This is a genomic window from Bradyrhizobium lablabi (genome assembly GCF_018131005.1).
Taxonomy (GTDB): Bacteria; Pseudomonadota; Alphaproteobacteria; order Rhizobiales; family Xanthobacteraceae; genus Bradyrhizobium; species Bradyrhizobium lablabi_D.
Map to the genome: position 1 here is coordinate 1 of NZ_JAFCJK010000019.1, position 57,374 is coordinate 57,374.

The following is a 57,374-nucleotide window of genomic DNA, read 5'->3' on the forward strand; positions in this document are numbered from 1 at the left end:
TGGTCCTACCCCCGGTGCTTTTTGTTGCACCGGGCCCATGGGTGCAATCGGCACCCGGCTTTCCCTGCGCCCTCATTCCTCATGAGGGCGAAACGAGACGCAAAGCTCGGACGCATCGCGCCGCGGGAATGCAAAATTATGTTTGCTGTCATTGCGAGCGAATCCGCCAACCCACACGCGCGGACGGACAGATGGATTGCTTCGTCTCGCTGACGGTGCGGGGATGCCGGCGCGGCCTTCCGGCTGGCGGCCATCCCGATATCATGCTGGACAGCCAGATCCATCCCCCGGGGCCGGGGCGGAGGGCTCTGCCGGGGAAGTGGGCCGGAACCTCATGCAACCCGCTAACCGGTCGCGGGGGCAGCATTTTCCGGCCCGGAATTTCCTCTTGGTAACCTCGCCTTAACCATGATTAGCCTTTGGTTAGGGTCGGAATGCCGCGCGGAAAGCCCTCGTTTTGACACGTTGGCAGGGGAAGCAGGGCCGACTTTGGACGGGTCCCCCATGCGACAGATAGAGAGGCTCTCGCGCAGTTTTGGCCGCGCCTGATGAGCGGCTGTGGAACCGGTGCCGATTTGCGGAACCGCGTATTTGGGACCCGTGCGTTGAGAGGATATTGCCGATGAATCCCGCCGACGTGGCTCAGTCAGCTCTGCCCGTGGCATCGAGCGATGTGTCGCTGATCGCGCTGTTTCTGCAGGCCCATTGGGTCGTGAAGACGGTCATGCTTGGCCTCTTGGCCTGCTCGGTCTGGGTTTGGGCCATCGCCATCGACAAAATCCTGCTTTACGCCCGTACCAAGCGGGCCATGGACCGCTTCGAGCAGGCGTTCTGGTCCGGCCAGTCGATCGAGGAACTCTACCGCGCGCTCTCCGCCAAGCCGACCCAGTCGATGGCAGCCTGCTTCGTGGCGGCCATGCGGGAGTGGAAACGCTCCTTCGAGAGCCAGTCCCGCTCGGTCGCCGGCCTGCAGGCGCGCATCGAAAAGGTGATGAATGTCTCGATCGCCCGCGAGGTGGAACGGCTGGAGCGGCGCCTCCTGGTGCTCGCGACCGTCGGCTCGGCCGGCCCCTTTGTCGGCCTGTTCGGCACCGTCTGGGGCATCATGTCGAGCTTCCAGTCGATCGCGGCCTCGAAAAACACCTCCCTGGCGGTGGTCGCGCCGGGTATTGCGGAAGCCCTGTTTGCGACCGCAATCGGCCTGATCGCCGCAATTCCGGCGACTATTTTCTACAATAAGTTCATTTCCGAGGTGAATCGGCAGGCCCAGCGCCTCGAGGGGTTCGCCGACGAGTTCTCCGCCATCCTGTCGCGCCAGATCGACGAGCGGGGTTAGAGCATGATCCGGAAAGTGGGCACCGGTTAAGTTCATGCTCAAACTAAAGAGATCAGATCATGATGTGATTCTTCACATCATGATCCAAGAGGACGTGATGGTCATTTTTGCGAGCACACGATCATGGCGATGAGCATGGCAGGATCCGGCGGGGGTGGTCGCCGCCGCGGACGCAAGCCGGTGATGGCCGAGATCAACGTCACGCCGATGGTCGACGTGATGCTGGTGCTGTTGATCATCTTCATGGTGGCGGCGCCGCTGATGACCTCGAACATCGACATCGATCTGCCGATCGCGAGCGGCGGCAAGTCGATCTCGTCGAATGCGCCGCCTTTGACACTCTCGGTCAAGCGCACCGGCGGCGGCTGCAATTCGAATGTCGAGCTTTATCTGGGCGATGCTCCGATTGCGGCAAACGACCTGCTACCCAAGATCAAGGCGATCCGTGAGACCCGGTCGGACGCCGAGAGCGTGGTCTATCTGCGCGGCGACAAGGACGTCTGTTATACCGACATGATGAAATTGCTCGGGCAGGTCCGCACCGCGGGGTTCAAGGCGAATATCGTGATTATCCCGGAGGGGGGGACTTAGGCCATGTATGGCAACCGGCACGGGGAAGCCTGATTTGAAGGTCAAGGTCGACAAGACTCTGGCGGCGTCGATTGTCCTGCACGTCCTCGTGATCGGGTGGGGTCTGGTGTCGTTTTCGACAAAGGCCTTCGTGATGCCGGAGGAAGACACTGTCGCCGTCGACGTGATCTCCCCCGATCAGCTTTCCCACGTAATGGCCGGCCAGAAGGACGGCAAGAAGGAAAACCCGAAGCCGCTCGTCGAGAAAGTCGCCGAAGCCAAGCCGGTCGACGACGCTGTCGGGAAGATTGAGGACAAGAAGCCGCCGGTCGTGACCGACACCGCGCCGCCGCCGACGCCGAAGGTCGAGGAGAAGCCGGAAGAGAAGAAGCCCGATCCGCCGAAGAAGGCCGAGAACAAGCCAAAGGAAGAGCCGAAGCCGGTCGAGAAGAAGCCCGATCCGGTCAAGCCCGACGAGATTGCGGAAGCGATCAAGAAGGAAGAGAAGAAGCCGCCACCAAAGCCGCCTGTCCAGCAGGCCGCCAAGCCGCCGGAGCAGAAGCCCAAGGAGCGCGTGTTCGATCAAAGCAAGATCGCGGCGCTGCTCGACAAGCGCGATCCGACGCGCGCGGCGGCGACCGGCGAGACGCTGAACTCCAACGCCGCGCTCGGTACCTCAAAGGGCAAGGCCGCCGACAATTCCGCGACCTGGGGCACGATGTTCAAGCAGCAGGTCGAACGCTGCTGGAAGAAGCCCTATGGCGGCATCGAGGCGCAGCAGACGGAGGCCGCCTTCACCATCCGCCTGAAGCGCGATGGCACACTGGAGGGCATGCCGGTGCCGGAAAGCACGCCGCCGACGCCGTATTTGCGCGTCTACCAGGAGAGCGCGTTGCGCGCGATCATCGAATGCCAGCCGTATAATCTGCCGGCCGCCTGGTTCGACGAGTGGAAGTATTTTGCGCCGGTATTCACCGAACGAAAGACGTAAAGCACACCCCAGATGAGCGATCGGCTCGTCGCGAGACGTGCGCAGCATATAGAAGTGAAGTTTGCAACGATGATCGACCACGAGAAGCCGTTCGAGATGTCTTTCCGTCCGAGTCGCCGACAGTTGATGATGGGCATGGCCGCGCTTGGCGCGCTTTCCGTCGCTTCCGGCCGCGGTGTGCTCGCACAGGCGCCGAAGCGAGTGCCGATTCCCGAAGGCGACTTCGCGCCGCTGCCGATCGCGATCCCGAATTTCGCGGCCGGCACGCCCGGCGACGCCGAGGTCGGCGTCGGCGTGGCGCAGGTCATCACCAACAACCTGAAGCGCAGCGGCCTGTTCGCGCCGATCGATCAGGCCGCCTACCTCGAGAAGCAGATCAACATCGATGCCGCGCCGAACTTCAACAACTGGAAGTCCATCAACGCGCAGGCGCTGGTGACGGGCCGCATGACGCGCCAGGCCAACGGGCGCGTGAAGGCGGAATTCCGCCTCTGGGACGTCAACACCGGCCAGCAACTCGCAGGCCAGCAATACGACACCTCGGCGGAGTATTGGCGGCGCATCGCTCACATCATCTCCGACCAGATTTATGAGCGTCTGACCGGCGAGAAGGGTTATTTCGACACCCGCGTCGTCTTTGTCGACGAGACCGGCGCGAAGGAGCGCCGCGTCAAGCGGCTCGCGTTGATGGACCAGGACGGCGCCAATGTGCGCTATCTGACCCGCGGCTCCGACCTGGTGCTGACGCCGCGCTTCTCGCCGTCGACCCAGGAGATCACCTATATGGAGTTCGGGCAGGGCGACCCGCGGGTGTATCTGCTGAACATCGAGACCGGGCAGCGCGAGATCGTCGGCAATTTCCCGGGCATGTCGTTCTCGCCGCGCTTCTCGCCGGATGGCCAGCGCATCGTCATGAGCCTGCAGCAGGGCGGAAATTCCAATCTGTTCGTGATGGACCTGCGCTCGAAGGCGATGACGCGGCTCACCGATACGCCGGCGATCGACACGTCGCCGTCCTATGCCCCCGACGGATCGCGGCTCTGCTTTGAATCCGATCGCGGCGGCAAGCCGCAGATCTATGTGATGCCGGCGAGCGGAGGCGCGGCGCAGCGCATTTCGTTCGGCGACGGCAGCTACTCGACGCCGGTGTGGTCGCCGCGCGGCGACTACATCGCGTTTACCAAGCAGGGTGGTGGCCAGTTTGCGATCGGCATCATGAAGACCGACGGAAGCGGCGAGCGCATCCTGACCTCGGGCTACCACAATGAGGGGCCGACCTTTGCGCCGAACGGGCGCGTGGTGATGTTCTTCCGCGATCCCGGTGCCGGCCCGTCGCTGTTCACCGTTGACGTCTCGGGCCGCAACGAGCTGCGGGTGCCGACGCCGGGATATGCGTCTGATCCGGCGTGGTCGCCGCTGTTGTCGTGACGCGACGCAACGGAACAGTGGGGCCACCGGTAATTCTTGCCTAGCATGCTGATATTTCAGGCGAATTTTCACACTGCAACATCGGCGACAACGACTCGCTAACGATGTTCCCTCAGAAAGACTTCATCTGCAGCGGGTAGAAGTGCGCTTGAAGAGGACGCGCGCCCGAACAATGCAGTTTGCCAGCCAAACGGGAGAACCGGACCAGACGATGTCGCCGACGATCTCCGCGGCGCTGGTCGATTCCCTTTTCATGAATCCTGCGCCGATGATCTTCGGCGCCTTCGGCCCCGCGATCGCCGGCGCGGTGATCGCGGCGGTCACCGGCGACGTCATGTGCTGGCTGTGCGTGCCGCTCTTCATCCTGGTGGGGCTTGCGCGCGCGCTGCAGATGCATCGCTACAAAGAGCGCAATTCACGCCTCACAGTCGAGGAAGCCGAGGTCTGGGAGAAGCGCTATCGGATCGGCTCGATCGCCTATGGCATTGCACTCGGCGTCTGGGGCGTCACCGTCCTGCTCAACATCAACGATCCGGCCGCCCACATGCTTTGCGTAACGACGGTGGTCGCCTACACGTCGGCCGGAGTGGGGCGAACCTTCGGCCGGCCGCAAATCTTTCATCTGCATCTGCTGCTGTCGATCGGTCCGCTGATCGCGGCGCTGATGTATGTCGGCGGGGCCTATTACGTTGCGCTCGCGCTGTTGAGCTTCGTCTTCTTCAGCGCCATCAGGCATCTCACCTCGAGCCTCCAACGTATCTACGTCAATGCCTGGATCGCCAAGGAGCGCGAAGCGGCGCTGGCCGGCCAGTTCGATACCGCCTTGAACAACATGCCGCACGGGCTGTGCATGTTCCGCGCCGACGGCCGCCTCGCCGTGATGAACCACCGCTTCATCGAAATGATGGAGTTGCCGGACGATTTCGTGCAGCGCGGCGCGAGCGCCTCCGACATCTGCAATGCCTGCGTCCTGTCCGGTTCGATCTCGGCCGCAACGGCGAAGCAAATACTTTCCGAGATCGAGAATTCGCAGGCCGGCGATGTCGTCACGAGCGATCCCGACGCCAACAAGAATCGCGCGCTGTCCTGGACCTTCCAGCCGATGAGCGGCGGCGGCAATGTCGTATTGGTTGAAGACATTACCGAGCGCAAGGACGCCGAGGCCAGGATCAGCCACCTCGCGCGCTACGACGAGTTGACGCAACTGCCCAATCGCGTGAATTTCCGCGACGAGATCGGCCGGCTGCTGGCGACGAGACGTGGCGGCGAGCAGTGCTCGGCGCTGCTGTTCGTGGACCTCGACCAGTTCAAGCAGGTCAACGACACGCTGGGCCATCCCTGCGGCGATCAGCTTCTGTGCGCGGTCGCCGAGCGGCTGCGCGAGATGCTGCGGCCGGAGGATTTTGTCGCCCGCTTCGGCGGCGACGAGTTCGTCGTGTTCCAGCAAAACATCCACTCGCACGAGGACGCCGCCGGGCTCGCCCGCCGCATCGTCGACCGCCTCAGCGAGCGCTACAAGATCGACAACCACCTGGTCGAGATCGGCGCCAGCGTCGGCATTGCGATGGCAGCGCCCGGCGTCAGCGCCGACACGCTGCTGAAAAACGCGGATATGGCGCTCTACCGCGCCAAAGCCGATGGCCGCGGCACCTTCTGCTTCTTCCGCGACGAGATGGCGCAGATCGTCGAGTCGCGCCGCATCCTGGAGCTTGACCTGCGCAAGGCGCTCGCCAACGAGGAATTCGAGTTGTTCTATCAGCCGCTGATCAACCTGAAATCCGGCAAGGTTAGCACCTGCGAGGCGCTGTTGCGCTGGAATCATCCCGTGCGCGGCACGGTCTCGCCGGTCGATATCATTCCGGTCGCCGAGGATATGGGACTGATCGTCGATCTCGGCCGCTGGATCCTGCGCAAGGCCTGCATGGAGTGTATGAAGTGGCCCGAGGCGGTCAGCGTCGCGGTCAATTTCTCGCCGCAGCAGTTTCACCAGCGCGACGTGCTGAGCGAGGTGCGCTACGCGCTCGAGGTCTCGGGTCTGCCCGCGCACCGGCTCGAGATCGAGATCACCGAGTCCTCTCTGTTGCACAATACCCAGCTCACCCACGACGTGCTGTCGCAACTGCGCACGCTCGGAGTCCGGATCTCGCTCGACGATTTCGGCACCGGCTACTCCTCGCTCAGCTATCTGCACAACTTCCCACTGCAGAAGGTCAAGATCGATCGCTCGTTCCTCGAAGGCATCGACACCGACCGACCGTTGACGTTGTTGCGCGGCGTGGCGCGGCTCTCCGCGGACCTCGGAATGTCAGTCGTGGTTGAGGGGGTCGAGACCAACGACCAGCTCGAACTGATCAGCGCCGATGGCGCGGTGACCGAGGCGCAGGGTTATCTGTTCAGCCGGCCGGTACCCGCGGTCCGCATCCGCCAACTGCTCAATGCTTCGCACGGTCGGCGGTCTGACGAGCAGTTGCTCGTGCTTCCCTCGCGATCGATTGCCTGATCTGGGATGTTCGTCGAGAGCCGCTCCCGACGCGTCGCCGCGGCAGCCTTCCCGCGATTAACTGTATTGTCTCGATTACTTTGCATAAAATTAAGAAGCTGTTAATCTTTTTTGACGCGCGTATAAGTAGAAAATAGGAGTTAACACATGAGGTCCGCGGCCGAAGCCATCAAGCCCGCGACAGGACGGCTTGCGGACCCTCTGGATCAAGTCGACTATCGCCTGGCGCGGACCCCTGAGCAGAAGGACGAGATCTATCAGCTCCGCTACCGCGCCTATCTGCGCGAGGGGGCGATCCGCCCGTCGGCGGAAGAACGCGTCATCGATCGGTTTGATGACGCGCCGAACGTCTGGGTCTTCGGCGTCTATCTGCACGGCGAACTCTGCAGCTCGATCCGCATCACCGTCGTGACACCGGAATGCCGTATCTCGCCTACCGTCGAGGTGTTCGGCGACGTGCTTCATCCAAAGCTTGATCAGGGCCTGGTCTTCATCGATTCAACGCGCTTCGTCGCCGATCCCGAAAAGGCGAGGAACTGCCCGGAACTGCCTTACGTCACGGTGCGTCTCGGCTCGACCGCGGGTGTGCACTTCAATGCCGATTACGGCCTGGCGCCGGTTCGCCCCGAACATATGGCGTTCTACCGGCGGGTGTTCCTGCACGAGGCCTGGTCCGAACCGCGCTTCTATGCCGGGCTCGTCAAGCCGGTCGGATTGATGGCGGCGCATCTGCCCACCGTGCGAGAGAGGGTGCTCGCCCGTTATCCGTTCCTGCGCTCAAGCGCCTTCGAACGGCGGATGCTGTTCGAGCGCGACGAGGGCCAATCCATGACTGACGGCGTTGTCGGCCCGTTCGAGCGTGCCTCGATCGTCCCGAATCCCTGACGGGCAATGGCCGCGGCCGCTGACCTCGCCGCGGGCGCAGCTCCAGCATCAGCCGCAATTTTCTGTTGTCGGCCGGACACGGCTGTTCAAAATTTGCCTGCATAGACGGCGGGTTCCGGCGGCACGTGCCTTGCTTTCACCGTCGCGCCACATTTACAACCCATTAACCATCGGGGGCGCTTTTCGCGGTTGGCTTGCATTTGATGGGGTTTGGCAAGGTCCTATCAAGGTTGACGGAACGTTCGCTTAACCATCGCCCTGTAGACCAGATGACAGTACGAAGAACGTGAGCGTGGAGGCTCCGGAATGAAACATCACATGCGTATCCTCCAGGGTCTGAAGCTGGCGGCGGTTCTGGCGGTGGCGCTGTCGATGGCTGCCTGCGCCAACAAGAACCTGGGCGCCGATGGCGCGATGGCGAGCGCAGCGACCCCGGGCAGCCAGCAGGATTTTGTGGTCAATGTCGGCGACCGCGTGTTCTTCGAGAGCGACCAGACCGATCTCAGCCCGCAGGCGATCGCGACCCTCGACAAGCAGGCGCAGTGGCTGCAGACCTACAGCCGCTACTCCTTCACGATCGAAGGCCATGCCGACGAGCGCGGCACCCGCGAATACAACATCGCACTCGGTGCGCGCCGTGCCCAGTCGGTCCGCGCCTATCTCGCCTCGCGCGGCATCGATACGAACCGCATGCGCACCATTTCCTATGGCAAGGAACGCCCGGTCGCGGTCTGTAACGATATCTCCTGCTGGTCGCAGAACCGTCGCGCCGTCACGGTGCTCAACGCGAGTTCCTGACGAGCCGTCGCGGCAAGAATCTTTCAGCCGGCGCCTTCGGGCGCCGGTTTCATTTTAAAAGCGCTTTGGGAGACGGTTCGTCATCTTAATGAACGACCGGTCGATCGGGCCTTGCTTGTTTTCACGGCGACACTAAACCATACCGCTCGACGCTGCGCCGGACGAGCAAGCCAGTCACAATTCCGGCGTACTCCGTCCCTCAATTGGCTCGCTTTTCACGTCGATCTCGTCGTCAGGGCAAAATGTCATCCAGACTTCATTTCCTTTCTTCTGCCGCGGCTTTCGCGGTCCTGTTTGCCGCTGCTTCGCCGGCCTTCGCGCAATCTGACGATAACGACTACGAGATGCGGATCCAGCGGCTCGAGAATCAGCTTCGGCAACTGACCGGCCAGAACGAGGAGTTGCAGTACCGCAACCGTCAACTCGAAGAGCGGCTGCGCCAACTCGGCGCCCAGCCGTCGGGGCCAAGCGGACAGTCGCCCGCAGCCCAACCGAGCGTCGCGGCGGTGCCACCGGTACAGCAGGCCTATCCGCAGAATCAGCCAGGTTACGGCCAGCCGCAGCAGGGCTACGGGCGGCCGCAAGGCGGTTATGACCAGCAGCAGATCGCGACGCCGGCCCCGATCGTGCAGGAACCAGCGCCAGTCGGCGCCCCGGGCCGCCGCGGCCGCGGCGACGCCTTTGATCCGAGCCAAAATCCCAGTGCGCCGGGCGCGCCGCGTGCGCTGGGCGGCGGTCAAATGCCGGTCTCGAACGACGCGGTTGTCGGCGTTCCTGGCGGTCGCGCTCCGGGCGAGCCACTGGACCTCGGTCGCGGCCCGCGCGATGCCGCTGGCGCGCCGCCTGCGCCCGGCGCCAGCGCTGCGTTGACCACTCTGCCGCCCTCGGCGACACCAAAGGACGAATTCGATCTCGGCATCGGCTACATGCAGCGCAAGGACTACGCGCTTGCCGAAGAGACGATGAAGAACTTCGCGCAGAAATATCCCGCTGACCCGCTGGTCGCCGATTCCCAGTACTGGCTCGGCGAAAGCTATTTCCAGCGCCAGCGATATCGCGATGCTGCGGAGGCCTTCCTCGGCGTGACCACGAAGTACGACAAGTCGGCCAAGGCGCCCGACGCGTTGCTGCGGCTCGGCCAGTCGCTGGGGGCGCTGAAGGAGAAGGAAGCCGCCTGTGCCGCGCTTGGCGAGGTGACGCGGAAATATCCGCGGGCATCCGCCGGCGTGAAGGCCGCCGTTGACCGTGAGCAGAAGCGGGTGAAGTGCTAAACCAGCCGCGGGGAGGGCCACTTCCGGCCGTCCCGCAAGAGCTGGTCGCGATGCCTGACGATCAATCCGCCATCTCGGCAAGGGACGCTAAGCGCCTGTTCGAAGGCCTCGGCTCCGCGTCGGCGATCGTGCTCGCAGTATCCGGCGGCCCCGACTCGGTCGCGTTGATGTGGCTCGCCGCGCGCTGGCGCCGCGGGCGTGCGCGCGGGCCGCGGCTGATCGCCGTCACGGTAGATCACGGCCTGCGTCCCGAGGCGGCGCGTGAAGCCCGCGACGTCAAACAACTCGCCCATAGCCTCGACCTGCCGCACCAGACGCTGCGCTGGACCGGGACCAAGCCGAAGAGCGGATTGCCGGCCGCGGCGCGCGACGCCCGCTACCGGCTGCTGGCGCGCGCTGCGCGCAAATATGGCGCCACGCACATCCTCACCGCGCATACCCGGGACGACCAGGCCGAGACGCTGTTGATGCGAATGCTGCGCGGCAGCGGCATCGCGGGGCTGTCGGCGATAGCGCGCGAGACTGAGCGCGACGGCATCCGCCTTACGCGGCCGTTGCTCGATATCCCGAAGGCACGACTGATCGCGACGCTGAAGAAGGCCCGCCTCGGCTTCGCCGACGATCCGACCAATCACGATCCGGCCTTCACGCGCCCGCGGCTGCGTGCGCTGATGCCGGCGTTGGCGGAAGAGGGTGGCGATGCGAGAAACCTCGCACGGCTTGCCGCGCGCCTCGCTCGCGCCAATGCCGCGGTCGAGGTGCTGGCAGACGGCGCTGAGCGCTATCTTGCATTGAAGGATCAGCGAAACTTGGGCTTCGATGCCGTGCTGTTTGCGGCAATGCCGGAGGAGATTCGCCTGCGCCTCCTGAAGCGCGCCATCGACCGGACCGGGCACGAAGGACCTGCCGAACTCGGCAAGGTCGAAACCTTGCTCGCGGCGCTGGATCGGGCCGTGGCGGAAGGTGCAGGGCTGCGGAAGCAGACGCTCGCAGGGGCCGTTATCAGCGTTGCCAGCGGCCGAATTCGGGTCGAACCGGCGCCACCACGCCGCAGCCGGCTCAAGTGAGCATTTATCTAAGGTTTAATCCGGCGTTTAATCGATTGTTTCAACCGCTGTCATAATCCGGCAGGCGGGCTTAACCACCCCGAAAAACTCGAGATTCAGCGCCATTTTTTGAACGGGAATTGCGCTAGGATGCGCTAAATAGTCCTGCGCGGTTCCCTTGGCATCGACCGCCGTGGCACCTAAATTGTAGACCAGCGACGGGATGGATTCCCTGGGGATTCCCACAGAGCCTGCCCAAGGATAAGAGCTGCCCAAGGATTTGAGAGGCCGCGATCCGCGCGACCACTAAGGAAGATCGATGAACGCCAATCTGCGGAATTTCGCCCTCTGGGTCATTATCGTTTTGTTGTTGCTGGCGTTGTTCACGCTGTTCCAGAATCCTGGTCAGCGCGTGTCTTCCACGGATATCTCGTTCTCACAGCTCCTGACCGAGGTCGACAAGGGTAACGTCCGCGACGTCGTGATCCAGGGTCCTGAGATTCATGGCACGTTCACCAACGGCTCAAGCTTCCAGACCTATGCCCCGAGCGATCCGAACCTGGTGAAGCGCCTCTATGACGCCAAGGTCCAGATCACCGCGAAACCGCCCGGCGACAACGTGCCGTGGTTTGTCTCGCTGCTCGTCTCCTGGCTGCCATTCATCGCGCTGATCGGCGTGTGGATATTCCTGTCGCGTCAGATGCAGGGCGGCGCAGGCAAGGCGATGGGCTTCGGCAAGTCGCGCGCCAAGATGCTGACTGAAGCGCATGGCCGCGTGACCTTTGAGGACGTCGCCGGTGTCGATGAGGCCAAGCAGGATCTGCAGGAGATCGTCGAGTTCCTCCGTGACCCCGGAAAATTCCAGCGCCTTGGCGGACGCATTCCGCGTGGCGTGTTGCTGGTCGGCCCGCCGGGCACCGGCAAGACGCTGATTGCGCGCGCGGTCGCGGGTGAAGCCAACGTGCCGTTTTTCACCATCTCGGGCTCCGACTTCGTCGAGATGTTCGTCGGCGTCGGTGCGTCGCGCGTGCGCGACATGTTCGAGCAGGCCAAAAAGAACGCGCCATGCATCATCTTCATCGACGAGATCGACGCGGTCGGCCGTCATCGCGGCGCCGGTCTCGGCGGCGGCAATGACGAGCGCGAGCAGACGCTGAACCAGTTGCTGGTCGAGATGGATGGCTTCGAGGCCAACGAAGGCGTGATCCTGATCGCGGCGACCAACCGCCCCGACGTGCTCGATCCCGCGCTGCTGCGTCCCGGTCGCTTCGACCGTCAGGTCGTGGTGCCGAACCCGGACGTCGTTGGTCGCGAGCAGATCCTCAAGGTTCACGTCCGCAAGGTGCCGCTGGCGCCGGATATCAACCTGAAGACCATCGCGCGCGGCACGCCGGGCTTCTCGGGCGCAGACCTGATGAATCTCGTCAACGAGGCAGCCTTGACCGCCGCCCGCCGCAACAAGCGGATGGTGACCCAGGCCGAGTTCGAAGAGGCCAAGGACAAGGTGATGATGGGCGCGGAGCGCAAGTCGCTCGTCATGACCGAGGAAGAAAAGTTGCTGACGGCCTATCACGAGGGCGGCCATGCGATCGTGGGCCTCAATGTCGTCGCGACCGATCCGATCCACAAGGCGACCATCATTCCGCGCGGACGCGCGCTTGGCATGGTGATGCAACTGCCGGAGCGCGACAAGCTGTCGATGTCGTTGGAGCAGATGACCTCTCGCCTTGCCATCATGATGGGTGGCCGGGTTGCGGAGGAGCTGATCTTTGGCCGTGAGAAGGTGACTTCGGGTGCCGCTTCCGACATCGAGCAGGCGACGCGCCTTGCCCGCATGATGGTGACGCGCTGGGGTCTCTCGGAAGAGCTCGGCACAGTGTCCTATGGCGAGAATCAGGACGAGGTGTTCCTGGGCATGTCGGTGTCGCGCACGCAGAATGCATCGGAAGCAACCGTCCAGAAGATCGATTCCGAGATCAAGCGCCTGGTCGAGGAAGGCTACAGGGAGGCGACGCGTATCCTCACCGAGAAACGCGAGGACCTCGAGACGCTCGCCAAGGGGCTGCTCGAGTTTGAAACCCTGACCGGCGACGAGATCACCGATCTCTTGAGGGGCAAGAAGCCGAACCGCGAGTCGGTACTGGAGCCGACCACACCGCGCGCGTCGGCGGTGCCGCCGGCCGGCAAGCCGCGGCCGCGGCCCGATCCGGACGCCGGCTTGGAGCCGCAGCCGCAGGCCTAGGCAGTCGGCGCTTCGGCAAGCCAATTGTGCAAAGCCCGGCCTCAGGCCGGGCTTTCGTTTTGGTGGATGGGACGCCTGCCCCCACATCGCGGGCAAGTTGCTCATACGGCATCATCATCGATATGGCTTGGCGTCGGTCGGAGCGTCGTGGCATCCTCCCGCATAGCCGGATAACGGCAACGCTGCGCCCTCTGAGAAGCGCTGCGAAACAAGGGGAGGGAAAGCCGATGCGTTTGACGAAGGCGCTTGGCGCGCTCGGCGCCGCTTCGTTCCTGCTGCTGCCCGAGGCCTCAATCGCCGCCGAGATGCGCGGCGTCACCGCAACTGAAATCAGGATCGGCCAGACCATGCCCTATAGCGGGCCGGTGTCGGCGTTCGGCGCGCTCGGCAAAGGCGAGGTCGGCTATTTCAAGATGCTGAACGAGCGCGGCGGCATCAATGGGCGCAAGATCAATCTGATCTCGCTCGACGATTCCTACGCGCCGCCCAAGACCGTGGAGCAGACGCGCCGTCTGGTCGAGAGCGATGAGGTCGCGCTGATCTTCTCCTCGATCGGCACCGCACATAACACCGCGATCGCAAAGTATCTGCAGAGCAAGAACATCCCGCAACTGTTCCTCGCCTCCGGCGCCTCGAAATTCGCCGACATCGCGCAGTTCCCGCAGGCGACGGTGGGCGTGCAGGCGCCGTTCCGCTACGAGGCACGGCTGTATGCGCGCTATGCGCTCGCCAAGAACCCGAACGCGAAATTCGCCGTGATCTCGCAAAACGACGATTTCGGCCGCGACTATCTCGCAGGGCTGAAGGACGTGTTGGGCGATAAATACGATTCGGTCGTGACCGGCGCGAGCTACGAGATATCGGATCCCACCATAGATTCGCAGATCGTGAAGCTGAAGGCTTCCGGCGCCGACGTGTTCGTGATCGCGGCGACGCCGAAATTCGCCGCGCAGTCCATCCGCAAGGCATACGAGATCGGCTGGCGGCCGATGACGTTCCTGTCCAATGTCGCGGTCTGGGTTTCCACGGTGATGGAGCCCGCCGGCGTCGAGGCCGGCACCGGCATCCTCTCGACGGCTTATGTGAAGGATCCCGACGATCCAGCCTGGAAAGACGATCCGGGCGTGAAGGGCTGGCGCGAGTTTATGACGAGATATGTGCCGGACGGCGATCAGCACGACACCAACTACGTCAACGCCTACAACAGCGCGATGGCGCTCGAGGCCGTGCTGAAAGCCTGTGGCAATGATCTCTCGACCGACAACATCCTGAAGCAGACCTATTCGATCAAGGAGCTCGAGTTGCCGATGCTGCTGCCGGGCATCAAGATCAACACCTCGCCGACCGACCACGTGCCGGTCGACCAGATGCAATTCATGCGCTTCAATGGCAAGACGTGGGAGCGCTTCGGCGAACTGCAGACCGGGAATTGATTCGCCGAAGGCGAGCACGGTGCGCTCGTCGTCGGCAGATGCTTGCAGCGGTGCAGGCGATAGCGTTTCGAGCGGAGTGGAGCCCGGTTCGCGTGAGGAAGACGCGCCAATACAGCAGGCTAGCTTGGAGCTTCCGTTCTGATTCAATCAGAATGGACACTGCTCTAATTTGAACTCATTGCACCCCGAAGTTCGCTCGTCTTCGTCTCGTCCGATCGGACATGGATGACGGCGAGGTCGTCCTTGTAGAGCCGCTTCCAGCCCTTGACGTGATCCAGTGCATATCCCGCCGGAGACGTCGGATTGAGCAGCGTGGCATCGATCTGGTATTTGTCGAGCAGGTTCAGCAACTGCCCTACGTTGCGCGCCTCGGTCGCATCGAAATAATCGAGCACATACTGCTCGCCATACAGCTCCGCGCGGCCATCGATGAAGACCTTCATGTCGCGGCTGACCATGTAGCCGCCGAATGGGGCGGTGCTGAAGACGCGACGCGCCTGGCGCTGCTGGAGAAGATCGACCGCCGCAACGGGAGTGACGCTGCGGAGGAACATGAAGGGATGCTGCGCCACGAAGATCTTGGTCGTGGTCCATCCCCCGACCACGATCGCGATCGCGGCCAGGATCGTAATAAAGGGTACCGATCGGGTCTCCTCGAAGCGGGAGTCGGCGACTTCGCCGGTTCCCCATTGTTCGGCGATCGGCTTCGCCAGGACGAGAGGCGCTACGAAGGCGAACACTTCGATATTCCGAACATGCGTCAGCGCCATCCAGATCAGGCCGAGTAGTAGCAGGATGCGCGGCACGGATAGCGTCAGCTTGCGATAGAAGGCGACGCCGATGAGGCCGAGCAGCGTGGCTTCGAAGAAGCTGAACGTGCTGAAGTCGACGGGCATCCACTCCCAGATCAACGACAGCAACTTGCCGAGGCTGAGAATCTTCATCGCGCCAACAAGACTGTTCCAGCCATAGGGCGTCAGGCAACTCGCGGCGATCGCAGCCAGGCCGAACAGGCCCCAGCGCATGGCAAGCCGAAGGCGGCGGCAAGGCTCGACATGCCACACCGCCTCGAGACCGATCGGGCCAATCAGCGCCAGTCCCAGCACGAAGCCGCCATGCAGATTGGCCCACAGCGTCATCAGCGGCAGCAGAAACCAGGATGGATGCGTGCGACGATCCGCAGCCGCCATCAGCCCGCCGAGGAAAGCGAGCAACACCGGCAGCGCCAGCACGTGTGGCCGCGCGAACATGTGCGTCGTCGACAGCAACAACGCAAGCGCGGCGAGCATGATGGTGCGCGCAGGATCGATATAAGGGTCCAGGAGATGGAGGAAGATTGCGACCGTGGCACCGATTGCGAGCGACGAGAGGATCACCGGTCCCGCCCAATCGCCCGGCCCGTAGGCGATGGCATACAACACCTGCGACAGCCATGAACTCGAGATCCAGGGTTCGCCGTATCGCGTGAACGAGAACACGTCCGTGACAGGCATGGCGCCGTGTTCGAGGATCCACTGCCCTACCTTGATCTGCCAGATGGAGTCGGAATCGCGCAGCAGGATTTCACCCGCCGACAGGAAGAACAGGTAGACGCCCGCGCCGGCGCAGAGCGGTATCAGTCCTCGCGCCACGCTGCGGCTAATCACGCTGTTGGTGATGGAAATTGACATGGGCTTGCTACTCGATCGGGAACATCCATGGGCGACGTCGGCTGCGACGTTTCACCCAACTGAACATGGCGGCCTATAAATTCGGGTAAATTTGGTGCCCGACCAGCAACGGCACGGGGACTGGCCCGATTTGTCGGAGGTATCATCAAGCCGTTAATGGCTGGCAGCTTTCAGAGCGGTGCGCCCGCATTTGGGCGACGTGCCGTTGTCGCAAATCCTTACAAATCCACCTTGTCTTTCGGTCTGAATAGGTGTTCACTTCTTGCGGTGATTGACGCTCAATCACTCAAAACATTGAAGATGCGCGCGTTCTGCCGGTGGGCGCCGGTAGGACGTGCCGCTAGGGACGGAACAACGCCATGGTTTATCGGCGAACCCATCAGGTCGTAAAACGGCTGGCTGCCCGTCGCAGCGCAATCCTGTCGGCAGCGCGGGACGCCGCGGCTGACGGTGGCATGGCGGCGGTACAGATCGCACCGGTTGCGGTCCGCGCCAATGTCGCGGCCGGCACGGTCTATCGTTATTTCCCATCCAAGGCTGAACTGATCTCGGAACTGATCGCCGACGTCTCGCGAGACGAGCTTGCGGCGATCCGCCGCGCCGCCGATGCTGCGCCGGGGCCGTCGTCAGCGCTGGCCGCTGCCATCACCACAATAGCCGTCCACGTGCTGTCGCATCGCAAGCTCGCCTGGGGCATTCTGGCCGAGCCGGTCGATGTCGACGTCACCGCGTCGCGGCTTGCCAGCCGCCGCGATATCGCCGGTGAGCTAGCCATCCGCATTGATGCCGCGGTGCGCGCCGGTCATCTGCCGACCCAGGACACTGCACTTGCGGCCACGGCATTGCTCGGTGCCTTGCACGAGGCCCTGGTCGGGCCGCTGGCGTCCACCAATCTCGACGATCCCGTCAAGATGCGTGACGCGGTACAGACCGTAACGCTGCTTGCGCTGCGCGCCGTTGGCGTGATGGATGCGCGCGCCCGCGGCCTCGTGGTGCAAGCGACGATGCCGGCGAAGGCGCTGGTCGGGGCTTAATGCGTTGTCGGCTCTGATTCGATGAGCCGATAACGCTCTGGCATTATAGGCCCTCAGATGTTGGCGTCGCTCTGCGAGCCGACGGTGGCGATGCGTACCATGTTGGTGGTGCCGGGTGTGCCGAGCGGCACGCCGGCGACGATGATGATGCGCTGCCCGGCGCGGGCAAAGCCGTCGCGGAAGGCGATCGAGCCCGCGCGGTCGACCATGTCGTCGAGATCGTGCGCGTCCTCGGCGACGACGCAATGCACGCCCCAGACCGCCGACAGCTTGCGTCCGGTCGCGAGATTCGGCGTGATCGCGACAACCGGCAGGCGCGGCCGCTCGCGCGCGACGCGGATCGCGGTCGAACCGGAATCGGTCCAGCAGATGATCGCGGAGAGTTCGAGCGTCTCGGCGATCTGGCGCGCGGCGTCGGCAATGGCGTCGCCGACCGTCGGCTCCGGATCGACGCGCTGCGCGTTGATGCCACCGCGATAGTTCGGGTCACGCTCCACTTCCTCGCCGATGCGATTCATGGTCGCGACCGCTTCGACTGGGAACTTCCCGGCGGCCGATTCCGCCGACAGCATGATGGCGTCGGCACCTTCGTAAACGGCGGTGGCGACGTCCGAGACCTCGGCGCGTGTCGGCACCGGAGACTGGATCATCGATTCCAGCATCTGGGTCGCGATCACCACGGGCTTGCCGGCGCGCCGCGCCATGCGGGTCATCTGTTTCTGAAGGCTCGGCACCCGCTCCAGCGGCAACTCGACGCCCAAGTCGCCGCGCGCCACCATCAGCGCGTCCGACGCCTCGATGATGTCGGCGAGGCGGTCGATTGCCTGTGGCTTTTCGATCTTCGCCATCACGGCGGCACGGCCGCGGATCATCTTCCTGGCCTCGTGCACGTCCTCGGCGCGCTGGACGAAGGAGAGCGCGATCCAGTCGATGCCCGTCGTCACCGCGGCCTCGAGATCGGCGCGATCCTTCGGCGTCATCGCCGAAACCGGCAGATCGGTGTCGGGCAGGCTGACGCCCTTGCGGTCCGACATCTTGCCGCCGATCACCACGCGCGTCACCGCGCGCTCGGGCGAGGTTTCCTCGGCGATCAAGCGGACCTTGCCGTCGTCGAGCAGTAGCGCATGTCCTGGCCGCAGCGCCGCAAGGATTTCCGGATGCGGGAGATGGACGCGGCTGTTGTCACCCGGCGTCTTGTCGGAATCGAGGACGAAGCTCTGGCCGTTGTTGAGCTGGATCGAACCGTTCTCGAACGCTCCGAGGCGCAGCTTCGGTCCCTGCAGGTCGACCAGGATGCCGATCGGACGGCCGTAGCTGCTCTCGACATTGCGGATCGTATTGACCAGCTCCCGCATCTTGTCGTGCGGGGTGTGGCTCATGTTGATGCGGAACACATCGGCTCCCGCCTCGAACAGCTTGCGGATCATCGCGCTGTCAGAAGAGGCTGGACCGAGGGTTGCGAGGATCTTGATGCGACGCAGACGTCTCATTGTTTGTTTCCGGGCGGCGTTGCGGCTGGCGGCAGACCCGGCGTGCCTGGCGGATTTGGCAGGCCGGGCACCGGTCCGGGGCCGCCCGGAGCTACTCCTCCCGGCATTCCCGGCAGTTTCGGCGGCGGTTGCTCGTTTGCCTCGGTTAGTTGGACGGTCCATGCGCGCTGCTCGCCGGTGTCGACCTCGAAAAAGCCGGTACGGTCGTAGCCGCGCGCCAGGCAGTTTTCGGTGCCCTTGATGGTAAATTCCTTGTCACGCGAGCACATGAAGGCCTGGCCGGACCATTCGCCGCCGCGGTCATAGTCGAGCGCGTAGATGTAATAGTAACGCGCAACCAGATTGCCGCGCAGCAGCGTCTCGCAGCTCCGCGACGACACGTTCCACCAGCCCTCGGTGGTCCAGCCCTCGGCGTCCTTGTAGCCCAGCGCAATCCCGACCCGGCTCGCCGTGTTGTTGCAGAGGCGGAAATCGGCGGCTGCCGGGCTGGCCCACAGGCACGCCGCGAGAACCAGCGTCGGCAGCAGGGCGGCCATGGCCAGGCCGGCGGAGGCGGGGGAAGGTGAGGCGGGGGAGTCTGTTGCAGTCATGCGGCGAAGCTATATCAACTCGTTGACGATTTCGCGTGCGTCGGTGGAACTGTCAACGGGGGTGGTGGCATTTCCCACGCTACGGGAAACCGGCGCAAGCGATCTGGTCCGGTATTTGCGCGGCGATATGGCAAAATCTGTGACAATTCCCATGTGGGTTCAATATGGTGCTGATGACACACCGGGACGACGGCAATGAGCATTGACGACAAAACCAGAACAGAACTCGAAGCAGCGGTTTTCCGGCGCCTGGTCAACCATCTGCGTGACCGGGCCGACGTCCAGAACATCGATCTGATGAACCTGGCCGGCTTCTGCCGCAACTGCCTGTCCAACTGGATGAAGGAGGAGGCCGACGCCAAGGGCATAGCCGTCAGCAAGGATGAGAGCCGCGAGGCGGTCTACGGCATGCCGTATGAGGAGTGGAAGGCCAAGTATCAGGGCAGCGCAACCCCGGAGCAGCTTGCCGCGATGAAGAAGGCCCAACCGGGCCATTCGTGATTACCGTCCTTCGGACCCGCGAATCACTTCAATTCCGCGCCCATCTCTGGAGAAGGGCATGCTTGTGCGCAGCGCCGCATCTTCTGTGGGCGCGCTGTGGATGAACGCGATGTCTCCTTGACGGGAGGCGCCCCAAAATCGAGGGTCAACCGCAACAAGCGGTGCGCGGGACGCGTAATCGCGCACGTAGTCAATGCCAGTTCAGGAGTACGCGATGGTCACGTCTGCCGCCGTCAAGGAAGAGCCCGCAACCCGATTTGCAAAGGACCAGCTCAAGTCCATCATCGAGCGCATCGAGCGGCTGGAGGAAGAGAAGAAGACGATCTCAGACGACATTCGCGACGTCTATGCCGAGAGCAAGGGCAATGGTTTCGACGTCAAGGCGCTGCGTGCCATCATTCGCCTGCGCAAGCAGGATCCGGACGAGCGCCAGGAGCAGGAAACCATCCTCGAAACCTATATGCAGGCGCTCGGGATGCTGTGAGCCGCCGGGCCTTCCCAGCCCCGGCTCGTGACTTGGCCAAATCCCCGGATTTGCTAGACTGCCTCGTGAGGTAACCGGGCAGACCGCGGATGGATGTGCCAGGACCAGAGCGACGACTCGCTGCGGTCCTCGCGGCTGACATGGTCGGCTTTAGCCGGCTCATGGAGGCCGACGAGACGGGTACGCTTGCGCGCCTGAAGACGCATCGGATCGAATTGATCGATCCGGTCATCGGCAAAAATCGTGGCCGTATCATCAAGACCACGGGCGACGGGCTGCTGGTGGAGTTTCACAGCGTCGTCGATGCGGTGCTGTGCGCGGCTGAGATTCAGCGCCGGATGGCCAAACGCAATACAGACGTCGCGCCGGCGCGATGGATGCAGTTTCGCATCGGCATCAATCTCGGCGATGTGATCGTCGACGGCAACGACATCTTCGGCGACGGCGTCAATGTCGCGTCCCGCCTGGAAGTGCTTGCCGAGCCCGGCGGCATCTGCGTTTCGGGCGCGGTGCGTGATCAGGTCGGGGATCGCTTGGAGGATCTGACCTTCGAGGATCTCGGCGAGCAGGCCGTCAAGAACATCGTCCGCCCGATCCGGGTCTTCCGTGTCCGCCTTGACACGGATTCGGCGACGGCCCCCGAGCACTCTGAGACATCAGCGGCAGAGCCCGCGGTCGCCAGAAAACCGTCAATTGCGGTCCTGCCGCTTGCCAACATGAGCGGCGATCCCGAGCAGGAGTTCTTCGCTGACGGCCTCACCGAGGACATCATCACCGAGCTGTCGCGTTTCCACGATCTGCTCGTGATCTCGCGCAACTCGGCCTTCGTGTACAAGGGCAAGGCCGTGAAGGTACAGGACGTCGCCAAGGAGTTCGCTGTCGATTATGTGCTGGAAGGCAGCGTACGAAAGGCGGGCGGCCGCATTCGTGTCACTGTGCAGCTGATCGACGCCGAGGCCGACCGGCATGTCTGGGCGGAGCGCTACGACCGCGAGCTTGCCGATGTCTTCGCCATCCAGGACGAGATGACGCGCGCGATCGTGGCAACGCTACCGGGCCGCGTCGAGGCGGCAGCCCATGACCGTGTCAATCGCAAGCCGACCGAAAACATGGCGGCTTACGAGTGCGTGCTCGCCGCCAAGGTGCTGCACCATCGTTCGGCACGAGACGACAATGCGGAAGCGCAGCGTCTGCTCGAACGGGCCATCGCGCTCGACCCGAACTATGCTCATGCGCACGCCTGGCGGGCCTGCGTGCTCGGGCAGACATGGGTCTATAATTGGTGCGACGATCGCGACGCGACCTTTGACCAGGTGGCCGCGGAGCTCGAGATCGCCCTCAAGCTCGACGACAACGACAGCGACGTGCACCGGATCCTCGCCGCGCTGAACCTGAACCGCGACGATCATGACAAGGCAGCCTACCATCAGGAGCGTGCCCTGGCGCTCAATCCCAATTACGACCTCGTGGTCGTGCAACAGGGCGAGCTTCTGACCTGGCTGGGGCGGCCGGAGGAGGGCATCGACTGGATCAAGCGGGCGATGCGCCTCAACCCGTACCACCCGGAGCGTTTCTGGAGCCATCTCGGCCGGGCCTGCTATTGCGCCGAGAAATACGCCGATGCGGCCGACGCTTTCTCGCGCATCACGCGGCCCGACTATACCCATCACGCCTTCCTCGCGGCGACATTGGCGCAGATGGGCAACGCAGTGGCGGCCACCGCACACGCGGCAGAGGTGTTGAAGCGCGAGCCGGCGTTCTCAGTCGCCGCTCATCTCTCGACCCAACATTACAAGCGCGAACCCGACCGGGCGCGCTATGAGGCCGGCCTGCTCAAGGCGGGACTGCCGGCGACATGATCGCATTGTGTTCCCATATCTTTGTTCGAGCATGATCTCCGCGCAAACGCTCCGCGTTTGTCGCGAGGGAAAACCGCGACACACTTTTCCGGATCATGCCCTAAAAGTGCAGCGCGAAATGAAAGAGCCGCGTCCTTCCCGCGAAGACCTGCCCCAGATAGATGGCGGGCTCGATCATCCTGATCTCGTCTCGGATCCACCCCGCAACGATTGACGTTTCGGAATAGTCGAGCACGATGCATTCCCTGCCGTCAAACCAGCTTTCCGCCTTGTAGACCTTGGCAACGATCGCGGCGATGCCAAGGGGCGAGATCATGTTCTTCAGAAGACCGGCTCTCGCATCGAAAATCTTGCCTTGCCAGGCAAAATGGCTGACGAACGAGGCGATCAGTGGCGCAATAGGAGTTGCCTCGACGATCAACGCGGTTCCTCGCCCTTCACCATCGGGTATGTCGCCTGGAGGGCTGTTGGCAAACAGCTCGTCGAGTTGGCTTGATGTCATCTTCAGCAATTGCTGGATTTGATACGCCACCCGTCACGTCCCCTCGTTCCTGTTAGCATCGGTCAGAATGACCTCCGCCGCCTTCTCGGCGGCGATGCACACCGCGCTCGCGATGAAGAATCCGGGAATGCGCGGGAAGATGGAGGCATCGACGACACGGAGGCCGCGCGTCCCGTGAACTTTGAAGCGAGAATCGACGACGCCGTTGCGATCACGCGGACCGATCGCACAAGTGCCGCAGGCATGATGTCCCCAAGCATTGTCCCGAACAAATTGGGCCAATCCTGATCATGCGGAGCGACAAATATCATCGCATTATGCGCGGTGCAGCCGCCGAGAGTGCTGGCCCGCGGGTAGAGGGCACCACGCTTGTCACTCTTCGGATCGCGGCGCTGGATGCTCCGTAGCGAGCGGATGGAAAGCCGGCACGTCATACGCATCCGGGAGACCGGGCGCATCGATCAGCTCAGAATCGCCGCCAGCTTCAAGCAGAATAACCTGCCAACCGGCTTCTGCGAGGCGGGCAGCGACCGTTCCGCCGCCGGCGCCCGAGCCGACAACGACGTAGTGGCAATCGACCTCGTCCGCAATCGTCATCAGACGAGATCGCCTAGAACGTCCTGATGAATTCGATGAGCGCGCGCTTGTCGTCGTCGCCCAAAGGCGGCTCGTCGGGGGCCATGGCCGTACCGAAATAATGCCCCCGATTGACCACGAAATCGCGACACTTGTTGAGCTCTAGCAGCGGCTCCTTGAGGTTGGAAAAGATCTTGATCAACTCTTGATCGCTTGCCGACTTCGGCATGGCGATCAGATCGAGCTTCAATTTGACCAAAAGCTCGACAATTTGCGCGAGGTGCTCGACTCGACGCAGCGGGTCTGACGTTTCCGCCAAGGGCTGAAGATTGGCAAGTAGATTGACCGGCACGCCCGCAGGAATGGGACCGATCACGATTGTGCCGTCCGGATCCATGATTTTCGGGAGCAGATTGCGCACCGGAGCGTCGAGTATACGCAAGAGATCCGGTTGGAAGCCAACAGGGATTCTGATGTAGCTCCGTGTCGTAGTGCGATCGATGAAACCCGAAATCGTGCTGCCCAAGACCGGGTCTTTAGCGCGCTTCTCTGGCCAGAGAAGTTGCTCGATCGAGGCGTTGAAGACCCTTATCCGCGCGTCCACCGAGGGATCCTGCTCGAACGGGCCCAAACTGTTGTTGAGCAGGAATGGCGCCGTCGACCACGCACTGATGAGTGAAGGCGGCCTTGTGTATCCGCGCCCGCCCGCGGGCATCTGGTAGGTCTGTGGGGCTCCCGTGAACGGGTCGTCGATCGTGATCGACCCAACTGAGGGCAGGTCCTTGTAGGACTGCGAAGAGAAGTTATCCCAAATGTTCCCGGAAATCGCATTCGTCGCAAGCGGACTGCATGCGTTGGTCTGTAACAAGGTAACCGGCACACGCAAATCACTTGATAGGTAGTTGCCGTCGAGAAAATCGGGAGCGTTGACGATCGCAAGCATCTTTTGCTTGAACTCGTCGGTCTTCGTTGAAGCCCAGTATCTGTTCCAGCACGCCAGATAGTCTGGCCCGTTGCACCCTCTCGGATCGAGCCCTTCGGCCATCGGGGGCAGCTTGCTGGAATGGCATCGAGCGCAGGTATCGGCGAACGCTCGCTTGCCTCGATCGAGCACGGCCCGATCCGTCGACAGGTATCTCGCGCCTCCTGGCGCATCGGCCAGATGATCGAGAGAAGCCGATGCTTTGGCCAGAAACAGCGCCATTGACGGAGTCGAGGCCTCCGTGGCGCGCCAGTAAACGGAATTTCGTTCGGCAACCGAAATCGACATCGGATTGATTGGCTTTCCGCCGACCACCGCATTGAAATGGAGCAACCATTCTTCGCTGAACAGACCGATATTCAAGTAGACGCGGTTCAGCGCGCCCAGCACACCGACCGAATCGGAGCCGTCTTTGAGCACACGTGGCGTAAAGACGGTGTCAGGCTTGGCAAAATATCTGGTCAGTGGTCCGTCAGGAAGGAAGTCGTTGAACTGCTTGTTGAGCAGTTGCGGTCCGATCAACGTTTCGCGCCCCCAGCGCAAGGAGTTGTCAAGCCGAGGACCGAGCGCGTAGATCGCGTTCATGGTTCGAGGGTTGTTGATGTTGTCGGTCGAAATCAAGGAGGTGTCCATGGCCCCGGGCCGATACGTATGGACCAACTGCTCCATGAAATTGGAGGCCTGAGAGCCATAAACGAAAATTCTGTCCACCCACAGGTATTGAGCGCCGACGGTTGAACTCAGGTTCGACCATTGCGGACGCGCGGGATCGGCGGGCGGTTTGATGGGGCTCGGACCAACATGACAAAATCCGCACGACATGCCGACGCGATAGGGCCGGACGAGGTTCTTGTCGTTATAGTAGGTGGGGTCGTTGAAGTATCGGACCGGGTCCCAGCGCTTTGCGGCAACCTCATCAAAGTCGGGGTTGGGGAACAGCCGAAGGCCGACGATACCGCTCGGCTCGCCATAATACGAGCCGACTGGAACCGTCTTGCCGCGCGATCCGATAGCTACGCCAGGATACTTGTCCGGATTGCTGAACGGATCAGCCGGACAGTCGGCCCGTCGCTTGTCGAGGAGCAGGCCGAACCGCTGAGGATCAGGTGCACTCGGCGCATCAAAGCACGGCTCGTTGATCACCCCAAGACTGGTCCATCGTCTGCCGCGATCGATCTTTGACTTAGGATCGTAGGCGACGATCTTCAGCAGGTCGAGCGCACCAAACGTACTCGTTGTCATGCCGTCCCAGAACCGGTCGTTGCCGCCGGTCCAGAGAATCCACATATCGCGGCCCTTGACCTCCTCCGGAGTAAGCTTGATGCCGCCATCCATGTCTTGAAAATAATCTTCGTCCGCCGAGGAAAATGATGCAACGGTGCGTCCGACCGATTGTGCCTCGTCGACCACTTGTCCGGACCGAGGCAGGCTGTCGAAGGCCATCAGGGGAATGCAGAAAAGGATCGCCAAGGTTGATGGTATGGTAGATCTGATCGACATGGAGTTGCTCTTCTGACGTGATCTCGCGTGTTGTTCGGCGGGCTTTCTGCTGCGGGAAAGAAGATACCTTCGCAGGATCGTCATCCGAATATGTCGAGCATCCTTCTTTCGAGCGGAATGGCCGTCTTGTCACCCTGCCACGGCACCAACTCCGGCTTCATTGCAACCTTGTCGGCGCGGTTGAACGCGGAGTTGACTGCATGAAATCCAAGGGCTCGATAGACCTCGAACTGTTCCTCCGAGAAGAACTGATCCAATGTCGTCTCGTGAGGAAAATCGGGATGACGACGCTTATAGTCCACGATGTAGTCGTTCTCGTCGCCGGTGAACGAAGACTTCACATAGAGCAGCACGCCGGTGCTATCGTCCTCGTCCGTCTCGCCGACCTTCCGGGGATAATGGATAGTGCCGAGGGCACAGTGCGGTCCGTGAGCTGCCTGGCTTGGCGACAGTCCGCCACTCGCTGCGATCTCCTCCGAAGCGCGCCGGCTCGCGTCGCGCAAGGCAGTCCACGGAAGATCAATTCGAATGCCGAAATCAATGCGCGCATAACGCTCGAGAGTCACAAGGTCACCAAACGACATTTCTGGATCGGCGTCGCCATCTATGACGACGATCATCTTGCAGCGGCGGCGCAACAACTCGTAGAGCCCGAGGTTTTCGATGTGTCCTCCATCCGTGATGTACACGGTGTCACTCTCCTCGCTCAGCAAGCCGAAGAGTTCTTTCAAAAAGTAGAGACGATCGAACAAGTGCGCGATCCATGACTTTTCGAGCAGACCGGCGACCTTGCGCGGGTTGACCAGCCAATACCCCAAGCGAACGTTAAGAATGGACAGCGCCGGGACCAGAGACTTGATCGTGTCCGATCCCATATTCGCCGAGGCCGCCGCGCCGGATACCGCCATAGCCGTCGCTACCGTAAGTCGCCTCAGCTTCTTTTCCATCAGTGGGGTTTCGACGTAGCCGGTGGCTTCACTTCCCGTGAACAACGGGCTGAAGATGAAGAAATCGGCGTCACGACCGCGGCGGTTGGCGTATTTGGAGGCCCTGATGTTCAGGGCTGTGTTTATTAAATGGTACGGCGCATGCGCTGTGGTCAAACTGCTGATCCGCTTGCCATCCAATGGAAGCAGATCACAACCGTGCCAGGCGGTATCAGCCTCGACGCTGCCGGTCTCAGCTAGGCGTCTCCAGATACTCTTCGTCATCCGTCGATTGGGATTGAACAGGAACGCCTTGCTCAGGCGATCCCGATAGAGCTGATGGAGAGAATTTGCGTTGGCGCCGAGGCATGCACCGACAGCCAAAAGAAGGACGGCAACTTCAACATAGAGCGCTAGAACGCTTCCGCCGCGGTACGGGGTCGCCTGGGAGAGCGACTTCAGCCAATTCTGCGGATGGTCGGGATCGTGAGCCTCGATACCCCAATAGGTAAGATAGAAGTAGATCAGCCACAGTGCCAAAGGCACGGCAATCCCCGCTGCGTACATGGCAAGCTTGATCGCAAGCTGAGCGACGATCGCCGTCGATCCGAACCTTTGCTTCGCGCGCTTTAGAGCGTTGGCCAGAAAGCTGCTCAAGAAGCCGACGAGAGCCCCGAAGCCGGCAAGGACCCCCGCGACGGTACTCAGCCACTTTGCGGTGGCGGCGAAGAAGCCGCCAGCGCTGTCAATCGAGTGCCCTATCAGAAAGAAGCCGGCTATCAGCAATGGCTGTACCTCGACGATTGCCGTCGCAAGCACGATGACCAGCAGGACTCCAAAGAAGCGGGCGCCAAGGCCGATATCGGAAGCATTACGCCCCAAAGGCATCGATCGCCACAGCGCCCAGGAAGCCAGGAGGACGCCGACAATCGAAAGTGCGCCGAGCAGAAACTTGAAATCGTATGCGGTTACGCCGCGAACGCCGATCGGTGGCAGGGCAGCCTGATCCGGATAAAGCGCGATCGTAACCGCAGCTTCCAGCAGGAGCCAAGGCATCACAAGCACGACATTTGCGAGGAGGCCGCGCAGATAAATGGCGACGTTTGAGAAGATGTTGAGGACGCCCTGCGGAAAAAGATAGTTCGCATGGTCGCGGATGTGTTGAACGCCGGCTTCCTCACCTTCGGATAGCTTGGTCGCAAACGGAAATTTATCGGTGGCGCTTTCGCTCATGGCGGCCGTCATCGATATTCCAATATAGCCTCCGCCGGAGACGCTTGAGAGATAGTCAAATTTGCTCATCAAGCCATGCAAATTGAGCGCCTGCATCGCTCCGAGACAGAACGCGGCCGATCGTATTCCACCACCGGATAGCGCAAGGCCGATCAGCTTTGACTCAGGCGTCGGACGCAATACCGGCGTTCCATTCTGCTGGCGCTCCTCTTCCTCGAGCGTGACGGACCCTCGACTCTGCAGCCTGCGGCGCTCATTTATAGCCCTGACCTCGAGCGCAAAGATCTCGTGGAAGCTCTTGATACCCATCTGCGGCACTATCGATCAGCGTTCTCAAGCGGCCTCACGAGACGGTCAACGCCGCAAAAACCGAGTCTGGTATCGCCTGGCAGTCAAAAAGATCGACGCATCGCCTCTCGCCCTTGAGAGTCGATTGATTTGCTGAAGGGCGCCAATCTAATCCTTCGGATCCAAAATTCCGCTTTGCTCGCCTGGGATTCAAATTCATGACAAATGTCCACACGCTTCGGTCTGGCGCGCCCGGCGTAATCATCGCCGCGATCATCGCCGACTGAGACGCTGCGAAGGTTGGACGACCCTCGCTACACCATCATTTCGTTTGTTGGCGAACGACGTTACAGATGAAATCGGCGCGTTCGCTCCATCAGAAATGAGCGGCGCAGTCATCTGATTCTATGGGATCGCAAATCGTCGCTCTCCCACATCTGGCCGCTTCAATTCATTTGCATGGGCGCCGCGCAAGCGCATTCGCTTGAGACGGCTCACCTTGCGGAAGCCGACGAATGTACTGGCGACGCGCGCCATCAAGACGGATTCGGGCGGTGTGAACTTTTGTTCACGCCCGGGGGGCCGAGCTAAAAAACGATTCATCCGGCCGAACTGACCTCAATCCGAACGTAGAGGTCCTCGCCAAGCTCAAACATCTGACACGAGCCGCAGAGCCTCGCGATGTCGAGGCAACCTGGCGAGAGGTCGGCGAACCGCTCGAGCTCTGCTCAAGCCACGAGTGCGCCAACTATCTCAAAAATTCGAGCTATGTTTCCGCGTAAGAACTTCTCGCTCAGCGCAGCGACGCGGTGCGCATCACGAACGACCGGGTCGTCAGAGCGGCGGTGGCCGAGCCGGAAAATTGATCGCAGGTCATGCCCATCATCGGATCATCCGAGAAGGTCATGGCGACCGCAGTCTGCGGCTTGACGAAATGGGCGCGCATCAGGCTCAGGTCGGCGTCTCCAAGCACGGTGGTCAGCATGCCGCCGCTGGCGCTCGGCGCCAGCATCACCACGCGCATCCAGACGTCGTTACCCTTGGCGGCGGCGATCCGCGCGGATGTGGTAACGATGCTTGGGCCCTGCTGCGCGCCCTTCGGCACCACCGTATTGATCTCGGTGGCGGCTGCCGCCGCATTGCGGGTCGGGCGCACATTGCGCGGGATCGGCGCCGACGCCGTCACGATGTTGGCGCGGTCCACCTGCTGAGAGGTGGCCGGGGCGTAAGCGAGCGCTTTGTTGAAGTTCTCCGACACGCTGGCGGTTGATTGCGGGTCGGTGGTGGCGGCGATCGCCTCGCGTGCCTTCAGTGCCGCGATCTGCGCAGGCGATGCCTGCTTCGGTGCGGTCGCCTCGTCACCCCAGAAGCCACGGGCATTGATGATATCGGCGGGTGATTGCGGTTTCGGCTCGGTCTTGTCGGCGGCCTGGGTCTGGACCGGCGGCTTTGTTTTGGACGCCGGCTCGATCTGCGCGTCGGCTGCAGCGAGCTGGATGGCGGCGGCGATCTGCGGCTTGGCGCGCGGCACCGGAATCGGGTCGGTGGCCTTGGCGGGCGCTGCGGCTGCGACCACGGTATTGGCTGCGGATTTCCCGTTCACGACGGGAGCACCGGCTTCGTCGTCGTCCTCGTTCGATTTACCGATCCCGAACAGCTTGGCGAACAGGTTGGGCCTGGTGATGGTTGCCGCGCCATCGCCATTGCCGCGCCTCTCGACGTCGGCCCTGGCGAGCTCATAGCCTTTCAGCGGATTGCCGTCCGTCGGGATGTGGACCGTGCGGCCATCCGGGAACACCTTGGCCAACTGGTCATGTGTCATGCGCGGCCAGTGGCGGATGCTGCCGGTGTCGAGATGGACAAATGGTGATCCCGAGGTCGGATAGAAGCCGACACCGCCGCGCTGCAGGCGGAGGCCGGCGTAGCGGATCTGCTCCAGCGGCACGCCCGGAATGAAGAAGTCCATCGCGTGCCCCAGCATGTGCTGGCTGTGGCGCGCCACGCCCGAAGAGCGGCGGTGGAGCATCGCGTTGGTGGCGGGAGAGCGGTAGGAGGAGATGATCTGGATCGGCTGCTTACCGTCGACGTCGCGATAGACTTCCCAGAGGATATCGAAGAGGCGACGGTCCATCACCGTCTCATCCTGGGTGCGCCAGTCGCGCAGGAAATGGTTGAGCTGCTTCAGCGCGGCTTCGTCATAGCGGCCGTCGCGTTTGAAGGTGACCGTGAGATCCTCGCCCGAATGGGTATGGTGGAAAGCGAGGGTCCGGGTCTCGTTCAGCGCGGTCGCGTCGTGGACCGATCCGACCCCGGCAAGGAGCAACAGCGAGCTGAGACCGAACTGGCACCCGGTCTTCGACAACGACAGTGGTTTGAAGTGGCGTGCGAAAACAGCCAGCACTATGAGCCCACCCAGTCGACCAGCGTTCCCTCGGCTCCCTCGCAGACCCCCCGCGAAGGACGGTGAACACTTTCTTAAAGCGGGAGGGTTAACCGAGGTTTACCGTCCCGCCCCCAAGTTGGCTTTAACCTAAACGGGTGACTGTGGCGAAAAATTGCTCGGTGCCGCAGCCAGGATGGACAATGGTTAACATAAACGATCCCGCCGAGGGGGCGAGATCGTTGATTTTACACCAAAATTGACCCGAATTTCTCGGTCTGTGGATTAACGCGTGATCACCCGCCGTTGTATGCGACGGCCGGGCTGCGGGGCTGGTTGCAGCTGCGGACCACCGAACAGACGTTCGAAGAACGACGGGCCCGACGACCAGCCAGTGTTGTCGCTCGCGACATTCACGCCCGCCGGCAGGCTGCTGCCCGGCGGGCGCGAGTAGCTCGGCTGCGAATGCGCGACCACCGTTTCGAGATCCTTGCCGCGGCCATTCTTGAGTAGCGACACCATGGTGGCGTCGCGGCCGTAGATGTCCCTGCGGAATTGCAGCTTGCCGGAGTCGTCCACGAACGCCGTCTGATAGGTGATGTTCACCGGGATCGGCGTCTGGAATTTCAGGTCGATCTCGCTTGAACCGTACATGCTTCGCACGCGCTCCGGCGTGTAGTGCTCGTTCGGCGTCGCGATGTTGAGCAGTACCGAGGCGTACTGGTCGGGATTCTGTACCCGCATGCAGCCATGGCTGAAGGCGCGCTCCTCCTTGGCGAATAGATATTTGTCCGGCGTGTCGTGCTGATAGACCAGGAATTTGTTCGGGAAGTTGAAGCGGATGCGTCCGAGCGCGTTCGCTTCGCCCGGCGGCTGCGATATATGGATCGAGCCGTCGCGGTTGCGCTCGAGGCGCAGGCCCATCCGCTGCAGCACGGTCGGATCCTGCTGCAGCGCCGGCAGATACTCGTTGTAGACGATCGAGGGCGGCACGTTCCAGGTCGGATTGACCGTGATGTACTTCATCGTCTCGGTCAGCAGCGGCGTCGCATGCGTGCCGGGCTTGCCCGCGACGACGCGCGTGCTCCACGCTTGCGCGCCGTTGTGCATCACCTTCAGCGTAAAGTCAGGGATATTGAGGATGACATAGGCATTGCCGGCATTCGCCGCGCCGAGTTGGCGTGGCAGCCAGCGCCAGCGTTCCATGTTCACCAGCACGATGTCGATCTGCTTGTCGCGCTTCGGGCTGTTCAGCGCCTTGACCGTACGGTCGTCGAGAACGCCGGTCGGCTTCAGATCGACGCTGTTCTGGAATCTCTCGACCGCGGCGGCTACCGTCGCGTCATACGTGGCGCTCTCGGGGTTTTCGCTGACGCCCAGCCTGTGGCGCAAACCGGGCACGCGCGGATCGTCCATCTCGATCGCCGCCTGCTTCTTGCGCGCCGGCACATACTTCAGCGCAGGTCCCTCGGCGATCTGGACGGAGCCCTCGCCCTGGCCGCGCAGCTCGGCGAGCTTCTTCTTCAGCTCCTTGTAGAGCCTGTGCGGCGGGTTGTAGCTGTCGAGCGCGGCGGACGCGTCCTTGGCGGAGGTGACGTTCGCCAGCACTTCGGCCGGATCGATCGGATGTTCGGGATAGAGGATATCCCCCGAGACCTGAGACCAGTGCATGCGGCCGCTTTGGGCCTGGCGCGCATAGTCCAGCATGCTCGCGACGAGCTTCAGCTCGGCATCGGCCAGCGCATCCGGCGAGGTCGCAGCGGCGAATTCCGGCGCCGGATAGTCGGCCGGATTGAGGCCGTCCGAGGCGGCATCCTTCAGGCGTGCGATGACGCCCTTGCCGGTGTCCGTGAGCTTGCCGGCCTGCGTGAAAACAGGGGCGTACTCGCGGGCCGAATAAAACTTCTCGACGGCCGCGCGTTCGCTCTTGCGGTCGAAGGTCCGCAGTGACTTGTTCGCAAGCATCTCGCGAAGCCTGTCGGCGACGGGCTGATCCTCGGCGGGAACGTTGCTCGCGGCCTTGACTGGTTCAGCGGCGGGAGCCGCAGCGGGTGTTGCCGTCGTCGCGGAAGCCGCGGCGGGCGCGGTTGCCGTCGCAGGTGCGGGCGTTGCTGCGGGCGGCGCAGCGGCCGTGTCGGTCTTTGGCGAATCGGCGGGCTTGCTGTCGGCTGCCGGCGTCGTAGCCAAATCGGCGGGCTTCGGCTCGGCGGTCGCAGCCGTGCTCGGCTCGGCCGGCTTCGCGTTAGGTGCCTTCGCGGAGTCGGGCAGCGCGGCGGTCGTGTCGATCTTGAAATCGCTTGCGGTGGGCGGCGGTACATTGGCGGGCTCGGGCAGCGGGATCGCCGCGTCGATCGCGAGCTCGGCGGCGCTGGCGCGAGGCGTGTCCTGCGCGGCGGCCGGAATCGCTGAAACCGCGAGGAACGTTGCCGCGACGGCCATCAATACGCGGTCAAATCCCTGACGGGCCTTCCAAGAGTCACGCATCGTCACACCCCCCTGGGCGAAACTGCCCCGGCATAGGAACAGTTCAAGTCAGTGTTTGGTTTCAAGCCTGCGCTAACGCTCAGGCTTGATCGAATTTTGGCACGCCTGCACGCAAACCGACGCAGACGATACACGGGCCTCTTCCATGCAACCAGCGCAATGCGGGCAACTTGCGGCAAACTGACCTCGAACCGACTGATTTTGCTCAGTCTGTGTGGTTTTGCCACGCAGCACCGCGTTTGTCTGTCACCGCCGCGCAACGGTCCAACAGCATCCGGCGGCGCCGCCACTTCGCCGCTCCTGACCGAGATCGTTAAGGCTCAATTCGCGTCGGTGGTGCGATCGTCGGCCGCCGCCTCGTCGAGCTTGCGATAGAGTGTCGAGCGGCCGATCTTCAGCCGGCGCGCGACCTCCGACATCTGCCCGCGGTAATGCGAGATCGCAAAGCGGATAATCTCGTTCTCCAGGTCCTCGAGAGGCCGCACGTCGCCGGAGCTGTTCAGCATCGAGAGGCTGCCCGCGATGGGCAAAGGAGCAATCGGTATTTCGCTACCAGAATTCATTGCGGGCGCCGTGGAGGGCGACACGATCAGCGGCTCGCCGGGCACTGTTTTGGCGTCCGCGGCGGCATGCGCCATCGATTGCGGAAAATCGGCCAGCCCGAGCTGTTCGCCGTCGCTCATCACCACGGCGCGATACACGGTGTTCTCGAGCTGGCGGATATTGCCGGGCCAGTCGAGCTGCGCGAGATGCGCCATCGCCTCGCCGCTGATGCCGGTGATGTTGCGGTTCTCCTCGGCGCAGAAGCGCGCCAGGAAATGCCGCAGCAGATGCGGGATATCCTCTCGCCGTTGCCGCAGCGCCGGGATGGTCAACGGCAGCACGTGCAGGCGGTAGAACAGATCCTCACGGAATTGGCCGCCTTTGACGAGGTCGAGCAATTTCCGGTTGGTCGCCGAGATGATGCGGACGTCGACCTTGACCGGCTTGCGTCCGCCGACGGCCTCGACCGTGCCCTCTTGCAGTGCTCGCAGCAATTTTACCTGCGCCGTCAGCGGCAGTTCGCCGACTTCGTCGAGGAAGAGCGTGCCGCCGTGCGCCTCGACGAACTTGCCTTGATGGCGCTCGGTGGCGCCGGTGAAGGCGCCCTTCTCGTGGCCGAACAGGATCGATTCGACGAGGTTGTCGGGGATCGCGCCGCAATTCACTGCGACGAACGGCTTTGACTTGCGCTCGCTGCTGCCGTGGATGGCGCGGGCGAACAACTCCTTGCCGACGCCGGATTCTCCCTCGATCAGCACCGGAATCGCCGAGGAGGCCGCCTTCTGCGCGGTCCGCAGCACGCCGGTCATGGCCTCGCTCCGGGTAATGATGTCGGAAAAGGTCAGCCGTCCCTCGCGGCTGTGACGGATACGCTGCAATTCGCCCTTCAGCGCGGAAGTATTAAGTGCGTTGCGCAAGCAAACCTGCAGCCGTTCGAAGCCGACCGGCTTGACCACGAAATCCTGGGCGCCGGCGCGCATCGCTGACACCACATTGTCGATGCCGCCATGCGCGGTCTGCACGATGACGGGGACGTTCAAACCAGCTTCACGAATCTTTGCGAGGACACCGAGGCCGTCGAGCCCGGGCATCACGAGGTCGAGCACGACGGCGTCGATCGTTCGGGCGTCGGAGGCGGTCAATGCCGATATCGCAGCGTCGCCGCTGTCGACGACGAGGGGGTCATGGCCGCATTTCTGCACCATGTTTTCAACCAAACGGCGCTGTACGGCGTCGTCGTCGGCGATCAAAATGGTCGCAGCCATGGCTTTCCCCGCACCTTACGCTTATCTGTCTCGAATCGGGGCACTGTCGCCGATGCCGATTAACGCACTCTTAAATCTTGCCATTCTGCTTCTATTCCGCTGCCGTCTTCCGACCGAAGGTTAAGGTTTCGAACAAGATGACCCTGCGCAACAAGTCTGCTGTCCACAACAAGTCTGCTCTCCGCCAACAATCCGCTCTTCGCAAGACGGCTCAACGCAAATTGATCGACGCCAAGCCTGCCGCGAAAAAAGCAGTCGGCAAAACCGGCAAGCTGCCTGAATGGAATCTCGCCGATCTCTATTCGGGTATCGACGCGCCGGAAGTCGCGCGCGACTTGCAGAAACTGGATGCAGATTGCGTCGTGTTTGAGACCGACTACAAAGGCAAGCTCGCAGAGAATACGGCTGGTGACGGCGGTGGCAAGTGGCTTGCCGCGGCGGTGCGGCGCTATGAAGCGATCGACGATCTCGCCGGCCGTCTCGGCTCTTACGCCGGATTGGTTCATGCCGGCGACAGCGTCGATCCCGCGATCTCGAAATTCTATGGCGACGTTTCGGAACGGCTGACGGCCGCGTCGGTTCATTTGCTGTTCTTCTCGCTCGAGCTCAATCGCATTGACGATGATGTGATCGAGGCCGCGATGCGGGAGCCTGAGCTCGGCCATTACCGGCCATGGATCGAGGATCTGCGCAAGGACAAGCCCTATCAGCTCGAGGACCGGGTCGAGCAGCTCTTCCACGAGAAGGCCCAGAGCGGCTATGCGGCCTGGAACCGGCTGTTCGACCAGACCATCTCCGGGCTGCGCTTCAAGGTCTCGGGCAAGCAGCTTGCGATCGAGCCGACGCTGAACCTGCTGCAGGACAAGGCGGGCGACAAGCGCAAGGCTGCAGCTCAGGCGCTGGCGAAGACCTTCAAGGACAATGAGCGCACCTTCGCACTGGTCACCAACACGCTCGCCAAGGACAAGGATATCTCAGACCGCTGGCGCGGCTTCCAGGATGTCGCCGATGCCCGACACCTGAACAACCGCGTCGAACGCGAGGTAGTCGATGCGCTGGTCGCATCGGTGCGCGCGGCCTATCCGAAACTCTCGCACCGCTACTACGCGCTGAAGGCGGGCTGGTTCAAAAAGAAGAAGTTGCCGCACTGGGACCGCAACGCGCCGCTGCCATTCGCGGCGACCGGCACGATCGACTGGCCCGAGGCGCGCAACATGGTGTTGTCGGCGTACCGCGGCTTCTCGCCGAGGATGGCCGATATCGCGGAGCGCTTCTTCACCGATCGCTGGATCGATGCGCCGGTTCGTCCTGGCAAGGCGCCAGGCGCCTTCTCGCATCCGACCACGCCGTCGGCACATCCTTACGTGCTGATGAATTATCAGGGCAAGCCGCGCGACGTGATGACGCTCGCCCACGAACTCGGTCATGGCGTGCACCAGGTGTTGGCGGCCAAGAACGGCGCGCTGATGGCGCCGACGCCGTTGACGCTTGCCGAGACCGCCAGCGTGTTCGGCGAAATGCTGACCTTCAAGCGGCTGTTGTCGCAGACCAGGAACGCAAAACAGCGCCAGGCGCTGCTCGCGGGCAAGGTCGAGGACATGATCAACACCGTGGTGCGGCAGATCGCGTTCTATTCCTTCGAGCGCGCGGTCCACACCGAGCGCAAGAACGGCGAACTCACCGCCGAGCGCATCGGCCAGATCTGGCTCGGCGTGCAGGGCGAGAGCCTTGGGCCGGCGATCGAGATCAAGCCGGGCTACGAGACGTTCTGGATGTACATCCCGCACTTCATCCATTCGCCGTTCTATGTCTATGCCTACGCATTCGGCGATTGCCTGGTGAACTCGCTCTACGCGGTCTACGAGCACGCCTCCGAAGGCTTTGCCGAGCGCTATCTCGACATGCTCTCGGCCGGCGGTACCAAGCACTACTCCGAACTGCTCAAGCCGTTCGGCCTCGACGCCAAGGACCCGAAATTCTGGGACGGCGGCCTCTCCGTCATCGCCGGAATGATCGACGAGTTGGAGGGGATGGGTTGAGATGCCGGCGCTCTACAGCGGAAGGGCGCGGGACTCCTTATCCAGCGCGGCCGGCGAGGGAGGAGGCCCGACCCCCTGGAGCCGGGACAATTGGCCTTCCAAATGGCCCGATGGGAATGGCGGCGTTGCCCTGCCACCCCGTTTGCGGTAATTGCTCACCCGGATGTGAATTCTGACTGGGGACCATCGATGGCAGACCATAGCGAAGTGGCCTACACGACCGCTGACGGCAATGACTATCTGGCGCATGAGCAGACCTATGAAGGGTTTCTCATGCTGGTCAAATACGGCACGATCAGCGTCGCTATCATTCTCATCCTGATGGCCTTTTTCCTGGTCTGATCCCGGACCGGATGCTGCACCGCCGTCCCCCGGCGATACCCGGAATTTCTGTCGAGCCCGGTGGCAAGACCGGGTATCCAACCTGGCGAAAGTAACGCTAGTCTGAGGACGCGGGCGCCGCTCGCGCCGCCGGAGGCCCCATGAAGATTGCCGTTGCCAAGGAAATCGATCCGTCCGAGCCGCGGGTTGCGGCTTCCCCGGACACCGTCAAGAAATTCAAGGCGATCGGCGCCGAGGTTGTGGTCGAGCCGGGCGCGGGCATCAAGTCGGGTCTGCCCGATTCCGAATTCACCGCAGCCGGCGCAACCGTCAGCGCCGACGCTCTGAAGGACGCCGACATCATCATCAAGGTGAAGCGGCCTGAAGCCTCGGAGCTCTCCAAGTACAAGCGCGGCGCGCTCGTCGTCGCGATCATGGACCCCTACGGCAACGACGCCGCGCTGAAGGCGATGGCCGATGCGGGCGTGTCGGCGTTCGCGATGGAGCTGATGCCGCGCATCACCCGCGCGCAGGTGATGGACGTGCTGTCCTCGCAGGCCAACCTCGCCGGCTACCGCGCGGTAATCGAAGGTGCGGAAGCCTTCGGCCGCGCATTCCCGATGATGATGACCGCGGCCGGCACCGTTCCTGCCGCAAAAGTGTTCGTGATGGGCGTCGGCGTCGCCGGCCTGCAGGCGATCGCGACCGCGCGACGGCTGGGCGCCATCGTCACGGCGACCGACGTGCGGCCCGCAACCAAGGAGCAGGTGGAGAGCCTTGGCGCCAAATTCCTCGCGGTCGAGGACGAGGAGTTCAAGAACGCGCAGACCGCCGGCGGCTACGCCAAGGAAATGTCCAAGGAGTACCAGGCCAAGCAGGCCGCGCTGACCGCCGAGCACATCAAGAAGCAGGACGTCGTGATCACGACGGCGCTGATTCCGGGCCGCCCTGCGCCGACACTCGTCTCGGCCGAAATGCTGAAGTCGATGAGGCCGGGCTCGGTGCTGGTCGATCTTGCCGTCGAGCGCGGCGGCAATGTCGAGGGCGCCAAGGCCGGAGAAGTCGTCGACGTCGATGGCGTCAAGATCGTCGGCTATACCAACGTCGCCGGCCGAGTCGCGGCGTCAGCGTCCGGCCTCTACGCGCGCAATCTGTTCTCGTTCATCGAGACGATGATCGACAAGGCGAACAAGGCGCTCGCCGTCAACTGGGACGACGAGCTGGTGAAGGCCACCGCGCTGACCAAGGACGGCGCCGTCATTCATCCCAGCTTCCAGCCGAAGCAATAAGGAGACAAGCCATGGAGCATCTCGCGCAGGCCGTCGATCCCTTCGTGTTCCGGCTGTCGATTTTCGTCCTCGCCGTGTTCGTCGGCTATTTCGTGGTGTGGTCGGTGACGCCAGCGCTGCACACGCCGCTGATGAGCGTGACCAACGCGATCTCCTCGGTGATCGTGGTTGGCGCGCTGCTTGCTGTCGGCGTCGGCCTGGTCTCCAGCGGCTCGGGCTGGGCACGCGGCTTCGGCTTCGTCGCGCTGGTCTTTGCCTGCGTCAACATCTTCGGCGGCTTCCTCGTCACCCAGCGCATGCTGGCGATGTACAAGAAGAAAGCCAAGTGATCGGCAACCACCTCGGGGTAAAGAGGAAAATTGGGGACCTGAGATGAGCGCCAATCTCTCCGCACTGTTGTATCTCGTGGCAGGCGTGCTTTTCATCCTGTCGCTGCGCGGCCTGTCGAGCCCGGCCACCTCGCGCCAGGGCAATCTGTTCGGCATGGTTGGCATGGCGATCGCGATCGGCACTACGCTCGCGAACCATCCGCCCGCGGATGGCCTCGCCTGGCTGCTCGTCATTCTCGGCGTTGCAATCGGCGGTGCGATCGGTGCCGTGATCGCGCGGCGCGTGCCGATGACCTCGATGCCCGAGCTGGTGGCAGCCTTCCACTCGCTGGTCGGCATGGCAGCGGTGCTGGTCGCCGCCGGAGCGTTCTATGCGCCTGAAGCGTTCGACATCGGCACGCCGGGCAACATCCACAAGCAGAGCCTGGTCGAGATGTCGCTCGGCGTCGCTATCGGCGCACTGACTTTCACCGGATCGGTGATCGCGTTCCTGAAGCTGTCGGCGCGGATGAGCGGCGCGCCGATCATCCTGCCGTTCCGGCATATCATCAATATCGTGCTCGGCCTTGCGCTCGTCTTCTTCATCGTCGGGCTCGTAATGTCGGGCAGCGCTGTCGACTTCTGGCTGATCACCATCATCGCGTTGGTGCTGGGCGTGCTCATGATCATCCCGATCGGGGGCGCCGACATGCCGGTCGTGATCTCGATGTTGAACTCGTATTCCGGCTGGGCTGCCGCCGGCATCGGTTTCACGCTCGGCAATTCCGCGCTGATCATCACCGGCGCGCTGGTCGGCTCATCCGGCGCGATCCTGTCCTACATCATGTGCCACGCAATGAACCGGTCCTTCATCTCGGTCATCCTCGGCGGCTTCGGAGGCGAGACGGCGGCAGCCGGCGGCGGCAGCGGTGAGCAGAAGCCGGCAAAGCTCGGCTCGGCCGACGATGCCGCCTTCATCATGAAGAATGCATCCAAGGTCATCATCGTGCCCGGTTACGGCATGGCGGTGGCACAGGCCCAGCACGCGCTGCGTGAAATGGCCGACATGCTGAAGAAGGAAGGCGTCGAGGTGAAATATGCCATTCACCCCGTCGCCGGTCGCATGCCCGGCCACATGAACGTGCTGCTCGCCGAAGCCAATGTGCCCTATGACGAGGTGTTCGAACTCGAGGACATCAATTCGGAATTCGCGCAGGCCGACATTGCCTTCGTGATTGGCGCCAACGACGTCACAAACCCGGCCGCCGAAGAGGACAAGACCTCACCCATCTATGGCATGCCGGTGCTACAGGTCTGGAAGGCCGGCACCGTGATGTTCATCAAGCGCTCGCTCGCATCCGGTTACGCCGGCATCGACAATCCGCTGTTCTATCGCGACAATACCATGATGCTGCTGGGCGACGCGAAGAAGGTGACCGAGAATGTCGTCAAGGCCATGTAGCGCCGCTTGCGGGCGTTGATCCTTGTCCTGCAATGGCTCCTGATCGTCGCGGCGGTCATCTATCTCGCCGGTCTTTCGGTGCTGTTCCTCAGGCAGCGCGAGATCCTGTTTCCGGTCCCGCCGGTCGGACGGACCGCGCCGGACGCCGCAGGATTCCCCGAAGCGGAAGAGCACGTCCTGACCACGACGGATGGCAAGAAGGTGATCGTCTGGCATGTGCCGGCGAAACCGGGCCATCGTGTGGTTCTGTTCTTTCCGGGCAATGGCGATGTCCTCGCCGGGCTCGTCGCCCGGTTCAAGGGCATCATTTCTGACGGCACCGGTCTGGTCGGGCTGTCCTATCGTGGTTACGCCGGCTCAAGCGGTTCTCCGAGCGAACCCGGCCTCCTGCTGGATGCCGAGGCTGCATATCGCTTTGCCACCTCACGCTACAGCGCCAATCAGATCGTCGCCTGGGGATTCTCGCTCGGGACCGGCCCGGCGGTAGCGATCGCGGCCAAGCATCCCGTCGGCAAGCTGATCCTGGAGGCGCCCTTCACCTCGGCCGCGGACATTGCGAGAGCGCGGTATCGCATCGTGCCGGTCGGCCTGTTGATGCGGGATCAATTCCATTCCGATCGGCGCATCGCACGGGTCACGGCACCGCTCCTGATCATGCACGGCGCGAGCGATCCGGTGATCCCGATCAGCTTCGGCGAGCGTCTCTTCGCACTTGCGCACGAGCCCAAGCAGTTCGTGCGCTTCCCGGGTGGCGGACACGAGAACCTCGACGATTTCGGTGCGATCGGGATCGCGCAGCAATTCATCGATGCTCCGGGAGGCTGACGGCGGCGGTTGTCTGTCGCATAATCACGACAGTTGAATCGGGGACCTTTGACATGAGCGCACACGGACCGATGCCGCGGTCGGCCTGGCTATTTCCCGCCCTTGGCCTGTTGCTGTTTGTCGCAGTCACGGCTTGGGACTACGCGTTCGCGCCATCGGCCGGAGGGTGGCTGTTCGCGGCAGCACTGCTCGTCATTTTGTTCGGCACGGTATTCGCGGCAGTTCATCACGCCGAGATGATCGCCGAACGGATCGGCGAGCCGTTCGGAACGCTGCTCCTGACGCTTGCCGTGACCGTTATCGAGGTGGCGCTGATCGCAACCATCATGCTGGGCGACACGCCGGCACCGACGCTGGCGCGCGACACCGTGTTTGCGGTGGTCATGATCGTCTGCAACGGCCTCGTCGGGCTGTGCATCTTTATCGGCGGCATCAGGTACCGCGAGCAGGATTTTCAGATCACCGGCGCGAACCTTTACCTCAGCGTCTTGTTCGTGCTGGCGACCATCACGCTGGACATGCCGAACTTCACGCTGACCGCGCCCGGGCCGGTCTATTCCACAGCCCAACTCGCCGTCGTGAGCATGGTGACCTTGCTCCTCTATGCGGTGTTTCTCTACACCCAGACCATCCGCCACCGAGATTATTTCGTTAGCGGCGCGGACGAGGCGGCCGCGCATGGCGAGGTGATGTCGGACCGCATGCTGGCAATCAGCATTGCCCTGCTGCTGGTGGCGCTCCTGTCGGTGGTGCTGCTTGCCAAGAAGTTCTCGATCGTGGTCGATGTCGTGACCGCGAAGGTCGGCGCGCCGCCGGCCTTTGCGGGCGTCCTTGTCGCGCTCCTGATCCTGCTGCCGGAGAGCGTCGCCGCGGTGTCGGCGGCGCGCAAGAATGATCTGCAGAGGAGCATCAACCTCGCGCTCGGCTCATCGATTGCTACCATCGGGCTCACGGTTCCCGCCGTGGCCGTTGCCGCCTATGCGCTCGACAAGGAACTCGTGCTCGGGCTCAGCAACCAGCATATGTTGATCCTGCTGCTCACCTTTATGGTCAGCATGCTCACCTTCGGAACCGGTCGCACCAATATCCTGTTCGGACTGGTGCACATGGTGGTGTTTGCCGTGTTCGTGTTCATGGTCTTCGTGCCGTAATGGAGGAAGCGATATGCTCAGCGCCAAGTCGGACGTCCAGGTGGATACCGCGGAGGTACGCGTCACCGAATGGCGGCTCGCGCCGGGCAGCGCCACCGGCCATCACACCCATGAGATGGATTACGTCATCGTGCCGATCACATCGGGCGAAATGACGATCGTGGCTCCGAACGGCGAGCGTTCGAAGGCGCAGCTTGGCGCTGGTAAATCGTATTTCCGCAAGGCCGGCGTCCAGCACGACGTGCTCAACGAGACGGCGAGCGAGATCGTGTTCCTCGAGATCGAGCTAAAGCCATAGGCGTGCCTCGGCGGGCTCCGCGCCGGAAGGCCGGGCCCTTGGCGCGCCCGGACGGGTGACCGAACGGAAGGCCGGATCGGCCGGCGGCGCTCGGGGATGAAACCAATGTGATAACAAAAGTGACGGCGGAACAGGGGTTTGCCACCGATCTGTCGCAGTTGATCCAAGAATGTGCCTCAAAGTTCCAGCATCAAACCCCGGGCGGGGAGTGGCAGGTCATGCTGAGTGTTCTGAAGAAATTCGCGATGGACATCTTTCCCTCGGTGGCAGCGACCATCATCGGGGCGTACATCGTTAACCACTACATCGTCGCCAAGCCGGAAGCGCCGTCAACCGCTGCGGTGTCTGCCACCACCTCGCAGGCGCCGGCCAAGCCGGCGGAGAAGCCGACCGCAGTTTCGAACCTTCCCGAAGCCGGCGTGAAGGCGAAGGGGATGTCCGAGCGTACGCTGCTCGAGCGCGCAACCTCCGAAAAGGCTACAGTCACGGAGAAGTCTGCCGAGAAATCCGCTGACGCGAAGCCCGCTGAAGTGAAGCCCGCTGAAGCGCCGGCCGAAACTGCGAGCATTCCTGCCGAGCCGCGCCGTCAAACGGCCGCGCCGAAGGCGGTGGCGAAGCTCGCGCCGGCGACCGCGGCTCACACGGCGCAGCCTGCCGCGTCGGTCGAGGCGACCGCCGCATCCGACGAGGCGCGTGACGCCAACGACCTCGCCCGCGCGGCAATTGACCGGTTGCGCAAGGAAAATCCGGCACGTCCGCAGGAGGCGCCACGCACGGCCGATGTCGCCCGCTCGGCCGAGGCGCCTCGTGCAGTAGCACCGGCGGCGATGCGGCCGCTGCCGCCGCCGATCATGGTGTCGAACCCGGTCAACGAAAACGTCGATCGTTCGCAGTTGCGGCCGCCTTATGCGGCCAGTGCGCAGGATCCGAGCCGTCCGACGCCGCCAGCCGATATCCCATTGGCGGCGCGGCCCCCGCTCGATCTACGTGTCGAAGCCGCCGTGCCGACGCCGAAGGAGGAGCCGTCGGTGGCCGACGACATGCTGTCCGCCGCCAAGTCGGTGTTCCACGCCGTTCTGCCGAAGTGATTTGATGGGTATGGCGTTTGCGGACGCTCTAGCCGCCGGTACGCGCGAGACCGCTGCGAGCGGCTTCATCGCGGGGCCGCAGCGCGAGCGCGCGGTTGTAGGACATTGCCGCCTTGGTCTTTTCGCCGAGCCGCTCATAGGCCTGCCCGCGTGTCGTCCACGCCGCGCCACTGTTGGGATCGGCCTGCACGGCCTCGTCGAGGTCGGCAGCGGCTTCCTTGGCCTTATCCAGGGCGAGGTAACTGGTGGCGCGTCCGAGCAGCGGCTCGACCTTCTGCGGCGATAATCCGCTCGCGGCCGTGAAATCCTCGATCGCCTGCTGATGCTGGCCTTGGCCCTGATAGATCAGGCCGCGGCCATAGAGCGCCTGAATGTTGTAGGGATCGGCCGCCAGCGCCTGGTCGAATTCCGCAAGTGCTTCCTTGGTCTTGCCGGAGTGTGCCAGCACCTGGCCGCGTGTCGCACGGTCTTTGGCGTCACTGATGTTCTTTGCGGTGACGGTGTCAGCAGGCTTGTCAGCTACGGCCGGCTGCTTTGGTTTGTCGTCAGCGCCCAACGACCCGAGGTCGAAGGAGCAACCTCCCAAGGGCAGGCCGACAACGACGGCAACGACGACGAGGCGTCCCGCGCGGTGACGGCGACATGGCTGCGCAAGAGCGGGGCGAAATGGCGGGGAGGCCATCATGCAAAACGCTCTTGGAGGTAATTTTGCATTTGGCAACCCGGAACACGTCCAGCTTGAAAACGACAACGCGGGCCCGAGGCCCGCGTTGTTACAATTCCGGATCGGCTATTCGGATCAGCGCGGGCCGCGGCCTGTGCCCGCACCGCCGCGGCCACCGGCGCCACGGTCGGCACCCGGGCCTGCGCCGAACACCGGCTTCGGCTTCATTGGCAGCAGGCCTTCGCGCTGCAGCTTCTTGCGCGCCAGCTTGCGGGCGCGGCGCACGGCTTCAGCCTTTTCGCGGGCCTTCTTCTCAGACGGCTTTTCGTAGTGTCCGCGGAGCTTCATCTCGCGGAAAATGCCCTCGCGCTGCATCTTCTTCTTCAGCGCCTTGAGAGCTTGGTCGACATTGTTATCGCGGACGAGAACCTGCACGCGGCATCCTCTTTTGAATTGATCGGTTCGGAATTCTGGCAAGCAAAGAGCGGCAAAAGGCCTGCCCAATGACCCTAGGCGCGCGCATGTATCAGACAATCGCGCCGATGTCCACCTGTGGAGAGGTCTTTCAAGCCTAGTTAAAGCCACGAAATGAGGCAAAATTGCCGTCGTGCGGCCCTGATTTGGGATTTCTGGCGCCAGTATTGGGGTCGTTCCCGGATGTTTTGAGCAACCCGGATATCAAAATCAGGGAGAAGAAGCATGGATACGAAGAAATATGCGGCCGAGGCAATCGGCACGTTTTGGCTCACATTTGCCGGCTGCGGCAGCGCGGTAATTGCTGCCGGCTTCCCGCAGGTCGGGATCGGTCTGGTCGGCGTGTCTCTCGCGTTCGGGCTCAGCGTGGTCACCATGGCTTACGCGATCGGCCATATCTCGGGTTGCCATCTCAATCCGGCCGTCACGGTCGGGCTTGCGGCGGGCGGGCGCTTCCCGACTGGCCAGATCCTCCCATACGTGGTCGCGCAGGTTGTAGGTGCGATCATTGGGGCCGCTGTGCTCTATGTGATCGCGAGCGGCGCGCCGGGATTCGACCTCGCCAAGGGTTTTGCGTCCAACGGCTATGACGCGCATTCGCCGGGCCAGTACGGCATGGTCGCTTGTTTCATCACCGAGGTGGTGATGACCATGATGTTCCTGTTCATCATCATGGGCGCGACGCACGGCAAGGCGCCCGCCGGTTTTGCGCCGCTCGCCATCGGACTCGCGTTGGTGATGATCCATCTCGTCAGCATTCCCGTCACGAACACCTCCGTCAATCCGGCGCGCAGCACGGGGCCCGCGCTGTTCGTCGGCGGCTGGGCGCTGGCGCAGCTTTGGCTGTTCTGGGTAGCGCCCTTGATCGGCGGGGCGCTCGGCGGCGTGGTCTACCGCTGGCTCAGCGACGAGCCGACAGGCATCGTCGCGGGTGTGAAGACGGCCTGATCGGCGAATGGGATCGTGATCGTCACGATCCCATTTTCATCGGCATGTCGAGAGCGCCATCGCGGCGGAGTGCGCCGGATCATGGCCTGCGGGCCGGTGTCACTTCGGTGACGTGGCCCATCTTGCGGCCGGGGCGCGGAATGCCCTTGCCGTAGAGATGCACCGTGGCGCCGGGGATCGTGAGCCACCGCTGGTAGCTCAGGATGTCATCGCCGATCAGGTTGGTCATCGTGACCTCGCCATGACGCACCGGCTTACCGAGCGGCCAACCGGCGATTGCGCGGATGTGTTGCTCGAATTGCGAGATCGAAGCGCCGTCAAGCGTCCAATGGCCCGAATTGTGCACGCGCGGCGCTATCTCGTTGACCAGCACGGTCGGCGCGCCCTGGCCAGCCACCACGAACATCTCGACGGCGAGCACGCCGACATAGTCGAGCGCCGTCGCGATTTTCTCGGCGATCGCGCGGGCCTGCGTGGCAAGCGCGTCCGGAATCGCCGCCGGTGCGCGGGATGTCTTCAGGATATGGTCGCGATGCTCGTTCTCGGTGACGTCGAAGCATTCGACCTCACCGGAAGCCGAGCGCGCGGCGATCACCGAGATCTCGCGCTCGAACGGCACGAACGCCTCGAGGATCGCCGACCTGGTGCCGAGGCTTTGCCAGATCTGATCGAGGTCGTCGCCGGCGCGGACGATCGCCTGGCCCTTGCCGTCATAGCCGAAACGGCGCGTCTTGATGACAGCGGGCAGTCCGATCTTCGCAATTGCCGCGCGCAGCGAGCCGGCCGACACCACGTCGGCATAGGCGGCGGTGCCGATGCCGAGCCTGCTGACGAAGTCCTTCTCGATCAGCCGGTCCTGCGTGGTCTCGAGGATCTTTTGCGCCGGCAGCACCGGCCGCCGCGCCGCCAGCACCAGGGCGGTCGCCGCCGGTACGTTCTCGAATTCGTAGGTGACGACATCTACATCGTTGGCGAACAGTTCGAGTGCCTCGACGTCGGCATATTCCGCACAGGTTGCGTTCTGCACCACGTCGAAGGCGGGCGAGTCTGGATCCGGCGAAAACACCTGGCATCGCAGTCCAAGCCGCGCCGCCGCCATTGCGAGCATCCGGCCCAATTGTCCGCCGCCGAGAATTCCGATGGTGTCGCCCGGCTTCAGCTTCACCGTTGATGAAGCTGTCACGCCGAAGCCTCCGGATGGTCCTTCACGGCGTCGGTCTGCTGCTTGCGCCAGGCCGCTAGCCGAGCCGACAACGCGGGATCGTTGAGCCCGAGCACGCTCGCCGCGAGCAGCGCGGCATTGATCGCGCCGGCCTTCCCGATCGCCAGCGTGCCGACCGGGACGCCGGCCGGCATCTGCACGATCGAATAGAGCGAATCCAGGCCGGACAAAGCCTTGGATTCGATCGGAACCCCGAACACCGGCAGTTCGGTCAATGCGGCCGTCATGCCGGGCAGATGCGCGGCACCGCCGGCTCCGGCAATGATCACCTTATGGCCGGCGGCCTTGGCGCCCTTGGCGAAGGCATAGAGCCGGTCCGGGGTGCGGTGCGCGGAGACAATTCGCGAATCGCTGGCAACGCCAAGCGCGGCAAGCGTTTCGGCAGCGTGGCGCATGGTCTCCCAATCGGACTGGCTTCCCATGATGATAGCGATCGGGGCGGTCATGTCGTCAATTCTGTGCGAGAATCCAAAAGCATAGGCGGATTATATGATCGGCCCGTGCGTCATCCAAGGCGTGGCAAGCGGTTCAGGATGGACTATCCTGACTTGGTAAACTCCGGCAAGCCTTCATCAGCAGGCCTCAACAAGGATGCGCATGAGGAAAAAGACCCGCGCCGCCGCCTCAGGAGCCGCAAAACAGCGGAAACGCGCTGCGGTTGTGCGCAAAACCGCGTCCAGCCGGGTTGGAACCGTGTCGGTTTCGCGGCCTTCAACCGCGTCCGACGCCAAATTGATGATTCGGAGGCTGAAGGCGCAATTGGCGCGGGCGCAGGCACGGATCGAGGAACTACAGGCCTCGGCTGAGACCGACTTCCTGCTGGATATCCTGAACCGGCGCGGCTTCGAGCGCGAACTCGCACGGTCGATCGCCTTTATCAAGCGCTATCGCGCCAGCGGAGCGCTGATCGTGCTCGACGTCGATCGGCTCAAGCCGATCAACGACGCCTATGGACACGCGGCAGGCGACCAGGTCCTCAAGGCGATCGTAGCCACGGTATCGGGCCGGGTGCGCGCCTCCGACGTGATCGGCCGGCTCGGTGGCGATGAGTTCGCCGTCCTGCTTTGGAATCTCAGCGAGACCGATGCCAGGGCCAAAGCAGCCACGCTCGAGCAGGCGATCGACAGCCTGACCTTCGTCTTTCGCGGCAGCAACGTCAGTGCGGGCGCCTCGGCCGGCGTCGCGATCCTCGGACCGCATTCAGATGTTGGGCGCGCGCTCGATGAGGCCGACCATGCGATGTACGTGCGCAAGGCGCAGCGCCGGCACGAATCCGAAATCTAAAGCATGATCCGGGAAAGTGCGTAGCGGTTTTCCGCAAAGATCATGCTCAAACAAAAGCCTAAAGCGCGCTCAGATCCTCGGGCACGTTGCCGAACGCGCGCAGCAGCTTGGCATCGCCGAATTCGCCGATGGCGGGATCGCCAGTCCGGCTGAAGGCGACGGCGCCGATGCTGCCGGGCATGCGCGACATCATCTCGGCCCGGCGCAGTGCCGTCACGGAGTTCTGGCACTCTTCTGCATTGCCCGCGATCGGCGCGCCGTCGTCATCCTGCATGAAGGGCAGCGCGACATAATAGGTGACATCGGCCATTGGCCTGCTCCTCTGCGATGATCAGGCGGCGTCGCTTGTCTCATGCGTGCTCGCGGGCACGCAGCCGGCGGTGATCGCCGCCTGCAGTTCCTCAAGCTCTGTTTCCAGATATTCATTGGCCATGATCAGCGCCTTGATGGTGCTGCGCAGGTTGCCATCGCACATCGCGATTGCTTGGTCGCAGGCCTGCTCGTAGCGGAGGTTGTCGGGCAGGGATGACGGCGCGGTCATGGCTGAACTCCCTTCATCGGTTGGCTGGGTGCATGTTCTTGTTTTGTTCACGCAGAGTCAAGGGTGAAAATTGTGCTTGCAGGGCGTTGCCCGCGAATGTCCAAGTTGTGGAAGACGGGGATAACCCTTCGCGCAGGCGGCGCCATCGTCACCGGGCCCTGGTCAATCCACATGCCCCGTCAGGCAATGATGTCCGGCGTGATCTGGTCTTCGATGAAGGCGATGCGATCGCGCAACTGCAGTTTGCGCTTCTTCAAGCGCTGCACCATCAGCAAATCGGGCGCCGGCGACTGATGCAACGCGTCGATCGCTGCATCGAGATCGCGGTGCTCTTGCTGCAGCCGCGCGAGTTCGGCGTGGAGTTCGCGCTCATCCTGGTCGTTCATGGTGTATTTAAACTAATATGCACGATGAGGTTGTGGCGGACGATGCGGCCGTCAAGTGATGAAATATCGTCCTTGGAAGCGCGCTGCGCAAGCCGGACCGGTTCCATACTCACGGTTCATGGCAAATAACCCGGAAGTAACCTGACCGCGGCAAATCTGTGTTTTCCATCGACAGATTCGTGCACTTGTGTACACTCAACAGTTCGGATCGCATCTGAGGTTTAACCCACCGAGGAGAGTTCGTAATGGCAATACAGGCCCATCTCGTCGAACTGGAACGCAAGCACAAAATTCTTGAGAACGAACTGCACGAAGCCCTCGTACATCCTTCCGTAGACGACCTGCACATCGTCGAGTTGAAGCGCCGCAAATTGATGGTCAAGGACCAGATCGAACGGTTGAGACACACCGCGGACGGCACGCTTCACTAGTCAGCCCTCCATCCCACATCGCAGCTAATCTTTCGCAATCGGATGGGCGCTTGAGCGCTCATCCGTGAGCGGTCGTTGCTGCGGCATTCAAAGCCCGGCGAGTTCGCCGACATGGTCGGCAATCGCGAGTGACGACGTCAGTCCGGGCGACTCGATCCCAAACAGGTTGACCAGGCCGGCGACGCCATGATCGCGCGGCCCCTGGATCAGGAAATCCTGGGTCGCGACCGCCGGCGGCACGATCTTCGGCCGGATTCCCGAATAACTCGGCATCAGCGCACCGTCCGGCAGCGTCGGCCAGTATTTCCGAATCGCCGGATAGAACCGTTGCGCGCGCGCGGGATCGACGGCGTAATCGACATGATCGACCCACTCGACATCGGGGCCGAACCGCGCCTGCCCGGCCATATCCAAGGTGAGATGCACGCCGAGCCCGCCCGGCTCGGGCACCGGGTAGATCAGCCGCGAGAAAGGCGAACGCGCGCTGCAACTGAAATAATTACCCTTGGCGAGATAGGCCGCCGGGATCATGTCGATCGGCATGCCCTCGATGCTGCGCGCGACCGCAGGCGCCCCGAGTCCGGCGGCGTTGATCAGGAGGTCACAGGTGAGCGTCATCGGCGCCTCGCCGCCGGCCTCGATCTCGATCCGGCCAGCACTTGCCTTCGCGCGCGAGAGCGGGGTGTGGAACGCGAAGGCGGCGCCGGCGTCCTCGGCGTCGCCTCGCAAAGCCAGCATGTAGGCGTGGCTATCGATAATTCCGGTGGACGGCGACAGCAGGGCCGCGTCGCAGCTCAGCGCGGGCTCCAGCGCGCGGGCCGCCGCGCCGGACAATTGCTGCATGTCGTCGACGCCGTTGGCCTCGGCATGCGCCCGGATCGACTGCAGCTTCTCAGCTTCCTTTGCCGTGGTGGCGACGATCAGCTTGCCGCAATTCCTGTGCGGGATGCCGTGCTCGTCGCAGTAGCGGTACAGCGCGCGCTTGCCGCTGACGCACATCCTCGCCATCAAGCTGCCGGCACGGTAGTAGATGCCGGCATGGATCACTTCGCTATTGCGCGAGGAGGTCACGGTGCCGATCCCTTCAGCCTCCTCGATCACGACCACCTCGCGCCCGGCCTGCGCCAGCCGCCGCGCCACCGCGAGGCCGATCACCCCCGCACCAACGATCACGCAATCAACCCTGTCCATTTCGTCCTTCAGATCCGGCGTTTTGGGCCACAGCGGTCAGCCGTCGCGCGCGACTATATAGTTCCGGGTCAGGAATGGTATCGAGCAAGTGCTTGGACCGCCTCGGAATAGTTCCTGAGCATCCCGTTAGTGAACCATTAATCATGTCAGGGCAATTGCCGTAAATTAACCCGCATTTCCAGGTTGCAACCGTACTCGTTTACCCGATCCAAACCGCGGAGATCGGAGACTTCGCCCGGAAATCCGCGGGTGATTGATGGCTGGCAGGGATTGGCAGGCAGGCGGGAAGGGTTTGATTCCGGCAAGGGCCGCTCTTTGCCTGGTTGCCGTCGTCGCGCCATGTGGCGTTGCGCGGGCGGCGTCGGGTGCATTCGCGCCGTCGAGCTATCTCGGCGACCTCGATCCCGGCGTGGTTTGGGAGCTGCTGATAGGCAGCGTCGTGATTACCTCCTTCCTCTGCGCAGTGGGGCTTTGGGTGCTTTCGGCTTCACGTAAGGTGAGGCGGTCGCAGGTGCGGCGCAATGTCTTCATCTCATCCGCGCTCAACCACCTGAACCAGGGCGTGGTGATGACAGATCCGCAGCGCCGGATCGTGTTGTGCAACGACCGCTATCTCGAAATCTACGGCCTGTCGCGCGCCGATATCAGACGCAACATGACCGGCCGAGAGCTTCTGGAGCTGCGCCGCAGCCGTGGCGTGCTCGATGTCGGCGTCGATGAGTTCTACAGCAGGGCGGCATCTCCCGACGGCCTCGTCACGGAGTTGACGAACGGCAAATCAGTGCTGGCGCGGTACTTCGAGCTGCCGAACGGCGGCTCGGTCGCCACTCATCTCGATTGCACCGACCAGCGCAGGCTGTCGCGCAAGCTTGCCTCGACCACGCAATTCCTGGAATCGGTGCTCGACAATGTCCCGGTCTGCGTGGCGGCCAAGAATATCGAGGATGGCCGCTACATCTTCGCCAACCGCGCGTTCGAACGCTTCTCGCGCTTTTCGCGCGATTACATCGTGGGCAAGCGCGCCGAGGAGATCTTCCGTCCCGAAACCGCTGCCAGCATCGCGGCTGCGGATCAGGCGGCATTGAATGCGCCGGAGGACTATCATCGCAGTGAATTTTTCGTCGAACGCGGTTCGGAGAAGCGCATTCTGGCATCCAACCGCGTCACCGCGCGCAACGATGCCGGCGAGCCGGAATTCCTGATCGCGCTGTTCGAGGACGTCACCGAGCGTCGTTCGCTGTCGCGCGAGATCGAAAACAACAAGAAGTTCCTGGAGCTCGTGGTCGACAACATCCCGGTGTCGCTGATCGTCGAGCGCGTCAACGATGGGCGGTATCTGCTCGCCAACCGAAGCGCCGAGACGATCCTCAATCGCCGCCGTGAGGATGCGACGGGCCTGACCGCAGCCGATATCTTCAATCCGCGTGAGGCCAAGCTGATCATCGCCCGCGACGAAGCCGCGATCAAGAAGCGCGGCATGATCGCCGAGGAGCACCCGATCTCCACGAAGGACGGGCTGCGGCTGTTCCTGACCCGTCGCATGACCGTGCTCGACGAGAACGGCGAGCCGCAATATCTGATCAAGACCCATGAAGACGTCACCGACCGGCGCCAGACCGAGTCGCGGATGGCGCACATGGCTTATCACGACGGCCTGACCGATCTGCCGAACCGCGCCGCCTTCCTGCAGGCGCTCGCCCAGATGATCGAGGCCTGCGCCGGCACCGACGAAGAGTTCGCAGTGCTGTGCATCGACCTCGACGGGCTCAAGGAAATCAACGACGTGTTCGGCCATGCGATGGGCGACAAGGTGCTTGTCGAGGTTGCGCAACGCCTGCAGGTGGTCGCGCGCGGCGGCGTGGTCGCGCGCCTGTCCGGCGACGAGTTTGGCCTGATCATCGACGGCAAGCAGCCTTCCGCCGGCATCGCGCTTGCTGAACAGGTGGCCGAAGCTCTGGGGCAGGACTTCCCGATCGACGGTAAGTCGGTCCGCACCGGCGCCACCACCGGCATCTCCGTGTTCCCGCACAACGGGTCCGACGCGGCCTCGCTGCTTGCCAATGCCGGCGCGGCGCTGTTCCGCGCCAAGGCGAAATCGCGCGGCACGATCTCGCTCTACGAGCCGGAGATGGACGAGCAGATCCGAGACCGCCGCGTGCTGCACCAGGAGCTCTCGGTTGCGATCAGGAATGGCGAATTGTCGCTCTACTACCAGCCGCAGGCCGCGGCGGGCGCGACGGTCACGAACAGCCAGGCGGTTGGCTTCGAGGCGCTGGCACGCTGGCACCATCCGGTACGCGGCTTCGTTCCGCCCGGCGACTTCATTCCGCTGGCGGAAGAAAGCGGCCTGATCGTCGAGATGGGCGAATGGATCCTGCGTGAAGCGTGCCGGGAGGCGGCGTCCTGGGCGGTGCCGCTGCAGGTTGCCGTCAACCTGTCGCCGGCGCAGTTCACCCATGGCGACCTCGTCGGGCTTGTTCACTCGATCCTGCTCGACACCGGCCTTGCACCGGATCGGCTCGAACTCGAAATCACCGAAGGCGTGCTGATCGAGGACTTCGACCGCGGCCTCGCGCTGCTGCGGCGGCTCAAGGCGCTCGGCGTGCGCATCTCGATGGACGATTTCGGCAGCGGCTACTCCTCACTGAGCTACCTGCAGGCGTTTCCGTTCGACAAGATCAAGATCGACCGCACCTTCGTCATCAACCTCGGCCGCAACCCGCAATCGGCGGCGATCGTGCGTGCCGTCATCGATCTCGGTCATGGCCTGGAAATGTCCATCGTCGCCGAAGGCGTCGAGACGGAGGAGCAGCTTGGATTCCTGTCGGAAGAGGGCTGCGACGCAGTGCAGGGTTATCTGATCGGCAGGCCCGCGCCGATCGGCCAGTACGCGGCCCTCGTCAGCGGCAGCAATATCATGGAGCCAGTGCGCAAGACCGGGTAAAGGTCTTGTGAATGGCGGACTACGATCTCGCGATCATCGGCGGCGGAATGAACGGCACGAGCGTCGCGCGCGACGCCGCCGGCCGCGGCTTGCGCGTAATCCTACTGGAGCAGGGTGATCTCGGCTCCGGCGCTTCCTCGGCCTCGCCAAGGCTGATTCATGGTGATCTCGCAGGGTTGGAACGACGGCACGTCTTCCGCGTCCGGGCAGCCCTGAAAGAGCGCGACATCTGGTTGCGCATTGCACCGCATCTGGTGCGGCCCATGCGTTTCGCAATCCCGGCGCATGCCGAAGAGCGCCCGCCCTGGCAGTTGCGCTCATGGCTGCTGCTCTACGACCGGTTGGCGTCGCGGAGCCGCCTGCCGCGCTCCACGACCGTCGACGTCACGCACCATCCAATCGGCAACGCGCTGAAACGGTCGTTCGGCACCGCATTCGAATATTCCGACTGCGTCGTCGACGATTCCCGGCTCGTCGTGCTCAATGCCGTCGATGCGGCGTCGCGTGGCGCCGACGTCTGCACCGGCGCGCGCGTGACCCGGGCCGATCGCGGCGAAACCTGGCGGCTAGCGATGATCGATCGCGGCTATCGGCGGGTGACCACGGCGCGATCGCTGCTCAATGCGACCGGCGCGTGGACGGCATCCGTCGCGGACACCGTCTTGCGCGTAGCGGCGCCGCCTCTTGGTACTGTGCAGATCAACCAGATCGTGGTGCGCAGGCTGTTCGACTGCGACAACGTCTATGTGCTTCAGAACAGCGACCGGCGGCTGATCTTCGCGAGTCCCTATGAGCGCGACTTCACGCTGATCGGCACCATCGATCATGCCTTCAAGGGCGACCCGGCGGTCGTCGCAACGGGCATTCGCGATGCGGCCTATCTGTGCGACGCTGCCAATCGCTATTTTCGCGAGCCGATCGCCGCGATCGATGTGGTACGCGGGGTCTCCGGCGCAAATTCCATTCTTGAACCCCGCCACGACGGCGACGCCACGATGAGCCTCGATTTCAGGCGCGGCATGGCGCCGCTGATCACGCTCTGCGGCGGCGACGTCACCACCTCGCGCCGTCGCGCGGAGCAAGTCGTCTCGGAACTCACGCGTTTCTATTCGATGACGCCGCGCTGGACCGCGACGATGCCGTTGCCGGGCGGCGATTTCGCGTGGCATCGCTTCGAGACCGAGGTCGACATCGCACGCGACCGCTGGCGCTTCCTGAGCGAGGAACAGGCGCGGCGGCTCGTGGCGGCCTATGGGCTGAACGTCAAGGACATCCTTGGCGATGCGAAGCAGAAGGCGGATCTCGGGCCCGCGTTCGGTCCTGAACTGACCGGCGCCGAGGTGCGCTATCTCATGCGACGGGAGTGGGCGCGCTTTCCGGACGATATCCTATGGCGGCGTTCAAAGCTTGGTTTGACGATGCCGCAGGCGGACCGCGAGGCGCTCGCGACATTCATGGCGGCTGCGGACGTCAGCTAGCACAGCCGTCGATGCTGCGCGGCCTCTTCCGATCATGCTGGTCGCGCCGCGCGCGAGGGAACAATATTGCGGTGAGATGCCGCGTGAAGCTGTTGAGCCGATGACGATCCGCCGCTAGCTTGCCGCCCCAAACGGGGGAATCGGGTCTGAAAGACGTGACGAATAGCGAAACGAGCGTGGAGGCAGCAAAGCCGTTGCCGGATTCTACTGCGCCCGACATGCCCTTGCTGCGCATCGAAGGCGTGGCCAAGGCGTTCGGTAATTTCCGCGCGGTCGACCGGCTCTCGCTCGATATCCGCGCCGGCGAATTTTTCGCGCTGCTCGGTCCGAGCGGCTGCGGCAAGACCACGCTGTTGCGCATGCTCGCCGGCTTCGAGACGCCTGACGAGGGGCGCATCCTGCTCGGCGGCAAGGATATTGCTCAGGCTTTGCCGCACGAGCGACCCGTCAACATGATGTTCCAGAACTACGCGCTGTTTCCGCACTTGTCGGTGCGCGACAACATCGCTTTTGGCTTGAGGCGTGCCGGCATGGCGCGTGGCGATATCGCGACTCGCGTCGACGAGATGGTGGCGCTCGTCAAGCTCGATGGCATGGAGAAGCGCAAGCCCGACCAGCTCTCCGGCGGGCAGCGGCAGCGTGTGGCGCTGGCGCGCTCGTTGGCGCGCCGCCCGCAGGTGCTGTTGCTCGACGAGCCGCTCGCCGCGCTCGACAAGAAGCTGCGCGAGGGTACGCAAGCCGAGTTGATGGAACTGCAGCGCCGCCTCGGCACGACCTTCATCATCGTCACCCACGACCAGGAGGAGGCGATGACGATGGCAAGCCGGATCGGCGTGATGGACGCCGGCCGGCTCCGGCAGGTCGCGACCCCGCGCAATCTCTATGAGGCGCCGTCCTCGCGCTGGATCGCCGAGTTTGTCGGCGACATCAATCTGTTCAGCGGCGAGATCACCTCGCGCGAGAATAACCGCCTGAAGGTTGCGACCCGCGGTGCCGGTACGCTCGTGGTCAGCGAGTTGTGGCCGCCGGTAAGCAACGACGTCGTCAATGTCGCGATCCGCCCGGAGAAGGTGAAGCTGTCGCGACGGGCACCTGCCTCGGAGGAGGGCGGTTCGCAGGCGATCAATCGCCTCGACGGCGTCGTCACCGACGTCAACTATCTCGGCGGAGTCACGACCTACAAGGTGAAGCTTGAATCGGGAGCGATGGTGCGCTCCTCGGTGGCGAACACCGCGCGGCTCGATATCGACGCCTATCTGGCCGGCCAGCGCGTGGTGGCATGGTTCACGTCGGATGATTGCCTGGTGCTGGAGCAATGAGCGCGCGCCGCATCTTCGCCGGTCCGGCGCGGCTTGCCGCGATCGCGCCCTATCTGTGGATGGTGCTGTTCTTCCTGGTGCCGTTCGGCTTCGTGTTCAAGATCAGCCTGTCGCAGACCGCGATCGCGCAGCCGCCTTACACCCCGGTCTTCGATTTCACCGAAGGGCGCGAGGCCCTCGCCGCCGCATTCGGGCAATTGTCATTCGACAATTTCAGGCTTCTGATCTCGGACAATCTCTACATCCTGTCCTATCTGCGCAGCGTCATGGTCGCCGTGACCTCCACGGTGATCTTGCTCGTGATCGGCTATCCCGTCGCCTATGGCATGGCACGGCTGCCGCGGCGCTGGCAGGCCGTGGCGATGGTTCTGGTGATCGTGCCGTTCTGGACGTCGTTTTTGATCCGCATCTATGCCTGGATCAACATCCTGCAGCATGACGGGCTGCTCAACCGGATCCTGCTGGCGCTGCATCTCGTCTCGTCGCCGATCGTGTGGCTGTCGACCGACACGGCGATGTATATCGGCATCGTCTACTCCTACCTGCCGTTCATGATCCTGCCGCTTTACGCAACGCTCGCGAAAATGGATGCCTCGCTGCTGGAGGCAGCGGGCGATCTCGGCGCATCGCCCCGGCAGGCGTTCTGGCTGGTGACCGTCCCGCTGTCGCTGCCGGGCATCGGCGCCGGCGCGCTGCTGTGTTTCATTCCGATCGTCGGTGAGTTCGTGATCCCCGACCTGCTCGCCGGTTCCAATTCACTGATGGTCGGGCAGACGCTGTGGCTCGAGTTCTTCACCAACAAGGACTGGCCCGTGGCCTCGGCCGCCGCGGTCACGCTGCTGGCACTTCTGGTGCCGCCGCTCGTGCTCTACGACCGCCTGCAGCGGCGCCAGCTCGAAGGTAA

50 protein-coding genes (1 of these 50 running past the window's edge) are annotated in these 57,374 nt (G+C 63.1%); 31 read left to right on the forward strand and 19 right to left on the reverse strand.

Annotated features, from left to right (window positions below; all coding sequences use genetic code 11):
* Positions 1 to 622: 622 nt before the first annotated feature.
* The 11 genes from tolQ (at position 623) to JQ553_RS32645 (ending at position 14,500) form a co-directional block, all read left to right on the forward strand.
* Positions 623 to 1,336: a protein TolQ gene (gene tolQ, locus JQ553_RS32595; RefSeq protein WP_212504230.1), complete on the forward strand. Its 714-nt coding sequence runs from the start codon at positions 623 to 625 to the stop codon at positions 1,334 to 1,336.
* A gap of 123 nt (positions 1,337 to 1,459) precedes the next feature.
* Positions 1,460 to 1,927 (forward strand): biopolymer transporter ExbD, encoded by a 468-nt coding sequence (locus tag JQ553_RS32600; RefSeq protein ID WP_212504180.1) that lies wholly within the window; start codon positions 1,460 to 1,462, stop codon positions 1,925 to 1,927.
* Between the two features lie 7 nt (positions 1,928 to 1,934).
* On the forward strand, positions 1,935 to 2,897 hold the full coding sequence (locus tag JQ553_RS32605; protein WP_212504181.1) for a protein TolA: 963 nt from the start codon (positions 1,935 to 1,937) through the stop codon (positions 2,895 to 2,897).
* A gap of 96 nt (positions 2,898 to 2,993) precedes the next feature.
* Positions 2,994 to 4,325 (forward strand): Tol-Pal system beta propeller repeat protein TolB, encoded by a 1,332-nt coding sequence (tolB, locus tag JQ553_RS32610; RefSeq protein ID WP_212504231.1) that lies wholly within the window; start codon positions 2,994 to 2,996, stop codon positions 4,323 to 4,325.
* Positions 4,326 to 4,497: 172 nt separating this feature from the next.
* Positions 4,498 to 6,825 carry a bifunctional diguanylate cyclase/phosphodiesterase gene (locus JQ553_RS32615; protein WP_212504182.1) on the forward strand — a complete coding sequence of 776 codons (2,328 nt, stop codon included), beginning with the start codon at positions 4,498 to 4,500 and terminating at the stop codon, positions 6,823 to 6,825.
* Positions 6,826 to 6,972: 147 nt separating this feature from the next.
* Entirely contained in the window at positions 6,973 to 7,710 is a 738-nt protein-coding gene (locus tag JQ553_RS32620) for an N-acyl amino acid synthase FeeM domain-containing protein (RefSeq protein ID WP_212504183.1), read from the forward strand.
* A 306-nt stretch (positions 7,711 to 8,016) separates the two neighbouring features.
* Positions 8,017 to 8,508 (forward strand): peptidoglycan-associated lipoprotein Pal, encoded by a 492-nt coding sequence (gene pal / locus JQ553_RS32625; RefSeq protein ID WP_212504184.1) that lies wholly within the window; start codon positions 8,017 to 8,019, stop codon positions 8,506 to 8,508.
* A gap of 242 nt (positions 8,509 to 8,750) precedes the next feature.
* Positions 8,751 to 9,779 carry a tol-pal system protein YbgF gene (gene ybgF / locus JQ553_RS32630; protein WP_212504185.1) on the forward strand — a complete coding sequence of 343 codons (1,029 nt, stop codon included), beginning with the start codon at positions 8,751 to 8,753 and terminating at the stop codon, positions 9,777 to 9,779.
* Positions 9,780 to 9,829: 50 nt separating this feature from the next.
* Positions 9,830 to 10,846: a tRNA lysidine(34) synthetase TilS gene (gene tilS, locus JQ553_RS32635; RefSeq protein WP_212504186.1), complete on the forward strand. Its 1,017-nt coding sequence runs from the start codon at positions 9,830 to 9,832 to the stop codon at positions 10,844 to 10,846.
* A gap of 298 nt (positions 10,847 to 11,144) precedes the next feature.
* On the forward strand, positions 11,145 to 13,067 hold the full coding sequence (gene ftsH, locus JQ553_RS32640) for an ATP-dependent zinc metalloprotease FtsH (RefSeq protein WP_212504187.1): 1,923 nt from the start codon (positions 11,145 to 11,147) through the stop codon (positions 13,065 to 13,067).
* Positions 13,068 to 13,294: 227 nt separating this feature from the next.
* On the forward strand, positions 13,295 to 14,500 hold the full coding sequence (locus tag JQ553_RS32645; protein WP_212504188.1) for an ABC transporter substrate-binding protein: 1,206 nt from the start codon (positions 13,295 to 13,297) through the stop codon (positions 14,498 to 14,500).
* A gap of 164 nt (positions 14,501 to 14,664) precedes the next feature.
* Here JQ553_RS32645 and JQ553_RS32650 read toward each other — a convergent pair whose 3' ends face one another.
* Positions 14,665 to 16,170 carry a hypothetical protein gene (locus JQ553_RS32650; RefSeq protein ID WP_212504189.1) on the reverse strand — a complete coding sequence of 502 codons (1,506 nt, stop codon included), beginning with the start codon at positions 16,168 to 16,170 and terminating at the stop codon, positions 14,665 to 14,667.
* 359 nt (positions 16,171 to 16,529) lie between these two features.
* On the opposite strand from JQ553_RS32650, the gene JQ553_RS32655 reads away from it, so the two are divergent.
* Positions 16,530 to 17,204 (forward strand): TetR/AcrR family transcriptional regulator, encoded by a 675-nt coding sequence (locus JQ553_RS32655; protein ID WP_212504190.1) that lies wholly within the window; start codon positions 16,530 to 16,532, stop codon positions 17,202 to 17,204.
* 53 nt (positions 17,205 to 17,257) lie between these two features.
* Here the strand turns inward: JQ553_RS32655 and pyk are convergent, their stop codons facing one another.
* Complete coding sequence (pyk, locus tag JQ553_RS32660) at positions 17,258 to 18,694, reverse strand: pyruvate kinase (RefSeq protein WP_212504191.1); 1,437 nt, start codon at positions 18,692 to 18,694, stop codon at positions 17,258 to 17,260.
* Entirely contained in the window at positions 18,691 to 19,230 is a 540-nt protein-coding gene (locus JQ553_RS32665; protein ID WP_212504232.1) for a DUF1036 domain-containing protein, read from the reverse strand. The genes pyk and JQ553_RS32665 overlap by 4 nt, the downstream gene beginning before the upstream one ends.
* A gap of 249 nt (positions 19,231 to 19,479) precedes the next feature.
* Here JQ553_RS32665 and JQ553_RS32670 point away from each other — a divergent pair, with 249 nt between their 5' ends.
* The 3 genes from JQ553_RS32670 (at position 19,480) to JQ553_RS32680 (ending at position 22,128) form a co-directional block, all read left to right on the forward strand.
* Positions 19,480 to 19,785, forward strand: a complete 306-nt coding sequence (locus tag JQ553_RS32670) for a DUF1244 domain-containing protein (protein WP_212504192.1) — start codon at positions 19,480 to 19,482, stop codon at positions 19,783 to 19,785.
* A 214-nt stretch (positions 19,786 to 19,999) separates the two neighbouring features.
* The gene (locus tag JQ553_RS32675; protein WP_212504193.1) at positions 20,000 to 20,269 is read left to right on the forward strand and encodes a DUF2312 domain-containing protein; all 270 of its coding nucleotides are present in this window, start codon (positions 20,000 to 20,002) and stop codon (positions 20,267 to 20,269) included.
* Positions 20,270 to 20,358: 89 nt separating this feature from the next.
* Positions 20,359 to 22,128 (forward strand): adenylate/guanylate cyclase domain-containing protein, encoded by a 1,770-nt coding sequence (locus tag JQ553_RS32680; protein WP_212504194.1) that lies wholly within the window; start codon positions 20,359 to 20,361, stop codon positions 22,126 to 22,128.
* Between the two features lie 100 nt (positions 22,129 to 22,228).
* Here the strand turns inward: JQ553_RS32680 and JQ553_RS32685 are convergent, their stop codons facing one another.
* From JQ553_RS32685 to JQ553_RS32720, 8 genes are all read right to left on the reverse strand, one after another.
* Entirely contained in the window at positions 22,229 to 22,660 is a 432-nt protein-coding gene (locus JQ553_RS32685) for a hypothetical protein (RefSeq protein WP_312015222.1), read from the reverse strand.
* Positions 22,661 to 22,663: 3 nt separating this feature from the next.
* Entirely contained in the window at positions 22,664 to 22,912 is a 249-nt protein-coding gene (locus JQ553_RS32690; RefSeq protein ID WP_212504195.1) for a GMC oxidoreductase, read from the reverse strand.
* A 90-nt stretch (positions 22,913 to 23,002) separates the two neighbouring features.
* Complete coding sequence (locus JQ553_RS32695; RefSeq protein WP_212504196.1) at positions 23,003 to 23,227, reverse strand: NAD(P)-binding protein; 225 nt, start codon at positions 23,225 to 23,227, stop codon at positions 23,003 to 23,005.
* A gap of 13 nt (positions 23,228 to 23,240) precedes the next feature.
* Positions 23,241 to 25,688: a hypothetical protein gene (locus JQ553_RS32700; protein WP_212504197.1), complete on the reverse strand. Its 2,448-nt coding sequence runs from the start codon at positions 25,686 to 25,688 to the stop codon at positions 23,241 to 23,243.
* A gap of 80 nt (positions 25,689 to 25,768) precedes the next feature.
* Positions 25,769 to 28,156, reverse strand: a complete 2,388-nt coding sequence (locus tag JQ553_RS32705; protein ID WP_212504198.1) for a patatin-like phospholipase family protein — start codon at positions 28,154 to 28,156, stop codon at positions 25,769 to 25,771.
* Between the two features lie 772 nt (positions 28,157 to 28,928).
* The gene (locus tag JQ553_RS32710) at positions 28,929 to 30,536 is read right to left on the reverse strand and encodes a DUF882 domain-containing protein (protein WP_212504199.1); all 1,608 of its coding nucleotides are present in this window, start codon (positions 30,534 to 30,536) and stop codon (positions 28,929 to 28,931) included.
* Positions 30,537 to 30,800: 264 nt separating this feature from the next.
* Positions 30,801 to 32,999: a murein L,D-transpeptidase gene (locus JQ553_RS32715; RefSeq protein ID WP_212504200.1), complete on the reverse strand. Its 2,199-nt coding sequence runs from the start codon at positions 32,997 to 32,999 to the stop codon at positions 30,801 to 30,803.
* Between the two features lie 320 nt (positions 33,000 to 33,319).
* Complete coding sequence (locus JQ553_RS32720) at positions 33,320 to 34,807, reverse strand: sigma-54 dependent transcriptional regulator (protein ID WP_212504201.1); 1,488 nt, start codon at positions 34,805 to 34,807, stop codon at positions 33,320 to 33,322.
* Positions 34,808 to 34,944: 137 nt separating this feature from the next.
* Between JQ553_RS32720 and JQ553_RS32725 the strand changes: the two genes are divergently transcribed.
* The 9 genes from JQ553_RS32725 to JQ553_RS32765 all read left to right on the forward strand — a co-directional run bounded on the left by JQ553_RS32725 (position 34,945) and on the right by JQ553_RS32765 (position 43,588).
* A complete protein-coding gene (locus JQ553_RS32725; RefSeq protein WP_212504202.1) occupies positions 34,945 to 36,846 on the forward strand; it encodes a M3 family oligoendopeptidase in 1,902 nt (633 codons plus the stop codon).
* 189 nt (positions 36,847 to 37,035) lie between these two features.
* Entirely contained in the window at positions 37,036 to 37,188 is a 153-nt protein-coding gene (locus tag JQ553_RS32730) for an aa3-type cytochrome c oxidase subunit IV (protein ID WP_212504203.1), read from the forward strand.
* Between the two features lie 140 nt (positions 37,189 to 37,328).
* Positions 37,329 to 38,456 (forward strand): Re/Si-specific NAD(P)(+) transhydrogenase subunit alpha, encoded by a 1,128-nt coding sequence (locus tag JQ553_RS32735; protein ID WP_212504204.1) that lies wholly within the window; start codon positions 37,329 to 37,331, stop codon positions 38,454 to 38,456.
* An 11-nt stretch (positions 38,457 to 38,467) separates the two neighbouring features.
* Positions 38,468 to 38,785, forward strand: coding sequence for a proton-translocating transhydrogenase family protein (locus tag JQ553_RS32740; RefSeq protein ID WP_212504205.1), 318 nt, complete (start codon positions 38,468 to 38,470; stop codon positions 38,783 to 38,785).
* 43 nt (positions 38,786 to 38,828) lie between these two features.
* Entirely contained in the window at positions 38,829 to 40,226 is a 1,398-nt protein-coding gene (locus tag JQ553_RS32745; protein WP_212504206.1) for an NAD(P)(+) transhydrogenase (Re/Si-specific) subunit beta, read from the forward strand.
* Positions 40,227 to 40,232: 6 nt separating this feature from the next.
* Entirely contained in the window at positions 40,233 to 41,051 is an 819-nt protein-coding gene (locus JQ553_RS32750; RefSeq protein ID WP_249144800.1) for an alpha/beta hydrolase, read from the forward strand.
* 53 nt (positions 41,052 to 41,104) lie between these two features.
* Entirely contained in the window at positions 41,105 to 42,202 is a 1,098-nt protein-coding gene (locus JQ553_RS32755; RefSeq protein ID WP_212504207.1) for a calcium:proton antiporter, read from the forward strand.
* A gap of 13 nt (positions 42,203 to 42,215) precedes the next feature.
* A complete protein-coding gene (locus tag JQ553_RS32760; RefSeq protein ID WP_212504208.1) occupies positions 42,216 to 42,500 on the forward strand; it encodes a cupin domain-containing protein in 285 nt (94 codons plus the stop codon).
* 218 nt (positions 42,501 to 42,718) lie between these two features.
* Positions 42,719 to 43,588 carry a hypothetical protein gene (locus JQ553_RS32765; RefSeq protein WP_212504209.1) on the forward strand — a complete coding sequence of 290 codons (870 nt, stop codon included), beginning with the start codon at positions 42,719 to 42,721 and terminating at the stop codon, positions 43,586 to 43,588.
* Positions 43,589 to 43,616: 28 nt separating this feature from the next.
* Here JQ553_RS32765 and JQ553_RS32770 read toward each other — a convergent pair whose 3' ends face one another.
* Positions 43,617 to 44,273: a tetratricopeptide repeat protein gene (locus tag JQ553_RS32770; RefSeq protein ID WP_249144802.1), complete on the reverse strand. Its 657-nt coding sequence runs from the start codon at positions 44,271 to 44,273 to the stop codon at positions 43,617 to 43,619.
* 114 nt (positions 44,274 to 44,387) lie between these two features.
* Entirely contained in the window at positions 44,388 to 44,687 is a 300-nt protein-coding gene (gene rpsU, locus JQ553_RS32775; protein WP_212504210.1) for a 30S ribosomal protein S21, read from the reverse strand.
* A 264-nt stretch (positions 44,688 to 44,951) separates the two neighbouring features.
* On the opposite strand from rpsU, the gene aqpZ reads away from it, so the two are divergent.
* Positions 44,952 to 45,674, forward strand: a complete 723-nt coding sequence (aqpZ, locus tag JQ553_RS32780) for an aquaporin Z (protein ID WP_212504211.1) — start codon at positions 44,952 to 44,954, stop codon at positions 45,672 to 45,674.
* Positions 45,675 to 45,753: 79 nt separating this feature from the next.
* Here the strand turns inward: aqpZ and JQ553_RS32785 are convergent, their stop codons facing one another.
* Complete coding sequence (locus JQ553_RS32785; RefSeq protein ID WP_212504212.1) at positions 45,754 to 46,857, reverse strand: 5-(carboxyamino)imidazole ribonucleotide synthase; 1,104 nt, start codon at positions 46,855 to 46,857, stop codon at positions 45,754 to 45,756.
* A complete protein-coding gene (gene purE, locus JQ553_RS32790; RefSeq protein WP_212504213.1) occupies positions 46,854 to 47,342 on the reverse strand; it encodes a 5-(carboxyamino)imidazole ribonucleotide mutase in 489 nt (162 codons plus the stop codon). Before purE ends, JQ553_RS32785 begins: the two co-directional genes overlap by 4 nt.
* Before the next feature lie 145 nt (positions 47,343 to 47,487).
* On the opposite strand from purE, the gene JQ553_RS32795 reads away from it, so the two are divergent.
* A complete protein-coding gene (locus tag JQ553_RS32795; RefSeq protein ID WP_409363108.1) occupies positions 47,488 to 48,180 on the forward strand; it encodes a GGDEF domain-containing protein in 693 nt (230 codons plus the stop codon).
* A gap of 58 nt (positions 48,181 to 48,238) precedes the next feature.
* On the opposite strand, the gene JQ553_RS32800 is transcribed toward JQ553_RS32795, so the two are convergent.
* The 3 genes from JQ553_RS32800 to JQ553_RS32810 form a co-directional block, all read right to left on the reverse strand.
* Entirely contained in the window at positions 48,239 to 48,490 is a 252-nt protein-coding gene (locus tag JQ553_RS32800) for a hypothetical protein (protein WP_212504215.1), read from the reverse strand.
* 21 nt (positions 48,491 to 48,511) lie between these two features.
* Positions 48,512 to 48,721, reverse strand: a complete 210-nt coding sequence (locus JQ553_RS32805) for a hypothetical protein (protein ID WP_212504216.1) — start codon at positions 48,719 to 48,721, stop codon at positions 48,512 to 48,514.
* Between the two features lie 179 nt (positions 48,722 to 48,900).
* Entirely contained in the window at positions 48,901 to 49,107 is a 207-nt protein-coding gene (locus tag JQ553_RS32810; RefSeq protein WP_212504217.1) for a YdcH family protein, read from the reverse strand.
* Between the two features lie 245 nt (positions 49,108 to 49,352).
* On the opposite strand from JQ553_RS32810, the gene JQ553_RS32815 reads away from it, so the two are divergent.
* On the forward strand, positions 49,353 to 49,538 hold the full coding sequence (locus JQ553_RS32815) for a YdcH family protein (RefSeq protein WP_212504218.1): 186 nt from the start codon (positions 49,353 to 49,355) through the stop codon (positions 49,536 to 49,538).
* An 87-nt stretch (positions 49,539 to 49,625) separates the two neighbouring features.
* On the opposite strand, the gene JQ553_RS32820 is transcribed toward JQ553_RS32815, so the two are convergent.
* Positions 49,626 to 50,729: an NAD(P)/FAD-dependent oxidoreductase gene (locus tag JQ553_RS32820; protein WP_212504219.1), complete on the reverse strand. Its 1,104-nt coding sequence runs from the start codon at positions 50,727 to 50,729 to the stop codon at positions 49,626 to 49,628.
* A gap of 256 nt (positions 50,730 to 50,985) precedes the next feature.
* On the opposite strand from JQ553_RS32820, the gene JQ553_RS32825 reads away from it, so the two are divergent.
* From JQ553_RS32825 to JQ553_RS32840, 4 genes are all read left to right on the forward strand, one after another.
* Positions 50,986 to 53,673: an EAL domain-containing protein gene (locus JQ553_RS32825; RefSeq protein ID WP_212504220.1), complete on the forward strand. Its 2,688-nt coding sequence runs from the start codon at positions 50,986 to 50,988 to the stop codon at positions 53,671 to 53,673.
* An 11-nt stretch (positions 53,674 to 53,684) separates the two neighbouring features.
* Complete coding sequence (locus JQ553_RS32830; protein WP_212504221.1) at positions 53,685 to 55,151, forward strand: glycerol-3-phosphate dehydrogenase; 1,467 nt, start codon at positions 53,685 to 53,687, stop codon at positions 55,149 to 55,151.
* 218 nt (positions 55,152 to 55,369) lie between these two features.
* A complete protein-coding gene (locus JQ553_RS32835) occupies positions 55,370 to 56,470 on the forward strand; it encodes an ABC transporter ATP-binding protein (protein WP_212504236.1) in 1,101 nt (366 codons plus the stop codon).
* Positions 56,467 to 57,374: the 5' portion of an ABC transporter permease gene (locus JQ553_RS32840; RefSeq protein WP_212504222.1), read on the forward strand. 7 nt of this gene lie beyond the right edge of the window; the window shows 908 of its 915 coding nt (coding positions 1–908); its start codon is at positions 56,467 to 56,469; the stop codon falls past the right edge of the window. Before JQ553_RS32835 ends, JQ553_RS32840 begins: the two co-directional genes overlap by 4 nt.

What these genes read in the sequence shown, in the direction of transcription:
- tolQ (WP_212504230.1), top strand. Translation starts at nt 623, where the DNA reads ATGAATCCCGCCGACGTGGCTCAGTCAGCTCTGCCCGTGGCATCGAGC.
- JQ553_RS32600 (WP_212504180.1), top strand. Translation starts at nt 1,460, where the DNA reads ATGGCGATGAGCATGGCAGGATCCGGCGGGGGTGGTCGCCGCCGCGGA.
- JQ553_RS32605 (WP_212504181.1), top strand. Translation starts at nt 1,935, where the DNA reads ATGGCAACCGGCACGGGGAAGCCTGATTTGAAGGTCAAGGTCGACAAG.
- tolB (WP_212504231.1), top strand. Translation starts at nt 2,994, where the DNA reads ATGTCTTTCCGTCCGAGTCGCCGACAGTTGATGATGGGCATGGCCGCG.
- JQ553_RS32615 (WP_212504182.1), top strand. Translation starts at nt 4,498, where the DNA reads ATGCAGTTTGCCAGCCAAACGGGAGAACCGGACCAGACGATGTCGCCG.
- JQ553_RS32620 (WP_212504183.1), top strand. Translation starts at nt 6,973, where the DNA reads ATGAGGTCCGCGGCCGAAGCCATCAAGCCCGCGACAGGACGGCTTGCG.
- pal (WP_212504184.1), top strand. Translation starts at nt 8,017, where the DNA reads ATGAAACATCACATGCGTATCCTCCAGGGTCTGAAGCTGGCGGCGGTT.
- ybgF (WP_212504185.1), top strand. Translation starts at nt 8,751, where the DNA reads ATGTCATCCAGACTTCATTTCCTTTCTTCTGCCGCGGCTTTCGCGGTC.
- tilS (WP_212504186.1), top strand. Translation starts at nt 9,830, where the DNA reads ATGCCTGACGATCAATCCGCCATCTCGGCAAGGGACGCTAAGCGCCTG.
- ftsH (WP_212504187.1), top strand. Translation starts at nt 11,145, where the DNA reads ATGAACGCCAATCTGCGGAATTTCGCCCTCTGGGTCATTATCGTTTTG.
- JQ553_RS32645 (WP_212504188.1), top strand. Translation starts at nt 13,295, where the DNA reads ATGCGTTTGACGAAGGCGCTTGGCGCGCTCGGCGCCGCTTCGTTCCTG.
- JQ553_RS32650 (WP_212504189.1), bottom strand. Translation starts at nt 16,170, where the DNA reads ATGTCAATTTCCATCACCAACAGCGTGATTAGCCGCAGCGTGGCGCGA.
- JQ553_RS32655 (WP_212504190.1), top strand. Translation starts at nt 16,530, where the DNA reads ATGGTTTATCGGCGAACCCATCAGGTCGTAAAACGGCTGGCTGCCCGT.
- pyk (WP_212504191.1), bottom strand. Translation starts at nt 18,694, where the DNA reads ATGAGACGTCTGCGTCGCATCAAGATCCTCGCAACCCTCGGTCCAGCC.
- JQ553_RS32665 (WP_212504232.1), bottom strand. Translation starts at nt 19,230, where the DNA reads ATGGCCGCCCTGCTGCCGACGCTGGTTCTCGCGGCGTGCCTGTGGGCC.
- JQ553_RS32670 (WP_212504192.1), top strand. Translation starts at nt 19,480, where the DNA reads ATGAGCATTGACGACAAAACCAGAACAGAACTCGAAGCAGCGGTTTTC.
- JQ553_RS32675 (WP_212504193.1), top strand. Translation starts at nt 20,000, where the DNA reads ATGGTCACGTCTGCCGCCGTCAAGGAAGAGCCCGCAACCCGATTTGCA.
- JQ553_RS32680 (WP_212504194.1), top strand. Translation starts at nt 20,359, where the DNA reads ATGGATGTGCCAGGACCAGAGCGACGACTCGCTGCGGTCCTCGCGGCT.
- JQ553_RS32695 (WP_212504196.1), bottom strand. Translation starts at nt 23,227, where the DNA reads ATGACGATTGCGGACGAGGTCGATTGCCACTACGTCGTTGTCGGCTCG.
- JQ553_RS32700 (WP_212504197.1), bottom strand. Translation starts at nt 25,688, where the DNA reads ATGTCGATCAGATCTACCATACCATCAACCTTGGCGATCCTTTTCTGC.
- JQ553_RS32705 (WP_212504198.1), bottom strand. Translation starts at nt 28,156, where the DNA reads ATGGGTATCAAGAGCTTCCACGAGATCTTTGCGCTCGAGGTCAGGGCT.
- JQ553_RS32715 (WP_212504200.1), bottom strand. Translation starts at nt 32,999, where the DNA reads ATGCGTGACTCTTGGAAGGCCCGTCAGGGATTTGACCGCGTATTGATG.
- JQ553_RS32720 (WP_212504201.1), bottom strand. Translation starts at nt 34,807, where the DNA reads ATGGCTGCGACCATTTTGATCGCCGACGACGACGCCGTACAGCGCCGT.
- JQ553_RS32725 (WP_212504202.1), top strand. Translation starts at nt 34,945, where the DNA reads ATGACCCTGCGCAACAAGTCTGCTGTCCACAACAAGTCTGCTCTCCGC.
- JQ553_RS32730 (WP_212504203.1), top strand. Translation starts at nt 37,036, where the DNA reads ATGGCAGACCATAGCGAAGTGGCCTACACGACCGCTGACGGCAATGAC.
- JQ553_RS32735 (WP_212504204.1), top strand. Translation starts at nt 37,329, where the DNA reads ATGAAGATTGCCGTTGCCAAGGAAATCGATCCGTCCGAGCCGCGGGTT.
- JQ553_RS32740 (WP_212504205.1), top strand. Translation starts at nt 38,468, where the DNA reads ATGGAGCATCTCGCGCAGGCCGTCGATCCCTTCGTGTTCCGGCTGTCG.
- JQ553_RS32745 (WP_212504206.1), top strand. Translation starts at nt 38,829, where the DNA reads ATGAGCGCCAATCTCTCCGCACTGTTGTATCTCGTGGCAGGCGTGCTT.
- JQ553_RS32755 (WP_212504207.1), top strand. Translation starts at nt 41,105, where the DNA reads ATGAGCGCACACGGACCGATGCCGCGGTCGGCCTGGCTATTTCCCGCC.
- JQ553_RS32760 (WP_212504208.1), top strand. Translation starts at nt 42,216, where the DNA reads ATGCTCAGCGCCAAGTCGGACGTCCAGGTGGATACCGCGGAGGTACGC.
- JQ553_RS32765 (WP_212504209.1), top strand. Translation starts at nt 42,719, where the DNA reads ATGCTGAGTGTTCTGAAGAAATTCGCGATGGACATCTTTCCCTCGGTG.
- JQ553_RS32770 (WP_249144802.1), bottom strand. Translation starts at nt 44,273, where the DNA reads ATGATGGCCTCCCCGCCATTTCGCCCCGCTCTTGCGCAGCCATGTCGC.
- aqpZ (WP_212504211.1), top strand. Translation starts at nt 44,952, where the DNA reads ATGGATACGAAGAAATATGCGGCCGAGGCAATCGGCACGTTTTGGCTC.
- purE (WP_212504213.1), bottom strand. Translation starts at nt 47,342, where the DNA reads ATGACCGCCCCGATCGCTATCATCATGGGAAGCCAGTCCGATTGGGAG.
- JQ553_RS32795 (WP_409363108.1), top strand. Translation starts at nt 47,488, where the DNA reads ATGCGCATGAGGAAAAAGACCCGCGCCGCCGCCTCAGGAGCCGCAAAA.
- JQ553_RS32800 (WP_212504215.1), bottom strand. Translation starts at nt 48,490, where the DNA reads ATGGCCGATGTCACCTATTATGTCGCGCTGCCCTTCATGCAGGATGAC.
- JQ553_RS32805 (WP_212504216.1), bottom strand. Translation starts at nt 48,721, where the DNA reads ATGACCGCGCCGTCATCCCTGCCCGACAACCTCCGCTACGAGCAGGCC.
- JQ553_RS32810 (WP_212504217.1), bottom strand. Translation starts at nt 49,107, where the DNA reads ATGAACGACCAGGATGAGCGCGAACTCCACGCCGAACTCGCGCGGCTG.
- JQ553_RS32815 (WP_212504218.1), top strand. Translation starts at nt 49,353, where the DNA reads ATGGCAATACAGGCCCATCTCGTCGAACTGGAACGCAAGCACAAAATT.
- JQ553_RS32820 (WP_212504219.1), bottom strand. Translation starts at nt 50,729, where the DNA reads ATGGACAGGGTTGATTGCGTGATCGTTGGTGCGGGGGTGATCGGCCTC.
- JQ553_RS32825 (WP_212504220.1), top strand. Translation starts at nt 50,986, where the DNA reads ATGGCTGGCAGGGATTGGCAGGCAGGCGGGAAGGGTTTGATTCCGGCA.
- JQ553_RS32830 (WP_212504221.1), top strand. Translation starts at nt 53,685, where the DNA reads ATGGCGGACTACGATCTCGCGATCATCGGCGGCGGAATGAACGGCACG.
- JQ553_RS32835 (WP_212504236.1), top strand. Translation starts at nt 55,370, where the DNA reads ATGCCCTTGCTGCGCATCGAAGGCGTGGCCAAGGCGTTCGGTAATTTC.